56 protein-coding genes and 1 tRNA gene (1 of these 57 only partly in view) are annotated in these 57,671 nt (G+C 32.8%); 29 read left to right on the top strand and 28 right to left on the bottom strand.

Annotation, left to right across the window (positions count from 1 at the left end; translation table 11 throughout):
* Positions 1-229: the 5' end (the start) of an alpha-ketoglutarate decarboxylase gene (locus tag Q0800_RS05460; RefSeq protein ID WP_299128204.1), read on the bottom strand. The gene continues 317 nt to the left of window position 1, outside the view; the window shows 229 of its 546 coding nt (coding positions 1-229); the start codon lies at positions 227-229; its stop codon lies beyond the left edge, outside the window.
* A gap of 114 nt (positions 230-343) precedes the next feature.
* On the opposite strand from Q0800_RS05460, the gene Q0800_RS05455 reads away from it, so the two are divergent.
* Both Q0800_RS05455 and odhB read left to right on the top strand, forming a co-directional pair.
* Positions 344-3,103: a 2-oxoglutarate dehydrogenase E1 component gene (locus tag Q0800_RS05455; RefSeq protein WP_299128203.1), complete on the top strand. Its 2,760-nt coding sequence runs from the start codon at positions 344-346 to the stop codon at positions 3,101-3,103.
* 114 nt (positions 3,104-3,217) lie between these two features.
* Positions 3,218-4,432, top strand: coding sequence for a 2-oxoglutarate dehydrogenase complex dihydrolipoyllysine-residue succinyltransferase (gene odhB, locus Q0800_RS05450; RefSeq protein ID WP_299128202.1), 1,215 nt, complete (start codon positions 3,218-3,220; stop codon positions 4,430-4,432).
* A 496-nt stretch (positions 4,433-4,928) separates the two neighbouring features.
* Here the strand turns inward: odhB and Q0800_RS05445 are convergent, their stop codons facing one another.
* On the bottom strand, positions 4,929-5,552 hold the full coding sequence (locus Q0800_RS05445; RefSeq protein WP_299128201.1) for a response regulator transcription factor: 624 nt from the start codon (positions 5,550-5,552) through the stop codon (positions 4,929-4,931).
* 35 nt (positions 5,553-5,587) lie between these two features.
* On the bottom strand, positions 5,588-6,055 hold the full coding sequence (locus Q0800_RS05440) for a retropepsin-like aspartic protease (RefSeq protein ID WP_299128200.1): 468 nt from the start codon (positions 6,053-6,055) through the stop codon (positions 5,588-5,590).
* Positions 6,056-6,103: 48 nt separating this feature from the next.
* Between Q0800_RS05440 and Q0800_RS05435 the strand changes: the two genes are divergently transcribed.
* From Q0800_RS05435 to Q0800_RS05400, 8 genes are all read left to right on the top strand, one after another.
* Positions 6,104-6,871 (top strand): TatD family hydrolase, encoded by a 768-nt coding sequence (locus tag Q0800_RS05435; protein WP_299128199.1) that lies wholly within the window; start codon positions 6,104-6,106, stop codon positions 6,869-6,871.
* A 3-nt stretch (positions 6,872-6,874) separates the two neighbouring features.
* Positions 6,875-7,900 carry an asparaginase gene (locus Q0800_RS05430; RefSeq protein ID WP_299128198.1) on the top strand — a complete coding sequence of 342 codons (1,026 nt, stop codon included), beginning with the start codon at positions 6,875-6,877 and terminating at the stop codon, positions 7,898-7,900.
* 75 nt (positions 7,901-7,975) lie between these two features.
* Positions 7,976-8,063 (top strand) — tRNA-Ser (locus tag Q0800_RS05425).
* A gap of 76 nt (positions 8,064-8,139) precedes the next feature.
* Positions 8,140-8,904 (top strand): MotA/TolQ/ExbB proton channel family protein, encoded by a 765-nt coding sequence (locus Q0800_RS05420; protein WP_299128197.1) that lies wholly within the window; start codon positions 8,140-8,142, stop codon positions 8,902-8,904.
* Between the two features lie 17 nt (positions 8,905-8,921).
* A complete protein-coding gene (locus Q0800_RS05415; protein WP_299128195.1) occupies positions 8,922-9,371 on the top strand; it encodes a hypothetical protein in 450 nt (149 codons plus the stop codon).
* A gap of 6 nt (positions 9,372-9,377) precedes the next feature.
* The gene (locus Q0800_RS05410) at positions 9,378-10,019 is read left to right on the top strand and encodes a biopolymer transporter ExbD (RefSeq protein WP_299128193.1); all 642 of its coding nucleotides are present in this window, start codon (positions 9,378-9,380) and stop codon (positions 10,017-10,019) included.
* A 12-nt stretch (positions 10,020-10,031) separates the two neighbouring features.
* The gene (locus Q0800_RS05405; protein WP_299128192.1) at positions 10,032-10,496 is read left to right on the top strand and encodes a biopolymer transporter ExbD; all 465 of its coding nucleotides are present in this window, start codon (positions 10,032-10,034) and stop codon (positions 10,494-10,496) included.
* 88 nt (positions 10,497-10,584) lie between these two features.
* Entirely contained in the window at positions 10,585-11,289 is a 705-nt protein-coding gene (locus Q0800_RS05400) for a porin family protein (RefSeq protein WP_299128191.1), read from the top strand.
* Here the strand turns inward: Q0800_RS05400 and Q0800_RS05395 are convergent.
* The 6 genes from Q0800_RS05395 to Q0800_RS05370 form a co-directional block, all read right to left on the bottom strand.
* Positions 11,284-11,892: a hypothetical protein gene (locus tag Q0800_RS05395; protein WP_299128190.1), complete on the bottom strand. Its 609-nt coding sequence runs from the start codon at positions 11,890-11,892 to the stop codon at positions 11,284-11,286. The two genes, Q0800_RS05400 and Q0800_RS05395, sit on opposite strands and share 6 nt — an antisense overlap.
* Positions 11,893-11,904: 12 nt before the next feature.
* Positions 11,905-13,371, bottom strand: a complete 1,467-nt coding sequence (gene rpoN / locus Q0800_RS05390) for an RNA polymerase factor sigma-54 (RefSeq protein WP_299128189.1) — start codon at positions 13,369-13,371, stop codon at positions 11,905-11,907.
* A 74-nt stretch (positions 13,372-13,445) separates the two neighbouring features.
* The gene (gene asnS, locus Q0800_RS05385) at positions 13,446-14,855 is read right to left on the bottom strand and encodes an asparagine--tRNA ligase (protein WP_299128278.1); all 1,410 of its coding nucleotides are present in this window, start codon (positions 14,853-14,855) and stop codon (positions 13,446-13,448) included.
* Positions 14,856-14,965: 110 nt separating this feature from the next.
* Positions 14,966-17,608 carry a hypothetical protein gene (locus Q0800_RS05380; RefSeq protein WP_299128188.1) on the bottom strand — a complete coding sequence of 881 codons (2,643 nt, stop codon included), beginning with the start codon at positions 17,606-17,608 and terminating at the stop codon, positions 14,966-14,968.
* On the bottom strand, positions 17,601-18,329 hold the full coding sequence (locus tag Q0800_RS05375) for a GLPGLI family protein (RefSeq protein WP_299128187.1): 729 nt from the start codon (positions 18,327-18,329) through the stop codon (positions 17,601-17,603). The genes Q0800_RS05380 and Q0800_RS05375 overlap by 8 nt, the downstream gene beginning before the upstream one ends.
* Before the next feature lie 13 nt (positions 18,330-18,342).
* A complete protein-coding gene (locus Q0800_RS05370; RefSeq protein WP_299128186.1) occupies positions 18,343-18,606 on the bottom strand; it encodes a hypothetical protein in 264 nt (87 codons plus the stop codon).
* Between the two features lie 191 nt (positions 18,607-18,797).
* Here Q0800_RS05370 and Q0800_RS05365 point away from each other — a divergent pair, with 191 nt between their 5' ends.
* Complete coding sequence (locus tag Q0800_RS05365; RefSeq protein ID WP_299128185.1) at positions 18,798-19,151, top strand: helix-turn-helix transcriptional regulator; 354 nt, start codon at positions 18,798-18,800, stop codon at positions 19,149-19,151.
* Between the two features lie 15 nt (positions 19,152-19,166).
* Here the strand turns inward: Q0800_RS05365 and Q0800_RS05360 are convergent, their stop codons facing one another.
* The 10 genes from Q0800_RS05360 to polA all read right to left on the bottom strand — a co-directional run bounded on the left by Q0800_RS05360 (position 19,167) and on the right by polA (position 31,654).
* Positions 19,167-21,563 carry an efflux RND transporter permease subunit gene (locus Q0800_RS05360; protein ID WP_299128184.1) on the bottom strand — a complete coding sequence of 799 codons (2,397 nt, stop codon included), beginning with the start codon at positions 21,561-21,563 and terminating at the stop codon, positions 19,167-19,169.
* A gap of 143 nt (positions 21,564-21,706) precedes the next feature.
* A complete protein-coding gene (locus tag Q0800_RS05355) occupies positions 21,707-22,987 on the bottom strand; it encodes a DUF5686 family protein (protein WP_299128183.1) in 1,281 nt (426 codons plus the stop codon).
* Positions 22,988-23,124: 137 nt separating this feature from the next.
* The gene (gene frr, locus Q0800_RS05350) at positions 23,125-23,679 is read right to left on the bottom strand and encodes a ribosome recycling factor (RefSeq protein WP_299128182.1); all 555 of its coding nucleotides are present in this window, start codon (positions 23,677-23,679) and stop codon (positions 23,125-23,127) included.
* A gap of 43 nt (positions 23,680-23,722) precedes the next feature.
* On the bottom strand, positions 23,723-24,430 hold the full coding sequence (gene pyrH / locus Q0800_RS05345) for a UMP kinase (protein ID WP_299128181.1): 708 nt from the start codon (positions 24,428-24,430) through the stop codon (positions 23,723-23,725).
* A gap of 124 nt (positions 24,431-24,554) precedes the next feature.
* Entirely contained in the window at positions 24,555-25,529 is a 975-nt protein-coding gene (gene tsf / locus Q0800_RS05340; RefSeq protein WP_299128179.1) for a translation elongation factor Ts, read from the bottom strand.
* Between the two features lie 81 nt (positions 25,530-25,610).
* Positions 25,611-26,393, bottom strand: coding sequence for a 30S ribosomal protein S2 (gene rpsB / locus Q0800_RS05335; protein ID WP_299128177.1), 783 nt, complete (start codon positions 26,391-26,393; stop codon positions 25,611-25,613).
* Positions 26,394-26,737: 344 nt separating this feature from the next.
* The gene (rpsI, locus tag Q0800_RS05330; protein ID WP_299128176.1) at positions 26,738-27,124 is read right to left on the bottom strand and encodes a 30S ribosomal protein S9; all 387 of its coding nucleotides are present in this window, start codon (positions 27,122-27,124) and stop codon (positions 26,738-26,740) included.
* Complete coding sequence (gene rplM / locus Q0800_RS05325) at positions 27,124-27,579, bottom strand: 50S ribosomal protein L13 (RefSeq protein ID WP_299128174.1); 456 nt, start codon at positions 27,577-27,579, stop codon at positions 27,124-27,126. Before rplM ends, rpsI begins: the two co-directional genes overlap by 1 nt.
* 156 nt (positions 27,580-27,735) lie before the next feature.
* Complete coding sequence (locus Q0800_RS05320; protein WP_299128173.1) at positions 27,736-28,701, bottom strand: L-threonylcarbamoyladenylate synthase; 966 nt, start codon at positions 28,699-28,701, stop codon at positions 27,736-27,738.
* 100 nt (positions 28,702-28,801) lie between these two features.
* Positions 28,802-31,654: a DNA polymerase I gene (polA, locus tag Q0800_RS05315; RefSeq protein WP_299128172.1), complete on the bottom strand. Its 2,853-nt coding sequence runs from the start codon at positions 31,652-31,654 to the stop codon at positions 28,802-28,804.
* A 125-nt stretch (positions 31,655-31,779) separates the two neighbouring features.
* On the opposite strand from polA, the gene Q0800_RS05310 reads away from it, so the two are divergent.
* The 5 genes from Q0800_RS05310 to Q0800_RS05290 all read left to right on the top strand — a co-directional run bounded on the left by Q0800_RS05310 (position 31,780) and on the right by Q0800_RS05290 (position 37,526).
* A complete protein-coding gene (locus Q0800_RS05310; protein WP_299128171.1) occupies positions 31,780-32,793 on the top strand; it encodes an XdhC/CoxI family protein in 1,014 nt (337 codons plus the stop codon).
* A gap of 355 nt (positions 32,794-33,148) precedes the next feature.
* Positions 33,149-33,895, top strand: a complete 747-nt coding sequence (locus tag Q0800_RS05305; protein ID WP_299128170.1) for a sulfite exporter TauE/SafE family protein — start codon at positions 33,149-33,151, stop codon at positions 33,893-33,895.
* 584 nt (positions 33,896-34,479) lie between these two features.
* Complete coding sequence (locus Q0800_RS05300) at positions 34,480-34,650, top strand: hypothetical protein (protein ID WP_299128169.1); 171 nt, start codon at positions 34,480-34,482, stop codon at positions 34,648-34,650.
* Between the two features lie 150 nt (positions 34,651-34,800).
* Positions 34,801-36,789, top strand: a complete 1,989-nt coding sequence (locus Q0800_RS05295) for a tetratricopeptide repeat-containing sensor histidine kinase (protein ID WP_299128277.1) — start codon at positions 34,801-34,803, stop codon at positions 36,787-36,789.
* A gap of 68 nt (positions 36,790-36,857) precedes the next feature.
* The gene (locus Q0800_RS05290) at positions 36,858-37,526 is read left to right on the top strand and encodes a response regulator (protein ID WP_299128168.1); all 669 of its coding nucleotides are present in this window, start codon (positions 36,858-36,860) and stop codon (positions 37,524-37,526) included.
* 261 nt (positions 37,527-37,787) lie between these two features.
* On the opposite strand, the gene Q0800_RS05285 is transcribed toward Q0800_RS05290, so the two are convergent.
* Positions 37,788-38,279, bottom strand: a complete 492-nt coding sequence (locus Q0800_RS05285) for a DUF456 domain-containing protein (RefSeq protein ID WP_299128167.1) — start codon at positions 38,277-38,279, stop codon at positions 37,788-37,790.
* Positions 38,280-38,524: 245 nt separating this feature from the next.
* Between Q0800_RS05285 and Q0800_RS05280 the strand changes: the two genes are divergently transcribed.
* From Q0800_RS05280 to Q0800_RS05265, 4 genes are all read left to right on the top strand, one after another.
* Positions 38,525-38,890: a BlaI/MecI/CopY family transcriptional regulator gene (locus tag Q0800_RS05280; protein ID WP_299128166.1), complete on the top strand. Its 366-nt coding sequence runs from the start codon at positions 38,525-38,527 to the stop codon at positions 38,888-38,890.
* An 89-nt stretch (positions 38,891-38,979) separates the two neighbouring features.
* The gene (locus tag Q0800_RS05275; RefSeq protein WP_299128165.1) at positions 38,980-40,998 is read left to right on the top strand and encodes a M56 family metallopeptidase; all 2,019 of its coding nucleotides are present in this window, start codon (positions 38,980-38,982) and stop codon (positions 40,996-40,998) included.
* Positions 40,999-41,003: 5 nt separating this feature from the next.
* On the top strand, positions 41,004-42,146 hold the full coding sequence (locus Q0800_RS05270; protein ID WP_299128164.1) for a tetratricopeptide repeat protein: 1,143 nt from the start codon (positions 41,004-41,006) through the stop codon (positions 42,144-42,146).
* A 40-nt stretch (positions 42,147-42,186) separates the two neighbouring features.
* Entirely contained in the window at positions 42,187-42,663 is a 477-nt protein-coding gene (locus tag Q0800_RS05265) for a hypothetical protein (protein WP_299128163.1), read from the top strand.
* Between the two features lie 97 nt (positions 42,664-42,760).
* Here the strand turns inward: Q0800_RS05265 and Q0800_RS05260 are convergent, their stop codons facing one another.
* From Q0800_RS05260 to Q0800_RS05245, 4 genes are all read right to left on the bottom strand, one after another.
* Positions 42,761-43,498, bottom strand: coding sequence for a Bax inhibitor-1/YccA family protein (locus Q0800_RS05260; protein WP_299128162.1), 738 nt, complete (start codon positions 43,496-43,498; stop codon positions 42,761-42,763).
* Positions 43,499-43,500: 2 nt separating this feature from the next.
* Positions 43,501-44,361: a hypothetical protein gene (locus Q0800_RS05255; protein WP_299128160.1), complete on the bottom strand. Its 861-nt coding sequence runs from the start codon at positions 44,359-44,361 to the stop codon at positions 43,501-43,503.
* A gap of 70 nt (positions 44,362-44,431) precedes the next feature.
* Positions 44,432-45,580 carry a glycosyltransferase gene (locus Q0800_RS05250; protein ID WP_299128159.1) on the bottom strand — a complete coding sequence of 383 codons (1,149 nt, stop codon included), beginning with the start codon at positions 45,578-45,580 and terminating at the stop codon, positions 44,432-44,434.
* Complete coding sequence (locus Q0800_RS05245; protein WP_299128158.1) at positions 45,577-46,587, bottom strand: lysylphosphatidylglycerol synthase domain-containing protein; 1,011 nt, start codon at positions 46,585-46,587, stop codon at positions 45,577-45,579. The genes Q0800_RS05250 and Q0800_RS05245 overlap by 4 nt, the downstream gene beginning before the upstream one ends.
* On the opposite strand from Q0800_RS05245, the gene Q0800_RS05240 reads away from it, so the two are divergent.
* The 9 genes from Q0800_RS05240 (at position 46,576) to Q0800_RS05200 (ending at position 52,423) form a co-directional block, all read left to right on the top strand.
* On the top strand, positions 46,576-47,214 hold the full coding sequence (locus tag Q0800_RS05240) for a cell envelope biogenesis protein OmpA (RefSeq protein ID WP_299128157.1): 639 nt from the start codon (positions 46,576-46,578) through the stop codon (positions 47,212-47,214). The genes Q0800_RS05245 and Q0800_RS05240 overlap by 12 nt on opposite strands.
* A 3-nt stretch (positions 47,215-47,217) precedes the next feature.
* On the top strand, positions 47,218-47,796 hold the full coding sequence (gene ruvC, locus Q0800_RS05235; RefSeq protein WP_299128156.1) for a crossover junction endodeoxyribonuclease RuvC: 579 nt from the start codon (positions 47,218-47,220) through the stop codon (positions 47,794-47,796).
* Positions 47,797-47,801: 5 nt separating this feature from the next.
* A complete protein-coding gene (hemW, locus tag Q0800_RS05230) occupies positions 47,802-49,028 on the top strand; it encodes a radical SAM family heme chaperone HemW (protein WP_299128155.1) in 1,227 nt (408 codons plus the stop codon).
* 117 nt (positions 49,029-49,145) lie between these two features.
* A complete protein-coding gene (locus Q0800_RS05225) occupies positions 49,146-49,898 on the top strand; it encodes a cyclase family protein (RefSeq protein ID WP_299128154.1) in 753 nt (250 codons plus the stop codon).
* A 43-nt stretch (positions 49,899-49,941) separates the two neighbouring features.
* Entirely contained in the window at positions 49,942-50,553 is a 612-nt protein-coding gene (locus tag Q0800_RS05220) for a DUF4230 domain-containing protein (RefSeq protein WP_299128152.1), read from the top strand.
* 97 nt (positions 50,554-50,650) lie between these two features.
* On the top strand, positions 50,651-51,013 hold the full coding sequence (locus Q0800_RS05215) for an MmcQ/YjbR family DNA-binding protein (RefSeq protein ID WP_299128151.1): 363 nt from the start codon (positions 50,651-50,653) through the stop codon (positions 51,011-51,013).
* Between the two features lie 26 nt (positions 51,014-51,039).
* On the top strand, positions 51,040-51,615 hold the full coding sequence (locus Q0800_RS05210) for an alkylphosphonate utilization protein (protein ID WP_299128149.1): 576 nt from the start codon (positions 51,040-51,042) through the stop codon (positions 51,613-51,615).
* A 6-nt stretch (positions 51,616-51,621) separates the two neighbouring features.
* A complete protein-coding gene (locus Q0800_RS05205; protein ID WP_299128147.1) occupies positions 51,622-51,870 on the top strand; it encodes a DUF1272 domain-containing protein in 249 nt (82 codons plus the stop codon).
* A 238-nt stretch (positions 51,871-52,108) separates the two neighbouring features.
* Positions 52,109-52,423: a hypothetical protein gene (locus Q0800_RS05200; protein ID WP_299128145.1), complete on the top strand. Its 315-nt coding sequence runs from the start codon at positions 52,109-52,111 to the stop codon at positions 52,421-52,423.
* 203 nt (positions 52,424-52,626) lie between these two features.
* On the opposite strand, the gene Q0800_RS05195 is transcribed toward Q0800_RS05200, so the two are convergent.
* The 4 genes from Q0800_RS05195 to Q0800_RS05180 form a co-directional block, all read right to left on the bottom strand.
* A complete protein-coding gene (locus tag Q0800_RS05195; protein ID WP_299128144.1) occupies positions 52,627-53,094 on the bottom strand; it encodes a DUF4440 domain-containing protein in 468 nt (155 codons plus the stop codon).
* 129 nt (positions 53,095-53,223) lie between these two features.
* On the bottom strand, positions 53,224-54,324 hold the full coding sequence (locus Q0800_RS05190; protein ID WP_299128143.1) for a DUF4407 domain-containing protein: 1,101 nt from the start codon (positions 54,322-54,324) through the stop codon (positions 53,224-53,226).
* 289 nt (positions 54,325-54,613) lie between these two features.
* Positions 54,614-57,154, bottom strand: a complete 2,541-nt coding sequence (locus Q0800_RS05185) for a M56 family metallopeptidase (protein ID WP_299128142.1) — start codon at positions 57,152-57,154, stop codon at positions 54,614-54,616.
* Between the two features lie 2 nt (positions 57,155-57,156).
* A complete protein-coding gene (locus Q0800_RS05180) occupies positions 57,157-57,522 on the bottom strand; it encodes a BlaI/MecI/CopY family transcriptional regulator (protein ID WP_299128140.1) in 366 nt (121 codons plus the stop codon).
* Positions 57,523-57,671: the final 149 nt, after the last annotated feature.

Raw genomic sequence — 57,671 nt, 5'->3', positions numbered from 1 at the left:
AACCTGCTGAAAAATAAGGGTTGAAGTTATAAATGGCTACCGGAGAAAGTGATCCATTAAAAAAGCCATTACCAAAGTTTAAACCAATACCACCGCCAAACTGTACGTTTTGCCAGAAATTATTAGATTGAAGATCATCGGTTTGTGCCATTGAGACATCTACAAATACAAGTGCAAAAAGCACTGTTATTTTAATTAATCTGTTGCGGTATGTGCTTATTTTTTTCATATCAATAAAGGTTGATTTCTAATCGTTATAAATATACTAAAAGCTGAACTATTTTTGTTAAAAGTTGTATTTTTGAAGAAATTTTGTTGAAACGACAACGTCTCATAAAAAATAATGGATAAATATTCCTTTCTCAACGCAGCACATACAGCATATTTTGCTGACTTATACGAACAATATCTAAAAAATCCTGATTCTGTAGAGCCTAGTTGGCGCGCCTTTTTCCAAGGTTACGATTTTGGCTCAGAAAATTACGGAATGGATGGCGCTATTGTAGATGGGGTTTCTACACAAATACCAGAACAATTACAAAAAGAATTTCAGGTTGTAAAACTCATAGATGGTTACAGAAGTAGAGGGCATTTATTTACAAAGACAAATCCTGTAAGAGCAAGACGAAAATATGCTCCAACACTAGAGATTCAGCATTTTGGTTTGTCTCAGAGCGATTTGCAAACCACATTTTCTGCTGGTGAGATTATAGGCTTAGGTACTGCAACATTGCAAAACATTATCGATCATTTAGAGCGTATATATTGCGATTCTATAGGTGTAGAATATATGTATATAAGAAAACCAGAAGAAATTGATTGGATTCAGAATAAGTTGAATGTCAATGATAATCATCCTCAGTTTTCGCCAAATCAGAAAAAGAATATTCTTAAAAAATTAAACGAAGCCGTATCGTTTGAGAATTTCTTACACACAAAATACGTAGGTCAAAAACGTTTTTCATTAGAGGGTAATGAGTCTTTAATTCCTGCTTTAGATGCTATGATAGAAACTGCTGCAGATTATGGAGTTAAGGAATTTGTTATGGGTATGGCGCACCGTGGACGTTTAAGTACCTTAACTAATATATTTGGCAAATCGGCCAAAGATATTTTTAGCGAGTTTGACGGTAAAGACTATGAAGAAAAGGTATTTGATGGTGATGTAAAATACCATTTAGGCTGGACCAGTGATCGCGAAACTGATGCAGGTAAAAAAATAAACTTAAGTATTGCTCCAAATCCTTCGCACTTAGAAACCGTTGGTGCTGTTGTAGAAGGAATTTCTCGGGCAAAACAAGATAAAGCAGAAATAGAGGATGCGTCTCAGGTTCTACCAATTGTTGTGCATGGTGATGCTGCAATTGCAGGGCAAGGTTTAGTATATGAAATTGTGCAAATGGCGCAATTAGATGGCTATAAGACCAACGGTACAGTACATATTGTTGTTAATAACCAAATAGGATTTACAACCAATTATTTAGATGGCCGCTCAAGTACCTATTGTACAGATGTAGGCAAGGTTACCTTGTCGCCTGTACTACACGTAAATGCTGATGATGCTGAGTCTGTAGTACATGCCACGTTATTTGCGTTACATTTTAGAATGAAATTTAAGCGCGATGTTTTTATAGACTTATTAGGTTATAGAAAATATGGTCATAACGAAGGTGATGAGCCAAAATTTACACAACCTTTATTATATAAAGCTATAGCAAAGCACAAAAATCCAAGGGATATTTATGCAGATCGTCTTATAGCAGAAGGTATTATAGAAGCGTCTTATGTTTCTAAAATTGAAAAAGAGTACAAGGAAAAATTAGAAGAAAAACTTGAAGATTCTCGTAAAATTGAAAAGACAGTTATTTCGCCATTTATGCACGAGCAGTGGAAAGATTTTGACCGTGTAGATGAACATGAAATGATGAAACCTGTAGATACTAAAGTGTCTAAACAGGTTTTAAAAGCTATAACAAGGGTTATTTCTAATCTTCCAGAGGATAAAAAATTTATTAGAAAAATTCAGCGTTTGGTAGAGTCTCGTCAAAAAATGTTTGATGAAGACCGGTTAGATTGGGCTATGGCAGAACATTTGGCCTACGGTTCACTTTTACAAGAAGGCTATAATGTAAGAATATCTGGGCAAGATGTAGAGCGTGGTACATTTTCTCATAGACATGCTGTGGTCAAAGTAGAAGATAGTGAGGAAGAAATAATATTACTGAAAAATGTTTCAGAAAATCAAGGGCAGTTTAATGTCTTTAATTCCTTGCTTTCAGAATATGGTGTTGTAGGATTTGATTATGGTTATTCCATGGCAAGCCCTAATACATTAACTATTTGGGAAGCTCAATTTGGCGACTTTAGTAATGGAGCCCAAATTATGATAGATCAATACATATCATCAGGTGAAGACAAATGGAAAACATCTAATGGTTTAGTAATGCTACTGCCTCATGGTTACGAGGGTCAAGGTGCAGAGCACTCTTCTGGTCGTATGGAACGTTATTTACAAGTATGCGCAAAGGATAATATGTTTGTAGCGGATTGTACAACTCCCGCCAACATGTTCCATTTGTTACGTAAGCAAATGAAAGCTAATTACAGAAAGCCTTTAATTGTTTTTACACCTAAGAGTTTGTTACGTCATCCTAAGGTAATTTCTACAGTTGAAGAATTTGCAAATGGAAGTTTTCAGATGCTGATTGATGATGTTAATGCGAAGAAAGACAAAATAAAAACCCTAGTTTTTGTAACTGGTAAATTTTACTATGATTTACTAGAAAAGCAAGAAGAGTTAGGAAGATATGATGTGGCTCTTGTTAGGATAGAACAATTATTTCCGGTGCCAGTAGACCAAATCAAAGCAGTTATAAAAACGTATAAAAATGCGGATGATATCGTCTGGGCACAAGAGGAGCCAAGGAATATGGGAGCTTATAGTCATATGCTAATGCATTTTAAAGATGCAAGACAATGGAGAGCTGCAAGTAGAAGACCTTATGGAGCACCTGCCGCAGGTAGTTCGGTCCGTTCAAAAATTAGACATCAGCAAGTCATAGATTATGTTTTTGATAAAACCAAAAACAATCAAAGAAAGTAAATGTCATCCCTGTATGTTTCGCTGAGCTTGCCGAAGCGAATGCAGGCATCTAAATAAATGAAATAATTAAATAATGAGATTCCGAAATAAGTTCGGAATGACAAAAGAAACATTATGATTTTAGAAATGAAAGTGCCTTCACCAGGCGAATCAATCACTGAAGTAGAAATCGCAGAATGGTTAGTGCAAGATGGAGATTATGTAGAAAAAGATCAAGCCATTGCCGAAGTAGATAGTGATAAAGCTACCTTAGAACTGCCAGCTGAAGCTAGTGGTACTATAACCCTTAAAGCAGAAGAAGGTGATGCTGTTGAAGTTGGTGCTGTAGTTTGTTTAATTGATACAAGTGCAGAAAAGCCTGCAGGTAGTGATGCACCAGCAAAAGAAGAAAAGAAAGCTGAAGCTCCTAAAAAAGAGGAAGTAAAACCTGTAGCTACTGAATCTAAATCGTATGCTACTGGTACTCCAAGCCCAGCAGCTAAAAAGATATTAGATGAAAAAGGTATAGATACCAAATCCGTTTCTGGCACAGGTAAAGATGGTAGAATTACAAAAGACGATGCTGTAAAAGCTACACCATCTATGGGTACACCATCTGGAGGAAGTAGAGGATCATCCCGCAGTAAAATGTCAATGCTGCGACGTAAAGTTGCAGAACGATTAGTTGAGGCAAAAAATACAACGGCTATGTTAACCACATTTAATGAGGTTGATATGTCTCCAATTTTTGATTTGCGAAAACAATATAAAGAAGACTTTAAAGCTAAGCACGGTGTAAGTCTTGGTTTTATGAGTTTCTTTACGCTTGCTGTGGTGCGTGCATTAAAAATGTATCCTGCCGTTAACTCTATGATTGATGGTAAGGAAATGATTTCTTTCGATTTTTGCGACATTAGTATTGCAGTATCAGGGCCAAAAGGTTTAATGGTGCCTGTTATACGAAATGCCGAGAATCTGAGCTTTAGAGGAGTAGAGGCTGAGGTAAAACGTTTAGCGTTAAGAGCGCGTGATGGTCAAATAACTGTTGATGAAATGACGGGAGGAACTTTTACCATCTCCAATGGTGGTGTTTTTGGTAGTATGTTGTCTACACCGATTATCAACCCTCCTCAAAGTGGGATTTTAGGTATGCACAATATTGTAGAACGACCAGTTGCTATTAATGGTATGATAGATATACGTCCAATAATGTATGTAGCGTTATCTTACGATCACAGAATAATAGATGGTAAAGAATCTGTAGGTTTCTTGGTTGCCGTCAAAGAAGCCTTAGAAAATCCAACAGAATTATTAATGGATAATGACCCAAAGGGAGCATTAGAAATGTAGTACAATACAATATTTAATAAGAAAAAGCGCAACCCAAGAGTGGTTGCGCTTTTTTTCTCCTAATAAATTAAGAGCAACTAACTAAATTAACTAAAAAAATTAACGGCTATATTAGCTGATATTACGATTACAGAACTTACTATAAGTAATATCATAAATAGTTTATCTTTTTTTGAGGTGTTTTCTTTCATTGTGTGCATAACTTCGTATTTAAAAAAGCTCTGAACGTTAAAGCATTCAGAGCTTTAAGAACTTAAACTTGGGACTTAGATTAATAGCACTGTAAATTTCTGAATTAAAATGAAGCCATACTATAGGTAGAACTACGTAATTTTTGACTTTTTTCAATAAAACTCAAGAAAAAAGCCTTGGACAAATGCCCAAGGCTTGGTAATCCCCTAAGAACTAATTAATAGCTCGTTATTAACCCTTAATTAATAACAGTGTAAATTTCTGAATTAAAATAAAGCGATACTATAGGTAGAACTACGTAATTTTAAAGAAACTTTATATTTTCTTTGGCAGAAAGGTATAAACTTGTTGATTTAGAGTCTAATGCAAGTTTTCGTCGTATGTTATTTTTGTGTTTTTCAACGGTTCTAACCGAAATATTTAATGTTTCTGCAATCTCAGGCGTACTTTTATTAGCACCGATAAGCTTAAAAACCGTAATTTCTGTTTTAGATAATTTTTTTAAACCTTCTGGCGCTCTGTTGACTTCTATGTAATTAATAAGTTCTGGACTAAAATAAGGTTTACCATTTATAACAGAAGCAATGCATGCTTCAATTTCGTCTAGTGCAAATTCTTTTAAAACGTAACCATAAACGCCCAAATTCTTAGCCTCGTCGTAGATTTTTTCATCCTTTTCAAAAGTAATAAGTATAATTTTTGTCGCCAATTTAGCCTCATTACATTTTTGTGCAATTTCTAATCCTGTGTAAAATGGCATTTGTATATCTAGTATAGCAATGTCTGGGACATGAGCTTTTATTAATGTTAAGGCTTCCTTGCCATTTTTCGCACTTGCCAGGACGTTATAACTATTTTCGTTAAGAAAATCCTTGAGACCTTTTAGTACCAGAGGGTGATCATCGGCAATGATGAGAGATGGATTCATTTAGTAAGATGCTATTAATTCAATTATAAATTTACTTAAGAATCTTTAGTTAGAGAAATTTCTTTGAGTTTTAAATAAAGATACTTTTTTTCATAATCAATAATAGCCTTGCCTTTTTTAAGGATATCGGCACCAATAATACCATCAACAGGATCTGCGTTATGATTTATAAGACCAGTATTAACATGCGAGAGATTAAACAAAATTATACTAATACGGTTCTTTTTCCATTTGCCAATTTTTAGCGTGTTAGATTTAGATATCTTAGTTTGCATATTAGAAGCACCAGCGCCTGTCGCTTTAATATCGGAGTCTTTAACCTTAAGATTAAATCGATCAATAGCTTCAAAACCAACACAACTACTAGAGGCACCAGTGTCTAAAATAAATCTACCATTTACACCATTAATAGAGGCTTTTATTTCAAAATGATGTGTTTTTGTAAACTTTAATTTAATTTTAGAATAGCCCTTATCTGTTAGAAAATCTCTAAGCGTTTCCATTTTTTTAATTTGTGTAAATATAATATTATAAACAACTATTTTTGTCCAATGATTATAACAGACACCCATACTCATTTATATAGTGAGGCTTTTGATGACGATAGATCTGCAATGGTAAAACGGGCTATTGACGCCAATATTAGCCGGTTTTTTATCCCAGCTATTGATTCTTCGTACACAGCATCTATGCTTCAGCTAGAGGCAGACTTTCCTGAGCATATTTTTTTAATGATGGGTTTGCATCCTACGCATGTTAAAGCTAATTATAAAAAAGAGCTTCAGCATGTTGAAGATATGCTGGCGGAACGACGATTTTATGCTGTTGGTGAGATTGGTATAGATTTATATTGGGATAAAACGACTTTAGATATACAAATAGAGGCGTTTAGGTATCAAATTAATTTAGCTAAAACCTATAAATTACCAATAGTAATACATTGCAGAGACGCTTTTGATGAGATTTTTGAAGTTTTAGAGCAAGAAAAGTCAGATGGTTTATTCGGTATTTTTCACTGCTTTACTGGGAATTTAGAGCAAGCCCATAAGGCTATATCTTATAATATGAAATTAGGAATAGGTGGAGTGGTAACCTTTAAAAATGGACAAATAGATCAATTTATTAATCAAATAGATTTAGAGCATATTGTATTAGAAACAGATGCGCCTTACTTGGCACCTAAGCCTTATAGAGGAAAACGTAACGAAAGTTTATATATATATAAGGTATTAGAAAAATTATCGGAACTTTATGGTATCAGTGAGGAATCAATAGCAAAAGTCACAACAAAAAATTCTAAAGACATCTTTGGTGTTTAACTTATGCAAAAACCTAACATTTTATTAATATATACAGGAGGTACCATTGGCATGATAAAAGATGTTGATACTGGCGCACTTAAGGCTTTTAATTTTAAGAGTCTGTTAGATCGTATTCCAGAAATCCGTTTGTTGGATTGTAACATTGAAACCCTGTCTTTTGACGAACCTATAGATTCATCTAACATGAATCCGAAGTATTGGGCGGACATTGCAAAAATTATTAAGAATAACTATGATATTTTTGATGGTTTTGTGGTGTTGCATGGCAGTGACACTATGAGCTATTCTGCCTCTGCTCTAAGTTTTATGTTAGAAAATTTAAGAAAGCCAGTGATATTTACGGGTTCGCAATTACCTATTGGCGATTTAAGAACTGATGCAAAAGAAAATTTAATAACTTCAATACAAATAGCATCATTGCATAAAAATGGAATTCCTGTTATTAAGGAAGTTGGGCTTTATTTTGAATATAAGTTATACAGAGGTAATAGAACAACTAAAATTAATGCAGAACATTTTGAAGCTTTTGACTCTCCAAACTACCCAACTTTAGTAGAGTCTGGAGTACATTTAAAAGTAAATCATGAATTTTTATGGATGCATAATTCGTCAGATGATCTTATTGTACGCACCAATATGGATACAAATATTGGGATTCTAAAAATATTTCCTGGCATTTCAAAACCTTTTGTTGAGGCCCTAATACAAACAGAAAATTTAAAAGGACTTATAATAGAAACTTATGGCTCTGGTAATGCAACAATGGAAGACTGGTTTATCAACAGCTTACAAAAAGCCATACATAAAGGCTTATATGTCGTTAATGTTACACAATGTTCTGGTGGTAGTGTTGTAATGGGGCAATACGAAACAAGTTCGCAATTAAAAGCTGTAGGAGTTATCTCCGGAAAAGATATAACCACAGAGGCTGCTTTAGTAAAATTAATGTACCTTATAGGGTATAAAACAAAACCAAAAGACTTCAAAAATTATTTTGAAACGTCATTACGTGGAGAATTGACCTAAAATTAACGGCTTAAATTTTAGTGTTTAAAGTTTTTTTCGTTATTTGGTCTTCTGTAATTTTAAATTAAGGTTTACAGAGAGGTGGCCGAGTGGTCGAAGGCGCACGCCTGGAAAGTGTGTATACTCCAAAAGGGTATCGAGGGTTCGAATCCCTTCCTCTCTGCTTAGATTTTAAGATTGGATTACATTATTTTTTTTATCTTTATCACTTTAACTAATAAAATTTAAGATTCAGAACAATGAAAAGATTATTTTCTATCCTTGCCATAACATGTCTAATGGCTTTCGGAACTGTTAATGCTAACGCAACAACTTTAGCAAGTACAACAGCAACAGTAACAACTATGACTCAAGATGACGCACCAGCAGAAGACTTGAATTTCCATCAAGAATTAAAAAAGCGTTTTATCGAAGGTGGGCCAGGATTTATGGGAATTGTATTATTATGTTTAATTCTAGGATTAGCAATTGCTATTGAGAGAATTATCTTTTTAAACCTTTCTACGACAAACACAAAAAAATTAACTCAAAATGTAGAAGATGCACTCAACTCAGGTGGGTTAGAAGCAGCAAAAGAAGTTTGTAGAAATACAAAAGGGCCAGTGGCTTCTATCTTTTATCAAGGTCTAGACAGAGCAGATGAAGATATTGATTCTGCTGAAAAAGCTGTTGTTGCCTATGGAGGTGTACAAATGGGTCAATTAGAAAAGAATGTATCTTGGATATCATTATTTATAGCTCTAGCACCAATGCTTGGTTTTATGGGTACGGTAATTGGTATGATTCAGGCCTTTGATAAAATTGAAGCGGCAGGAGATATGCAACCTTCATTAGTAGCGGGTGGTATTAAGGTAGCACTTTTAACAACAGTATTTGGTCTTATTGTGGCTATTATTCTTCAAATATTTTATAACTACATCATCGCTAAGATAGATAGTATTGTAAATGATATGGAAGATGCATCAATTACATTGATGGATTTATTAGTAAAACACAAAAAATAAAAAAGACCATTTAAATTATGTTACACAAAATATTAAAAATAGTAGCTTTAGTTCTTAGCGTGCTAGGTATAGTCTTCTTAGGAAGAATTATAGCCAAAGGCGATGAGGACATTAAAGCAGCAGCACTAGCAGGTGATACTGCTATTGTAGAGCCAATGGCAATTATTGCTTACATTATTTTGGGTCTTGTTTTACTATTTGTGGTGGTTTTTGTTTTAAAAAATCTATTCACAAATACCTCAGGGCTAAAAAATACGTTAATAGGTATAGGAGCATTTGCGGCAGTATTAATAATCTCATATTTATCTGCTGGAGGTGATGCTAAACAATATAAACTACAAGACGGTTTTGCAACAGATGCACAATCTCAAATGGTAGGTGCTGGATTAACGGCGTTTTACATACTAATTGTAGTTGCGGCAATAGCAATGCTTTTTGCAGGAGTAAAAAAATTAATTAGTAAATAATAGGGTATGGCAAAACGATCGGCACCAGAAGTAAATGCAGGTTCAATGGCTGACATTGCCTTCTTATTACTCATATTTTTCTTAGTAACAACAACTATTGAGAAGGACAAAGGGTTATTAAGAAGCTTGCCACCTATTGATGATACAGAAGTAGAGCCACCTGTTATTAAACAAAAGAATTTATTTACGGTATTAATAAATCGTCAAAACCAATTGCTTGTAGAGGATGAGCAAATGGAGCTTAAAGAATTAAGACAAGCAGCTATAGACTTCTTAGATAATGGTGGTGGTGCTAATGCCGCTGGCGAAAGTTGTGATTACTGTAAAGGAAAGAGAGATGAATCTTCATCTGACCATCCTGATAAAGCAATTATCTCAATGAAGCACGATAGAGAAACCTCCTATGAGCAATATATAGAAGTTCAAAACGAGCTTGTTGCAGCTTATAATTTCCTTAGAGAAAGAGAAGCAAAGCGCTTATATGGTAATAAAAAAGATTACCGAGGAGTTGAAAAAGTGTTTCAAGCAATGCTAGAGGAGAAGGAGAAAAATCAGTTTAATAAGGATGAGGAGCTTAATGAGCGCATACAGACCATTAAAAAACTGTATCCAATGAAGTTATCTGAAGCGGAACCTGATAAAAGTTAAAACGTAAAAATTATGTCAAAATTTAAAAAAGGAAAACAAGGAGATTTACCAGCTATATCAACAGCATCCTTACCTGATATTGTATTTATGTTACTTTTCTTTTTCATGGTAGCTACGGTAATGAGAGATAGTAGTCTAATGATTGAGAATATTCTACCAAGTGCAGACCAAGTAGAAAAACTTAAGAAAGATAGAACCGCTTTTATCTATGCAGGTAAACCAAGTAGCCAATTTAAGCAATTAGGTACTGAGCCTCGTATTCAGTTTAATGATGCTATTATTAGTGTCGAAGAAGTACAGTCAAGTGTATTGGCTGCACAAGCTGAATTAGTAGAGGAACTTAAGCCAAAATTTGTTGTTGGTTTAAAAGTTGATAAGAACACACATGCAGGTTTAGTATCAGATATTAAGCAAGAGCTTAGAAAAGCGAATACATTAAAAGTAATGTACATTGCTAATGGTAAAGCTGAGCAATAAAAAATATCTTAATTTTAATAAAAAGCGCCTTGAGTAATCAGGGCGTTTTTTTGTTTTGTGACCTATAAAGATTTTGTAGATTTAGCTTATGAAGAAATTTTATATGTTTTTATACTTTGTATCTCTTGGTATTTTGGTGATGTCTCAAAATAACAATAATGCTGATAATGTAGAATTGTATAAAGATTATAGAGAAGATCAGTTTTACGCCTCTGTGACGTATAACCTTTTAAATAATAGACCAAATGGAGTATCTCAAAATGGATTCTCTTCGGGATTTCATTTAGGTTTTATAAGAGATATGCCTATAAACAAACGCAGAAATTTAGCAATTGGTTTGGGTTTGGGGCTTTCCTCCAATTCTTATAATCAAAATATATCTATTTTAGAAATAGACGATGCTATTATTTTTAATATTATAGACGAACGTGAAATTAATGTGAGTAAAAATAAATTCACAAGCTATCTTGTAGAATTTCCATTAGAGTTTAGGTGGAGAACCTCCTCAGCATCTCAATATAATTTCTGGCGTATTTATACTGGTTTTAAGTTGGGATATGTACTGTATAATTCAGCAAAATTTAAAAGTGATAATGGCAATCAGACCTTATCTAACATTGATGATTTTGATAAAATTCAATACGGTTTAACCCTTAGTGTAGGTTACGACACTTGGAACTTTCATTTGTACTACGGTCTTAATCCAATTTTTAATGGTGATAATGCGGTTATTAATGATAATGCTATAGACACAACGGCTTTAAAAATAGGTCTGATGTTTTATATTTTATAACCAGTAATTAAGAAATACGAGTTGTGGAAAAATACCTGTAAATAGCCCAATAATTAATTCTTGATTGGTATGCGCCTTTAGATGTAATCTAGAGGTGGCAATAGCGCCCAAAATAATCATCATTAAGGCTATTGTTCCATTAATGTTAATTTGGTAGTGTATGCCAACTGCTATAGCAAACATAAAAAAACCAGAAGCTGCTATCATGTGTATACTGGCTTTAATCTTAAATAGTGCCAAAATAAAGCAAGTTAAAGTGGAGCAAAGTATACCAAGAAAGAAATAATACAATTCTACGATTTCGTTTGGTGTAAAAACTCTGTATAGTATCAATACAATTATAATACAATTAATAAATAGAGGTATGATTCTTTCTCTTGTGCTTTTTAAGTGTATAGATTGTACTTTATTAATTGTTTTAAGTAAAAAGAAGAGTAGTATAGGTAGCCCAATGGTTAGTATACCTATAGAAAATATTTTTGCAATTTTTAGTGGATCTGGAATAAACCTTGGTGTTTTATGAAAGTAAAACATAACACCAAGAATGGGCATGATTAATGGATGAAAAACAACGGATATGCTCTTAAGGATAAAATCTTTCATCGCTTTTAAACCCTAAAGTTCTTTCCTTAATCTCGCTACAGGAATATCTAACTGTTCTCTATACTTAGCAACAGTTCGTCTTGCTATTGGATAGCCTTTGTCTTTTAAAATTTTGGATAAGGCCTCGTCAGTTAAAGGTTTCTTTTTGTTTTCGTATTCAATTACGGTTTCCAAAATTTTCTTTATTTCTCGGGTAGATACCTCTTCACCTTGGTCATTGGTCATGGACTCAGAGAAAAATTCTTTTATAAGTTTTGTACCATAAGGCGTATCCACGTATTTACTGTTAGCAACACGCGATACTGTAGATACATCCATTTCTATTTCGTCTGCAATATCTTTAAGAATCATTGGTCTTAGCTTCCGCTCATCACCAGTTAAAAAATAGTCTTTTTGATAATGCATTATAGAACTCATGGTTACAAATAATGTTTGTTGACGTTGTCTCACCGCCTCGATAAACCACTTGGCTGCGTCTAGCTTTTGCTTTATAAATAGTACAGCATCCTTTTGTGCTTTAGACTTTTGTTTACTGTCTTTATAACCCTTAAGCATGTTGTTATATTCCCTAGAAACATGAAGCTCTGGTGCGTTACGCCCATTTAGAGTAAGTGTTAATTCGCCATCTACAATCTTAATAGCAAAATCTGGAACTATATGTTCCACAATTTTATTATTACCAGCGTAAGACCCACCTGGTTTAGGGTTTAAACGTTCTATTTCTTCTATGGCGTCTCTAAGTTGCGCTTCGTTGATGCTAAATTTATGCATCAATTTTTCATAGTGTTTCTTAGTAAATTGTTCAAAGGCCTTGTTTATAATATTAGAAGCTAACTCAACATCGGGATTTTGTTCTTTTCTATTTAACTGAATACTTAAGCACTCTTGTAGATTTCTTGCACCCACACCAGCAGGATCTAACTGATGTACAACTTCGAGAACTTTTTCTACTTCCTCTTCGGTTGTATACACATTTTGTGTAAAGGCTAAATCATCTGTAATATCAGATAAAGACCGACGTATATAACCGCTTTCATCTACACTACCTACTAAGAAATAAGCAATTTCTTCGTCTTGTTCAGAGAGTCTAAACGTATTTAATTGATTGGTTAAATGTTGCGTAAACGAGGTTCCTGCTGCATAAGGCACACTCTTCTCGTCATCGTCAGCACTGTAATTATTGGCATGTGTGCGGTAATCTGGTATTTCATCGTCGCTTAAATACTCGTCTACATTAATATCATCGGCATCTATGGTTTCGTTGTCATTAAAATCATCAGAGCTGTTGTCAAACTCGTCTAAATTATCATCTGATGCATCAGCTTCCTTACCAGTATCTAAGGCTGGGTTTTCTTCTAACTCTTGCTTTAAACGTTGTTCAAAAGCCTGTGTAGGTAGTTGAATCAGCTTCATAAGCTGTATCTGCTGCGGAGATAGCTTTTGAGAAAGTTTAAATTGTAAAAATTGTTTTAGGGACATATGTTTTCTATTGCATATAAAAATAAGAAAAAAACCTGTTAGGATTCTTGTTCCTAACAGGTTTAAATATAATTTTAAAACTCTGCGTTTTGTGGTGTTCTTGGATATGGTATTACATCTCTAATATTACTCATTCCTGTGGCAAACATTACTAAACGTTCAAAACCTAAGCCAAAGCCAGAGTGTACTGCGGTTCCGTATTTACGTAAATCTAAATACCACCATAATTCTTCTTCGGGTATATCTAGGGCTTTCATTTTTTCTTTGAGCACGTCTAAACGCTCTTCACGCTGAGAACCACCAACCATTTCTCCTATTCCTGGGAATAATATATCCATGGCTCTTACTGATTTTCCATCTTCATTTAAACGCATATAAAATGCTTTTATATTTGCTGGATAATCAAATAAGATAACTGGGCATTTAAAATGTTTTTCTACTAAGAAACGTTCGTGTTCAGATTGTAAGTCTGCTCCCCATTCTTCAATAATATAATTAAATTTCTTCTTTTTATTTGGTTTACAATTTCTGAGTATATCTATAGCTTCGGTATAACTTACACGCTTAAAATTGTTGTCTACTACAAACTTAATTTTTTCAATTAAGCTCATATCGCTACGCTGTGCTTGCGGCAATCTTTTTTCTTCATCTTTTAGCCTGTTATCTAAGAATTCTAAATCTTCTTTATTGTGCTCTAAAACATAGCTTAAAACAGATTTCATAAAGTCTTCGGCCAAATCCATATTACCGGCTAAATCCATAAAAGCAACCTCAGGTTCAATCATCCAGAATTCGGCAAGATGACGAGACGTGTTAGAATTTTCTGCTCTAAATGTTGGTCCAAAGGTGTAAACTTTTCCAAGAGACATGGCGTAGGTCTCAGCTTCCAGTTGGCCAGAAACCGTTAAGTTGGTCTCTTTACCAAAAAAGTCTTCTTTGTAGTTTACCTCTCCATCTTCAGTTAAAGGAGGTTTTTTGGCATCTAAACCAGTTACTCTAAACATTTCACCAGCACCTTCTGCATCACTACCTGTGATGATTGGCGTATGCATATAATAGAACCCATTCTCATTAAAATACTTATGTATGGCAAATGACAATGAAGAACGCAGTCGCATTACAGCACTAAATGTGTTGGTACGTGTTCTTAAGTGTGCATTTTCTCTTAAAAATTCAAACGTATGTTTTTTGGGTTGAATAGGATAGGTTTCTGGGTCAGAATCTCCTAATACTTCAAGTTCTTTAACTTGTATCTCAACCGATTGTCCTTTGCCTTGGCTTTCTACCAACTCACCTTTAATATGGATAGCTGCTCCAGTAGTTATGCGTTTTAAAAGGGCTTCGTCAAAGTTTTCAAAATCTACAACACACTGAATATTATTAATAGTAGAACCATCATTTAAAGCTATAAATCGGTTAGCTCTAAAGGTTCTTACCCATCCTTTTACGGTAACATCTTGAAAGGTTACATCCTTTAAACTCATGTCTTGCAGCAATAATTCTGCTACTGTTTTTGTATGCTCCATTCTAATTTGTTTTAAGGTGCAAAGATATGAATGCTTTTATTTAAATTATAAGCAGACAAATTATAAATTTAGAAAGAAAAACCAACTTTAAGCATGATATATCTTTCTATGAGGTTGTACGAAAAGCGTGAAGTGGAAAAGTCACTTATATTTTGAACTTCAAATTTTCTTTCGTTTAGAAGATTTTTAGCTATAATGGAGTAAGAAAAATTACTTTTTTTTGGACTGTAATATAGTTCAGATTCAATAAAGTCAAAATCTCTATTATTTGAAATATTTGGTTTTATATAACTATATAGCGCTTTAAAATCTAGATTTTCTCTAATTTTAAAAATAGTTTTAAATTGATTAGTAATAGTGCTTACAGAATTTTTTTTAGTTGTTTTGAAGGTGGAATTATTGAAAATAAAAGTATTTTCAAAATTTATTGGTAATTTAAAGCCAGTTCGCCAAATAAACTCCACTTGCAGATCGTTAATAGTGATATCTCTAAAATCAGATTCATTTAAAGTATTTAAATCTTCTGCTATTGCATAATTTGTGTTTAATTGTAGAGTTGAGCTTAATGGTAGCACAAAAGTTTCAGTGTTTAAAGAAAAGTTGTAATTATCTAAACCTTCATTTTTTAAAAATGAATTGGTAATTGTAAGTTCTTCATTTATAATATTATTAAAAAAATATCCATTTTTATTATGATTATATTGAAATCCAAAATCTAGACTTGTTCTATTATAAAAATCGTAATATTTAAAATTAATATTTAAACTGTGAGATTTTAAGTTGTCTAGGGCTATATCGTTACTAACAAAACTTCTATAGTCTGTTTGTACTAAATTTCTGAATAACTTATCTTCTTTGGGCAGTAATTCATTAAAATTATAATTTACAGAAAAACCCCAAATTTTAGAAATTTTATAATTAAATTTCAAAACAGGTAAAATTAAGAGAGAATTTTCATTCAGATCATTATTAAATTTATCTATGAGCATTAGGTTATTGTGCATTAATTTTAAACCTAATACCAAATTACTGTTCTTAAATTTAAAATTGTAGCTAGAGTTTAAAAAGTAACTTCTAATCTTATATTCTGTATCGTTTTTAAAGTTGCTTTCTGTATTTTGATTAGTATTGGTATTTATTAGGGTTGACTTAAAATTATTATTAACTATGTTAATCCCTGCTTCAATTTTATATTGATTTAGTTTGTCTAAACCAATAATATCACTTTTAAATAACGCATATTCTTTTTTAAATCTACTGTTCTGGTTGTTAAATTCTAAAAAAGAATTACCATTATTAAACTGAGTAGTAGGTGACAAACTTAATTTTTGTGGTGCTTCACTGATGCTATAATTTAAAACTGTTTCTAGAGCGGTTTTTCTGCCTATTCTGTAGGTTAAATCTAATTTATTCAGCAATAGAAAACGCTTACTTTGTAAATCTGAGTTTTGAAATAGTGAGTTATTATTGCTGTTAATATTAGTGCTTATATCTCTGTAATCGTATATGCCTAAATAACTCCAATGTAAACTATCTTTTTCTTTGTTTTTAAATAAAATTTCAGTCTTTAGGTTAACAGGTTTTTTCTTTATTTTTTCACTAGTTGTAATTAAAGTCTGGTTTACGTCATTTATCATTAAAGAATTGAAGTTGGCTCGATTGCGAGAATCCTTTAGCGCAATTAAATTAATACGTAAATCAGAATTTTGAAATAGTTTAAATAATATATTAGTACTATTTGTAAAATTGTTGTTGAAATTATGAAAGGAATTATCTAAAATTGAAGTAAAATTTCCTTCGTTTATAAGTTTTTCTGAATTTAGATTGGTTTTATTTGTTGACAGTTTAGGACTATGGCCTATATTATTTAAAGAGGTATAATTATAGAATTTAACTTTTTTATTTATTAATAACCCAATAAAATTGGCCTTGTAATAATCCCTGTAGGCATAGGCTATATCTGTATTACCAGAAAAATCAAATTCACCTTTTTTAAGTACTAAGTTAAGTACAACGGCATCAGAATCTCGCAATCCTTTTTTTAATGAATTTTCATCGTAGTTGTCAATACCTTGTACTTTATCAATAATATCTGCGCTTATGTTCTTTGAAGCTATAGTGTAGTCTGAGTTAAATAAATCATCGCCATCTAGAAGCAGTTTTTTTATACTTTTCCCCTTATATTTTATTTCTCCATTGTTTTCAACTTTAATTCCTGGAAGTTTTTTTAGTATATCCTCGATAGTCTTCTCTGTACCATCTTTAAATTGTTCAACATTATAAATTGTAGTGTCTTTTTTTAAAGTTATACGTTTTTGAGTTTTAATTATAACATCATCTAGTTCATTAATTTTTTGCTTAAGTTTTATGTTTATTTTTAAAGTATTACCAATTATTATTTTGTTAGCTAAAATTATTGTTTGTGTTGAGTGTATTAAACTTCTAAACTCTAGAGCTAACTCATTTATGTTACCCGTAAATTGTAAACTATATTTTCCTTTATCATCCGTAATAGTATAATCTAAGGTTTTATTTGTTTCTCTGTTTTTTAAAAGTATGGTAATATTTGGTAAATTAGAAATGCTGTCTTTTACGGTTCCTTGTACCTTAACCTGAGCAAAACTATTTGCAGATCCAAAAAAAACAAAGGCTGTAAATATTAATTTTACAACCTTTAAATATTTATTTCTAAAAATAAAACTATTATTCAACAAGGTATTCTATATATCTTTTTGGTATAAAAACTTCGGAATCTATGTCAGATCTATAACCTGTCATTTTTTTAAAATGTTTCACGTACTGTTTCTTATAATCAGAAAAAGAAATGATATCCACCAAACCCTCGTAAGGATTAATAGGTACTTCCTCTAGCGTATATGTAATTAAATTCGCCTTCATTTTAACCGCACCATCTAAAGAATTCACTTCAATAATAAGCCCTGGTAAACCACTAAATTTAAATGGCCCATCTTTAAAATCGATGTCCTTATCATAATAAACCTCATACTTTCTGCCTCTAAACTCGCATGAAGCTTTATTACATTTAGAGCCATCAATTATCTTGGTCTCTTCGGAGAGTGTCCAAGTAATTTTAGACTTATCTTTAACTATTTTAGCATTTTTTAACCCACGAGTTTCCTTATAATTAATCACTGAATTTCCTAAATCTTTATAAAACAATTTTTGGAAACTTGGTGAATGGTTTTCAAATAAGCCAAAAAGCTCTGAATCTATCAACGTATCTTTTGTGGTTAATTTAAATTCACTTTTTATATTATCTGACTTAAGGATGCCTTTGTAAAAAATTATTGTACCGAACATGTCAGACTCATCAACAACATCTATTGAATATTCAACTTCCAAATTATCTTTTTGTGCTAAAGACACAAAACAACTCAAAATTAAAACACATAAAAGAAAATACCTTGTCATAAAAATTTTATTTTTAGTCTTTGTCTTCTATAACTTCTACTGATGCCCCAAGTGCTCTTTGAGCAGCAAAATTTGCAGAACGACATGCGTCTCCATAAGCTACTGCACTATCTGCATTTTCAGAGCATTTTCTTACGGTAGCTCTTTCATCGCCATTAGTTGCGGTTCTAGTACAACATCTTTTTATAAAGTCTTCAGATGATGTAATGGTTTCATTTAATTCAACTTTAACTTTATCGTTAAAAGCAAAAGTTGTGCCAATTAGGATTACTCCCAACAAGAAAAAAATACTTTTTTCATAATTTAATTTGGTTTAGGTTATACTCTTTAAAAAAAGAGCTATCAATTATTTGATATCTAAAACTAAAACATATACCAAATATATACAATCTACATTTTGCATAAAACTACCCTATTTTTAGATAACATCATTTTTAATTATATTTGTTTTAATAGAAAATCCAATTTATGAATGCATTAGTTGCTAAAAAAATTAAAGGACTAAGAAAACAAAAAAGTTTAAGTCAAGAACAAGTTGCTGATTATTTAAACATATCTCAAAGCACTTACGCGCGTATTGAAAATGGTGAGAGTAACAGTTGGGTTTCTTATATCGATTCTATATCAAAATTGTTTGACTTACAGCCAGAAGAACTTTTGATGCAAGACAATGTTACAATTAGTCATAATAAAGGAAAATCTACAAACGCATATATTATTAACCAACTTTCAGAAAAACTGATAGCGCAATATGAAGAAAATTTAAAATTAAAAGAGGGTATAATCGTAGATTTAAAAAAAAGACTCAGTAAATACGAGTAAAAATTTTTATAACATTTACTTCCCCTCTTCGTGACCATCTTCCGACGGAATAATATCAATGGCTGGTTTACGCAATACTTCTTTATTTGCAATGTTTCTTTCTAGGGATAATAACAAAGACGGTAATAATAGCAGATTAGAAAGCATTGCAAATAATAAGGTAATTGACACTAATGCTCCTAAAGCAACCGTACCACCAAAACTAGAAATTGTAAATACAGAAAAGCCAAAGAATAATACAATAGAAGTGTAAAACATACTTACGCCAGTTTCTCTTAAGGCTGCATATACTGATTTTTTAATCTTCCAATGGTTGGCTTGTAACTCTTGTCTGTATTTTGCAAGAAAGTGAATAGTGTCATCTACCGAAATACCAAAAGCAATACTAAATACTAATATTGTAGATGGTTTTATAGGTACGCCAACATAGCCCATTAAACCTGCGGTTACCAAAAGTGGTAGTAGGTTGGGTATTAGCGATACTATAATCATTCTAAATGAACGGAATAAATAGGCCATAAATAAGGCAATAAGTAATATGGCAAGTGAGAGCGAAATTACTAAATTACGCACTAAATATTTTGTTCCTTTCTGAAATACTAAGGCCTTACCAGTCATTGTAACTTCGTAACGTTCTTTAGGAAATACTTTATCTATTTTATTCTGAAGATTTTCTTGAATACGCTCCATCTTGTCGGTTCCGATATCCTTCATAAAGGTGGTAATCCTAGCATATTGGCCAGTACTATCTACAAAGTTTTTCAATAAATCTATGTTGCTAGATGAATTTTTAGCGTAGGACAAAATGAAGCTATTTTCTTGGCTTGTTGGTAGTTGGTAATATTTAGGATTGCCATTATAATAGGCTTGTTTGCTATATTTAACTAAGCTCACCACAGATATGGGTCTAGATAACTCTGGCGTTTCGTCTATAAGTTCTTCTAGCTGATTAATGCGCTTTAAAGTAGACAGCTTCATAACTCCTTTTTTACGTTTGGTATCTACCATAATTTCTAATGGCATAATACCATTAAATTCTGCTTCAAAAAACCGAATATCTTTAAAAAACTGTTTGTCTTTTGGCATGTCTTCTATAAGACTTCCCGAAATTTTTATTTGGTAAATACCAATCATACTGCAAATAATGAGTATTAAGGACGTAACATAAATGGTGATTTTTCGGTGTTTTACCATACGCTCCATCCAATCTACAAAGCCACCAATCCAACGTTTATTGAGATGTTCTAAATGCCTATCTTTTGGAAATGGTAAAAACGTATATATTATGGGTATAACTAATAAACAGAGTATAAAAATAGCAAGGATACTGAGCGATGCTACAATGCCAAATTCTTTAAGGAGCTTGCTTTCGGTTAAAATAAAAGTTGCAAAACCAGAGGCGGTAGTAACATTGGTCATTAAAGTAGCATTACCAACTTTGGTGATGACTCTTTGTAGAGATTTAACCTTGTTACCATGCGATTTAACCTCGTGCTGATATTTGTTTATAAGGAAAATACAATTAGGAATACCAATGACTATAATCAGCGGTGGTATTAAAGCTGTTAGTACAGTAATTTCATAGCCTAGTAATCCCAGTATGCCAAAGGTCCACATAACACCTATGCAAACTACTATTAATGATATAAAAGTGGCTCTAAAAGATCTAAAAAATAAAAAGAAGATAAAGGATGTAATAAATAATGCGGCACCAATAAAAATTGGAATTTCATCTACTATATTTTGAGAGTTTAATGTCCTAATATAGGGCATGCCTGAAACTTTAATATCAAGTTGATATTCATTTTCAAAAGTCTCAATTTTCTTTTCTAAGATATTAATTATAAAATCCTTTCTTACCGAAGTATTAACAATGTCTTTTTTGAGATATATGGCAGTCCTTAAAGTTTTAGTTTTAGCATTAAATAAGAAATTATCGTAAAATGGATATTGTTTAAATAACTCTTTTTGTAGTGTTTTTATTTGCTCTAAAGTTGCTATAGAGTCTTTAATAAAAGGCTCTAAATCAAATTGCCCTTTATCTGTATTTTTAACAAGCTTTTGAAGGTCTTTTATAGAAAGTACGGTTTCTACTTCATTATATTGACGAAAGGCATCTGATAGTCTGTTCCATGCATTTAGCTTTTCTACCGAGAAGACTTCTTTATCTTTAACACCAAGGACTATTAGGTTACCTTCCTCGCCAAATATTTTAAGAAAGTCTTTATAGGTAAGATTTACTTCATGCGCATCAGGTAGTAAATTTGCTTCAGTGTATGTAAAGCGCATGTGTTTCCACTGCATACTAAAAAATACAGTCGCTATAATAATAGCTAATAAAATGAAAATTTTATTGCGCAAAATTAGTCGCGCAAGTCCTTCCCAAAAGCCTGTAGTAAATAATTTAAACATTACAAAATAGTTGCCTTAGAAACCCTTCTTAAAATCGTCATTGAAATCAATATTTTAATTCTATTTCGTTTTTCAAGAAATGAGCGGCAAAGGTATGGAAAACCTATGTATTTGCTAAGGAAATAAGTGGAATATAATTCTTCCTATAGAGAAATATTAAAAGTAAACTTAAAAGCAAAATTATCTTCAAATCGTGGTAAGTTATAACCACCATAGCGATACGCAAAACTAAGACCAAAACCAAAAAGTAGTTTATTGATTTCAAAACCAGATTCTGAATACAGATGATTTAAAGTATTAAAATCTATGCCTTGGTGTCTGTCAATACTTCTCATATTACCCAAAGCATAACGCGATATTAATACTAACTGCGGCCTAAATTGATCTGAAATTTTAAATGGTCTTAAAAAATGTTTTAATTGTAGTGTTGTGAACTTATCGCTAAAAAACTCATTAAAGTACATGGTTTCAAAGCTGTTTAAACCCGCTACCGAAAATCGTTGTAGTATCGTTTCTTTATTAATATTATTAGGATACGCATGGTAAAGGTTAGTAAGAGGAACCTCGCCACTAGCAATACCAGCAACTAATGTAATATTAGTGGTTGATTCATTTTTATGATTGAATTGATGAATGGTTCTAAAATCTAATTTTGAAAAATTAAAATCACTTCCAAATACAGATCTAAATCCTTGCGTAAGCTGCATTGTAAATTTTGGATACGCATTTTTAGTTTCAACTACCCTAGTTTCGTTAAGTTCAAATTTACTAAATGGACTCCATTGTAAACTTATCTTAGCGGTACTAAGGTCAAACGTATTAAACGTATTATTTCCTAAAACGAAGTTATAGTTATAGGTTGGGTTTATTTTACTTACTGATAATTGTGTTTCTGATAGTAAGTGGTTAGAAATTTTATGCTGTAAACCTATAGATTTGGTAATATGCCTATGAAACAAGTCTATGTTAATAAGTCTAGGTTCAAAAAAAGAGAAAAAACGCTGGTCGGTTAAAAATTTAGAGCTACCGGTTTCTTTAAGATCGTCAGTATAGGATACATTTACCCATGTGTTAGCGTTTTTATTAACTCTAAATCCTCCACCGATGCTAAATTTAGACCGCTTATCTTTAAAACCATAAACCAAATAGCCATTAACTCTATAGCGCTCTGAAAATTTTCTATTCGTTACACCACCTAAACCTGTCCTTAGGCCTTCAAATTGATTAAACTTAACGAGATAACGCAAATCTGCGTCAAAGTAATTAAATGGAAAAAAGCCATTACCTATTTGTTTTAAAAAGTTAGCTTTCTTTATGGAGTCTTGAGCGACGTTAGATGAATCTTTGTTTTTTTTAACAGGATTTTGAGCACCGACATTTGTTGCCAAACTAAATAAGAGAACAACAAACAGATGCTTTATCATGGATATGGATTAATTAAAAACAGAAAACAAAGCTGTAAGTCGTAAAAAATCTGTAATTGTTTCAGATTCTTTAATTTTTAAATAGAGTTTGAACTTTATTTAAAATTAAGTTAGAATAATATTTTTATACGACATGGCTATACGGTCATAATCTCGTTTTCTTTAACATCGAGAATGCGATCTACTTTTTTAATGTAAGAATCCGTAAGTTCTTGCACATCTATTTCAGCATTTTTTTGTAAATCCTCAGAGGCATCAACTTTTTTGATGTCATTCATGGCGTCTTTACGAGCGTTTCTAACACCAACCTTAGCATCTTCTGCTTCTGATTTAGCTTGCTTTGCAAGATCTTTACGACGTTCCTCTGTTAATGGCGGCACATTTATAATAATTGTTTCACCATTATTCATAGGATTAAAACCTATGTTGGCAACCATAATGCCACGTTCAATTTCTTGAAGCATACTTTTTTCCCAAGGCTGTACAGTAATAGTTCTGCCATCTGGTGTATTAACATTAGCTACTTGGCTAAGTGGTGTTTGAGAGCCGTAGTAATCTACCATAACACTACCTAACATTGCAGGACTTGCTTTACCAGCTCTAATATTTGTTAACTGTTTTTCTAGATGCTTTAAAGCATTATCCATTGCTTCTTTAGCAGTATCTATTATAAATTTTATATCCTCGTTCATAATTATTATTTTAACAATTGCTCATCAAAAGTTAAGCCATAAATTAAAGATTAACTACTGTGCCTATATTTTCTCCAGAAATTACTTTAAGCAGATTCCCTTTTTTATTCATATCAAAAACTATGATCGGAAGTTCATTTTCTTGACTTAAGGTAAAGGCTGTTGTATCCATAACTTTTAAGCCCTTGCGTAATACATCGTCAAAGGAAATGTTATCAAATTTTACAGCCGACTTATCTTTTTCTGGGTCTGCCGTGTAAATACCATCAACTCGTGTACCTTTTAAAATGACATCTGCTTCTATTTCAATAGCTCTAAGCACTGCTGCAGAGTCTGTGGTAAAGTAAGGATTACCTGTACCACCTCCAAAAATAACAACACGTCCTTTATCGAGATGACGCATAGCCTTACGTCTAATAAAAGGTTCAGCGACTTCGTTTATTTTAATTGCCGTTTGTAAACGCGTTGGTATTTCAGCATCTTCTAATGCGCTTTGTAGCGCTAAACCATTGATTACTGTGGCTAACATACCCATGTGGTCTCCCTGTACACGGTCCATACCATTACTAGCGCCAGCAACGCCTCTAAATATATTACCTCCTCCAATTACTATAGCTACTTCTACGCCTAAATTTATAATTTCTTTTATGTCTTGGGCGTATTCTGCTAAACGTTGTGGGTCAATGCCGTATTGGCGCTCACCCATTAAAGCTTCGCCAGATAATTTTAATAGTATTCTTTTATACTTCATTAATTAGTTTTCAATGTTGAACAAAGCTACATAATTATTAGCATCTGTAAAAGTGAAAAAAAATATCAAAAAAAAACCTTTCAATACTGAAAGGCTTTTTAAATTATTAAAATGTAAGATTTAATTAACCAACCGTAGCTCTTTTAAATCCTATAACTTCAACGTCACCATAAGTTTTAACGTATTCTGCAACAGTTTTCTTTTCGTCTTTAATAAACTTTTGATCTAATAAACATTGTTCTTGATCTAAAGTTGTATTGTCAGAAATAAAACGCTCCATTTTACCTGGTAAAATTCTATCCCAAATTTGCTCTGGCTTACCTTCGGCTTTTAATTCTGCTTTAGCTGCTTCTTCAGCTTCAGCTAGTGCTTCTGGTGTTAATTGTGCCATGGAGATATATTTAGGTACATTCTTTAAAGTTTTACCTAAACGTCCTAATTCTATATTATCTTTTTCGATTACAGCAATACGTGCTTCAGTTTCTGAAGCAACATAAGCCGGATCAAAATCTTTATAAGATAATGTTGTTGCTCCCATAGAAGCAACCTGCATTGCGATATCCTTAACTAAAACATCTGCATTATCAACTTTAGCAGATAAGCCAACAATAGCAGCAATTTTGTTTATGTGAACGTACTGCCCAACAAAAGGCGCATCCAATTTTTCAAAAGCAGTAATGTCTAATTTCTCACCAATTACTCCTGTTTGCTCAATTAATTTTTCAGCAACCGTCATACCACCAAAATCAGCAGCTAAGAATTCTTCTTTAGTGTTGTGGTTTAAGGCAGCGTCAGCTAAATCGTGAGCTAATTTTACAAAGTTTTCGTTTTTACCAACAAAATCAGTTTCGCAACCTAATACGATTGCAACACCAGATGTATTATCAGCATTAACTTTTGCAACAGCAGCACCTTCAGAAGAGTCTCTATCTGCTCTTTTTTCAGCAACTTTTTGTCCTTTTTTACGTAAAACTTCAATGGCTTTATCAAAATCACCACCAGCTTCAACTAATGCTTTTTTACAATCCATCATACCAGCACCAGTTGCTTTTCTAAGCTTGTTTACTTCTGCTGCTGTAATTTTTACAGTGTTTTCCATAGTTTTAAAATTTAAAAAGCCATTCAATTAATTTTCAATCTGAAAAGAATTAAATGACTTTTAATATTGTATAAATGTTATTTATTCTTCTTCTTGAGCAGCTACTGGTGCTGGTTCAGCTTTTTTAGCTGGTTTAGCTTCAGCTTTTGCTTTAGTATCTTTTTCTGCACGCTCTGCTTTTCTTTCGTTTAAGCCATCTTCAATAGCAGAGGCTACGATAGATAAAACTTTATTGATAGATTTAGAAGCATCATCGTTTGCTGGTATTAAATAATCTACCTGACGTGGGTCAGAGTTAGTATCTACCATTGCAAAGATTGGGATATTTAATTTTTGTGCTTCTTTAATAGCAATATGCTCGCGCTTAATATCTACTACAAATAAAGCGCCTGGTAAACGTGTCATATCAGAAATAGACCCTAAGTTCTTTTCTAATTTAGCGCGCTGACGATCTACTTGTAAGCGTTCTTTTTTAGATAAAGAATTAAATGTACCATCTTTCTTCATTCTATCAATAGAGGCCATTTTCTTAACGGCTTTTCTAATAGTAACGAAGTTAGTTAACATACCACCTGGCCAACGCTCTGTAATGTAAGGTTGGTTAATACCACCCGCTTTTTCAGCAACGATGTCTTTAGCTTGTTTTTTAGTAGCTACAAATAAGATTTTCTTACCTGCTGCTGCAATTTTACTTAATGCTGCACAAGTTTCTTCAATTTTAGCTGCTGTTTTGTAAAGATTAATAATATGGATGCCATTGCGCTCCATATAAATGTAAGGGGCCATATTTGGATCCCACTTACGCGTAAGGTGACCGAAGTGTACACCTGCTTCTAGTAGTTCTTTTACTTCTACTTTTTCCATTTTTGTAATAGTTTACGTTCTGTTGAATTAGCAATGCTCTATTTAACCGTTAGCTTTATGCTGTTGGCTGTTAGCTCATTTAGATGCTAAACTAAATCCCAATGTTTCCATTGTGGACAACAATAACTGGTTTTAATTTTGCTGCACTATGCAGCAGTTTCAATAAAATTGCCTACCGACGTTTCGGTAGTGGCGGTTTGAAGATAATTTATCTTCTCTGTCATTTCGAGCGTAGGCGATAAACTTTTAAGTTCAGCGTAGCTAAATCTTTACGAGAGCTTTCGACTGCGCTCAAGGTGACAGTTGGAACTTGAAAAAACAAATTCCAAAAATTGTGTTGGATATTAACGTTTAGAGAACTGGAATTTCTTACGCGCTTTCTTCTGTCCGAATTTCTTACGCTCTACCATTCTTGGATCTCTAGTTAATAGACCTTCTGGCTTTAATACTAGTCTGTTTTCAGGATCTAGCTCGCACATAGCACGAGATAGGCCTAAACGTATTGCTTCTGCCTGGCCGGTGATACCACCTCCATATACGTTAACAGTAATATCAAAGTTGCCATCATTGTTAGTCAGGGCTAAAGGTTGGTTTACTTTGTACTGAAGTGTTCCAGTAGTAAAGTATTCCGCCATGTCTTTTTTGTTCACCGTGATTTTGCCTTTTCCTTTGGCAACATACACACGAGCAACAGCCGTCTTTCTACGGCCAATTTTGTGAATTACTTCCATTAGTTAATGTCGTTTAATTTAATTGCTTTTGGCTTTTGAGCTGCATGAGCGTGCTCAGTGCCAGAAACAACGGTTAAGTTTCTAAAAAGAACAGCGCCTAATTTGTTTTTAGGTAACATTCCTTTTACTGACTTTTCTACCAATCTGTTTGGGTCTTTCTCAAACATTTCAGTAGCAGTCAAGCTTCTTTGACCACCTGGATAACCTGTGTGACGGATATAACTTTTATCTGTCCATTTGTTACCAGTTAAGTTGATTTTTTCTGCGTTTATAACAATAACGTTATCACCGCAATCAACGTGTGGCGTAAAGTTAGGCTTGTGCTTTCCTCTTAAAAGTATTGCTACTCTAGAAGCTAAGCGACCTAAAGTTTGTCCTTCAGCATCTACTAAAACCCACTCCTTATTAACGGTAGCTTTGTTAGCAGAAACTGTTTTGTAGCTTAATGTATCCACACTAATTTGATTTGTTATTACGCTTATTTGCGTAATAGATTAAACATTTCTCTTCCAAAAAAGAGTTTGCAAATCTACGATAACTAATTGGATTGACAAACCTTAGCGGTGGTTTTTTTATGCTGAAAAGGACTGCTTTTAAATTAAAAATAACCCTTAGTTTTTAGTAGCGCGTTCTAACCGATCATTTATAGACTTTCCTAAGCCATAATCTGGTAATTGTTCTGCAATGATGATATCTAGATTTTGCTTATCTAATTGATGTAGGGCATCATACAGTTTTGATGCGGCTTCTTCAAGATTATTGTCTTCAGACAACACAATTTTAAAGTCAATGGCCTCGTCATTTAAAATATTATTATAAAGTAATACACCAATGCGTTGATTTTTAAATTCTTCTATAGAATTTGAAAGGTCGTTTGTTAGAATCGTTTTTGTTTTTGGCGCATAGTGCCGTTCTAACATACCTGGCGCATCTGGGTTTTCGACTTTTGATTTTCGATTTTTGATTTCAATCTTCCCAACAATGCGTTCTATATCTTCAATAGATGTTGAGCCTAAGCGATAGATAATAGGTTCTTCATTTTTAAAGCCTATAATTGTAGACTCTATTCCCTTTTTACAAACACCACCATCTAATACCATTTTAATAGTGTCTTTAAAATAATCTTCGACATGCTGAGCAGATGTAGGACTAATACGATTAAACGGATTGGCACTTGGTGCAGCTAACGGAAACTCTAATTGTCTTAATAATTTTAAACTTACAGGATGATTAGGAATGCGTACTGCAACTGTATCTTTTCCTGCGGTAATTAAATCGGGAATGCTTGCCTTTTTTTTAAGTACTAAGGTGATTGGGCCAGGCCAAAAGGCATTAGCCAATGCTTTTGCTTTTTCGGGTATGTGCTCTACAATCTTATCTAAATATTCAACATTTGGAATGTGAACAATTAACGGATTAAATTTAGGACGTTGTTTGGTTTTAAAAATTGAAGCGATAGCCTTTTTTGAAAAAATATTCCCTGCCAAACCGTACACAGTTTCGGTTGGTATAGCTACTAATTCTTCTTTATTAAGAAGTTCAACCGCTTTTGATATGTCTTTTGAAATGATACTCATAACCTATTGCAAATATCAAGAACTAAATTTCAAATAACAATAAAAGAGCAAAATTCATAAGTTTAGGAATCAAGAATGAGATTTCCGTTTTCACGGGAATTTAATGTGCCTCTAACCAATTATCACCAATGTCTAAATCGACATCTAAAGGAACGGAAAGTTGATATGCGTTTTCCATTTCAGATTTAATTAGGGTTTTCATAGTTTCTAACTCTGGTTTGTAGATGTCAAAAACCAGTTCATCATGGACTTGTAAGAGCATTGTAGATTTATAATTACCAGATTGAAGTTTGTTATAAATATTAATCATTGCAATCTTAATAATATCAGCAGCACTTCCCTGTATTGGCGCATTAACCGCATTACGTTCTGCTGCTCCTCGTACGACTGCATTACGAGAATTAATGTCTTTTAAATAGCGACGACGTCCTAAAACCGTTTGCACATAGCCATTGTCTCTAGCAAAATCAACTTGTTTGCTCATATAAGCTTTAAGTTTTGGGTAGGTGGAATAATAGGTCTCAATAAGCTCGTTAGACTCACTGCGTGATAAGTCAGTTTGGTTACTCAATCCAAATGCGGAGACGCCATAAATTATTCCGAAGTTGACGGTTTTGGCATTGCTTCGTTGTTCTCTTGTAACTTCATTAATTGGAACATTAAATACACGAGAAGCGGTTGATGCATGGATATCTTTTCCATTTTTAAACGCTTCAATCATGGTTTCTTCTTCACTTAAGGCTGCAATGATTCTCAATTCTATTTGTGAGTAATCGGCAGCGAGTAAAGTGTAATCTTCATTACGAGGAATAAATGCTTTTCGTACTTGACGACCACGTTCTGTACGAATAGGGATATTCTGTAAATTTGGATTATTACTGCTTAAACGCCCTGTTGCTGCAACGGTTTGCATATAGTCGGTATGTACTCTGCCTGTGCTTTCTTCGACTTGCAACGGTAAAGCATCAACATACGTACTCTTTAATTTTGAAAGTCCTCTATACTCTAAAATTTGCTGAATAATATCATGGTCTTTTGCGAGGTAACTAAGTACGTCTTCTGCTGTAGAATATTGCCCTGTTTTGGTTTTCTTTGGCTTGTCTACCAATTTCATTTTTTCAAATAAAATAACACCCAATTGTTTAGGAGAGGCTATGTTAAATTCTTCACCAGCAGCGTCGTAAATCTGCTTTTCTAGCGTATTAATGTCGTTATTTAATTGCTCGGATAGTGAGCCTAAAAAGTCTTTATCTAGGTTAATACCCTCTAGTTCCATAGTTGCAAGTACTCTAAGTAAAGGTACTTCAATGTCATCAAATAATTTTTTAGTATTGGCTTCGCCTAACTCTTTTTCAAAATGTTCCTTAAGTTGTAAGGTGATATCGGCATCTTCAACGGCATATTCAGTTTGTTTATCTAAGGGCACATCTCGCATCGAAAGCTGATTCTTTCCTTTTTTACCAAGAAGTTTAGTAATAGAAATTGGAGTATAATTGAGGTATGTTTCTGCTAAGACGTCCATATTGTGCCGCATATCTGGATTAATTAAATAATGCGCTAACATGGTGTCAAATAATTTTCCTTTTACATCGATATTGTATTTTGCCAATACCTTAATATCGTATTTAAGATTCTGACCAATTTTTTCAATATTTTCATTTTCAAAAAATGGGCGTAAGTCTTCTACAAGGGCTTGTGCCTCGTCTCTATGTTCTGGAAAAGGCAAATAAAATCCTTTGCCAGTTTCCCAAGAAAAAGCAATACCAACAAGCTCAGCTGTTAGTGGATTGAGTCCTGTGGTTTCGGTATCAAAACAAACCGAAGTTTGGTTCATTAAATTTTTAATAAACAACTTGGTGGCCATGCCAGGCGCTATGCTTTGATAAAAATGAGAGGTCGTTTCGGCTGTTTTTCTATCAAAGTTAGCGGAGGTTTCAGAAGCTATTTCATTGGAGTTATTTGTGCCAAAAAGTGAAAACTGACCAGCTCCTGCAGCTTTTGAAGTTGAACTTGAACTTGATTTTGAATTTGAACTCGAATTTGAAGACGAAGCTGAAGTCGATTCCTCTTGAGGTGCAAAGGTTTTTAGGAAATTATCTGTAAGTCTTCTAAACTCTAAATTCTGAAAAATTTCTTTTACCTTTTCAATATCTGGTTCGTCTAGAGTAAAATCCTTAGCATTGAATTCGACAGGTACATCTAGCATTATGGTGGCTAATTTTTTAGATAAAAGACCAAGCTCTCCATTAGCTTCTACTTTTTCTTTCATTTTGCCTTTTAACTGGTCTGTATTGGCTAAAAGCCCTTCCATACTGCCAAACTGTGTTAAGAATTTTTTTGCTGTTTTTTCACCAACGCCCGGTAAGCCAGGAATATTATCAGACGCGTCTCCCATCATCCCTAAAAAGTCAATGACTTGTAAAGGGTCAGTAACTTCAAATTTCTTTTGTACCTCAGGAATTCCCCAGGTCTCATATCCACCACCAAATACTGGGCGATACATAAAAATATTATCGGTTACCAGTTGCGCAAAATCCTTGTCTGGTGTTACCATAAATACCTTGTAACCTTCTTTTTCTGCTTGTCTAGATAGTGTACCTATTACATCATCAGCTTCATAACCTTCTTTTACCATTATAGGAATGTGCATGGCTTTTAAAATCTCGTGTATATAGGGAATAGCAGTCTTAATACCTTCTGGTGTTTCGTCCCTGTTGGCTTTGTAAGCTTCAAACATTTCTACGCGGTCTACACTACCGCCTTTATCAAAACAAACCGCTAAATGGTCTGGTCGTTCGCGTTTAATAACATCTAAAAGCGAATTCATGAAGCCCATTATAGCAGAGGTGTCTTCACCTTTAGAATTTATTCTCGGATTTTTTATAAAAGCATAATAGCCACGAAAAATTAAGGCATAAGCATCAACTAAAAAGAGGCGTTTTTGGTCTGACATCTGATGGATTTTTGAAGTTTATAAAACTACAAAAAGTTAGGGGTTTATTTAAAATTAACCGCTTATCTTTATAAGATGAATTTGTTTAGAGCTTTTAATTAATTTAAGCAATTAAAACACAGTTAATGATCCACGAGTTTAAATCTATAATTACACAAGCTATAATTAACGAGCGCAATGGTCTAAAAAGTGTTATGGCAACTGTTGTTTTCCTTGAAGGGTCCTCCTACAGAAAACCTGGTGTAAGAATGTTAATTTCTGAAAACGGAATTATGACTGGTGCAGTGAGTGGTGGCTGTGTAGAGAACGAAATTAAACGACGTGCAAGTACTGTTTTTAAAGATAACATTGCTAAAATAATTACCTATGATGGGCGCTATAGATTGGGTTGCGAGGGCGTATTATATATATTAATTGAACCTTTTAGGGTTTCTGAAGCGTTTATTTCAGAATTTGAAGTACATCTTAATAAACGTCAAAGTTTGCTAATAGAGTCTTATTATAAAGCAAGCGAATCCACTAATACTGCATTTGGTTCTGTGATTGTACTGGATGAAAATAGGTTTGTGTTTTCAGATAATTTTAATAGTGATAATTCGGATGAAAATGATGTGTTTTCTCAGGTATTACAACCACCCTTTAGACTTTTAATTATTGGTGGTGAGCACGATTCTGTAAAACTGTGTACGATGGCATCTTTATTAGGGTGGAATGTTGATGTTGTGACATCAATTAAGGATCCTAAATGCAGGAGTGATTTCCCAGGATCAACATCAGTTTCTGCAGCAACGCCAGATACTATTGATTTTTCTATTGATAATGAAACAGCTGTAGTTTTAATGACTCATAATTATGTTAAGGATTTAAAATATTTAATAAAGTTAGAGCCACTTAAACCAAAATATATTGGGATTTTAGGATCTTCTAAACGCAAAGCGCAATTGCAGAACGAACTTGTTCATTTTGTTCCGGATATTTCTGAATCTTTTTTTGACATTATATTTAGTCCTGCTGGTTTGCATATTGGATCTATAACACCAGAAGAAATAGCTTTATCTATCCTTTCTGAAATATTGGCAGTAGTGAGAGGTACTAAAGTTAGCCATCTTAAATCTATTAAAGGAAAAATACATACATAAATATGTTTGTAGAAAAGGATGTTCTATTTTTACAATGGTTTCCAATTAAAAATTTGAAGGAAAATGTTTTATATTTTTAACGGTTTCTGGTACTCAGACCTTAAAGCAAATAGAAAAGCAGTTTCATCTTTTAAATGCGGCCTGTAAACCTATAGATAAAGTATTAGATTATGTTTTAGCGGAAGATGAATTATTATCTATAAACATACTGCCTCTTAAGTAAGCTTCTATGTCATTAGCTCAAGTATTATCTATGCTAAAGTCTTATGGATTGCTAAAGGTACTTTTAGTAGTACAAAAGGATAAGGCGATTATTAAAAACGGTGAGCTGATCATCTGTATAAAACGCTAATTTATGGCTATTCTTCATTTAGAGGTATTACTCCTGTTTATAATTATACTTGTTGTTGTTGCGTTTATTTATGCTAGTGTTGGGCATGGAGGTGCTAGTGGTTATTTGGCATTAATGGCACTATTTTCGTTTCCGGTTTTAGCCATGAAACCAACGGCATTAACGCTAAACATTTTTGTTTCTGGTATTGCGTTTTGGTTTTTTAAAAAGAACACGTATTTTAGATTAAGGCTGTTTTTTCCTTTTGCGATAACGTCTATTCCTGCTGCATTTTTAGGAGGCTATTTTTCGGTTAATGCAAATTTATACAAGCAAATACTTGGTGTTTTTTTAATTATTGCGATACTAAGAATTCTCAATGTCTTTGGGAGTGCATCTAAGAAAACGATACCTGTAAATATGACCATAGCTTTAGTTATTGGAGGTATTATTGGTTTATTGTCTGGTATGATTGGTATTGGAGGAGGTATAATTTTAAGCCCTATTATTATTATGTTTTATTGGGGAACTGTTAAAGAAGCGGCTGCTGTATCTGCGTTGTTTATTTTTGTAAATTCAATGGCAGGTATTATTGGCTTTCTATTAAATGGTGGTAGCATTCCTAATGACGTTTTATATTTTATACCAGCAGTAATGCTAGGTGGAGCGCTAGGAGGGCTTTACGGAAGCCAAAAGTTTAGTTTAAAAACCTTAACTTACCTTTTAGCAATTGTATTGCTATTGGCAACGTTTAAATTGTTTTTAATATAAAATCTATGGTTATTAATTGTTTTGGAGACATTGAGAACGACTCATAAAATAGCCTAGAATAGCAAAGCGCACAGACTTTATTACAATAAAATGAATATAATGTTTGTAAAAGTTTGTAATGGGAGTTATTTTTGCCCTGTTGTGTTAAGTTCAGGATAATACCTGAATTGTAGAAAACCAGAGATACTTTGGTTTTACCAATGAAAGGCTTTCCTTTTTTCTTTAATCAGAAAATTGGGATGCTTTTTTGTTTTAGACCCATTTTGCCGTAATTAAGATGAATTCTTAAAACGTAAAATGTATTTTATCCGATAAATTACACATTTTAGCTATGTTTTTTTTGGAGAATAGAAAAATAAATCTATATTTGTGCTCTCTTTATAAGCCCTCAAAATACTCATAGAGAAATTCCATTAATTCAAAATGAGCTAGTTTAATAATCTAGCAAACATCCCTCGTTTAATTTTATGTATACATTTAGGTAAAGACCTAAAAATAGTTAATTATCCATTCCCTTCCCTCAGCGTAACTATTAGAGTTACACTATTTTATATTGACTATTAATAAACCCTAAATTGATACTTATGAAGACCCTTAAAATTACTTTAGCTCTAGTTGCCATTGCTACTTTAACTATATCTGGTGTAAAGTCAGATAATGATATTGTTGATAATGAATCAACAATAAAAACTTATAGTCCAAAAGACTTCTTGGCAGTGGATAAGAAAAAATTGAAATTAGAAACACAGGCTTAACTTTAACTTTAAGTAAAATTATAATTGGCTCTCGTTTTTTAACGAGAGCTTCTGTTGTTATACAAAATTCAAATTGTAAAAATTTAGCTTATTTTTGATGTAAAGTGTTTTAGTTTGTTGAGGTATTTAACTCTTATATTATTTATTGTGATGACATCAGGATTTGCACAAAGCAAGTCTGTGGATTCGATAAATGCCTTAATTTATAAATCGCAAGACAAAAAAAATAATCTTAACCAAAGATTTAATTTTGCTGTAAAATCTTCTGAATTAGCAAAGAAAACAAACATAGATTCTATCATTTTAAAAGCTAATAGAAATTTGTCATTACTATATTTTGAGTCTCAAAATTATGATAATTACATGGATTTAAACAGAAGAAACTATAAATTGGCATTAAAACTTAGAGATTCTTCTGCAGTAACAGTCGCAACTTCTAATCTTGGATCTGTCTATAGATTTTATGAACAAAATGATAGTTCATATTACTATTACTCAAAGGCACTAAAATATTATCCTAAACATGAAATATCTGAAAATAAAGCTACAGCTTTGCTCTATGTTGCTGATATTTTGCAGATAGAAAAGATTTACGTTGGTGCAGAGGAGGCTGCTGTAAAATCTATTATTATTCTAAATCAACTTAAAGAAACCCAAAATCGTCTTGATAAATTATGGAATGCATATAATTTGATGGGTATAATATCTAGAGAAACAGGTAATTATAACAAGGCCTTAGAATATTATGAAATATCTAACTCTTTTGCAAAGAAAATAAATGATGGATTTCTTAATGAGGTCTATTCTATAAATAATAAAGCATTTGTATATAGACAGATGGGTAATTTTAATAAGGCTATTGAGCTTTATGAAAGTTTGTTGCCGTTAAAGTCTAAATATAGTAATGAAGATCCTTCTTTTTATCCAACCATTTTAACCAATATAGCCGACACTAAATTAGAATCAGGAAGTTATGATTTTGATAGGTTAAATGATATATTTATGAAGGCATATACTTTAACTACAAAGCTTGATGATGAAGTGCTAACAATGAATGTTTCTTTGCGTCTCTCAAAGTTGTATGATACAATAAAAGAAAAGGATTCGGTTAATAAATATGCAAATGAAGCTTTAAAAATATCATCTAAAGTTTCTGCAAATGAAATAAAACAGAAAGCACTTTTATTATTAGCTGAAAACACTGAAGGAGAAAAAGCAAAATCTTATTTGAAAGAGCATATTAGACTTACGGATAGTTTATTAATCGAGACCCGAAATGTAAGAAATAAATACGCTAGAATAGAGTTTGAAACCGACCAACTCGAAGCCGAAAACGAACAAATCTCAAAAGAAAATCTATACTTGGCTATTTTATCTATGAGTTTATTACTAACTGCGATCTTAATTTATGTGTTTATCTCCCAGCGCGATAAAAATAGAAAATTAAAACTAGTACAAGTACAGCAAAAGGCCAACGAAGACATTTATAATTTAATGTTGAGTCAGCAAGATAAGGTTGAAGCAGCCAGAACTAAAGAAAAAAAACGGATATCCGAAGAGCTTCATGATGGTGTACTTGGTCGACTATTTGGTACCCGCCTAAGCCTCGATAGTATTAATTTTAAAGAAGGTAAAACAGCTATGGAGACTAGAGCAAATTATATTGCTCAGCTAAAAACCATAGAAAACGAGATTAGGAAAATATCGCATGAGTTAAATACAGATTTTGTTTCAGGATCTGGTTTTATAGACATCGTATCAGAACTTATTCATAGCCAAGTACAGGCCTATAATTTAGAATATGAGTTTAACTATACAGACGATATTATCTGGGAGAATATAAATAATAAAACCAAAATTAATATCTATAGAGTTCTGCAAGAATCATTACAAAATATCTATAAGCACGCTAACGCTCACGCTATTAAAATTAGTATTTCTTTAGAAAAAAATGTAATTTGCTTAAGTATTATAGATGATGGAGAAGGCTTTGATACCTCCAAGCAAAAAAAGGGAATAGGTATTAAAAATATGAAGTCTCGCGTTGCCGATATAGATGGTGAAATTTTAATTTCATCTGCGGTTGGTGAGGGTACAAAAGTTAGTGTAGAGATTCCTTATATAAACCAATCGATATAAAATGATCTATAGCTTATAGAATTTATGCTATAGTAATTTTTCACTGTCAATAATACTTGTTGTCACAAATGAAACATATCAACATTTTAATGGTAGATGACCATCCAATAATAATTGAGGGTTACCAAAATGTTTTAATGTCCACAAAAGATGATGATCAAACACTACTTATAGACACAGCCAATAACTGTGACACAGCACAGATCATGATTAATAGAGCAGCTAAAAACACACCTTACGATGTGTGTTTTTTTGACATTAGCTTACCACCATCAGAAGATGGTAGTTTTACCTCTGGTGAGGATTTGGCTTTACTCGCCAAAAATGTAATGCCAGAATCTAAAATCATTATTCTTACTATGTTTAATGAATCGTTTAGAGTCCATAATATTATTAAAGAAATAAATCCAGATGGATTTTTAATTAAAAGTGATTTAACGTCAATGGAATTGGCCGATGCTTTTCAGCAGATTTTAAGGTCTCCACCGTATTACAGTAGTACAGTAAACAACTTCATAAAAAAAACGATTCGTAATCAAATATATGTAGATGATGTTAATAGAAAGATTTTGCATTTATTGTCTCAAGGTATAAAAACAAAAAGTCTATCAGATTATATTCCGTTGTCTACCAGCGCTATAGAAAAAAGAAAAAAACAATTAAAATTGTTGTTTTCAATTAAGGATGGAAAGGATGAAACCTTACTTATTGAAGCTAAAGAGAAAGGTTATTTATAAAAAAACCAAAAAAAACGCACATTTTCACCTATTAAAAAAGTCTCTAAAGTACTGTGTTTGCTGCAAAGTATGGTTTTTCCGCATGAAGTCTGCGGTTTTACCGCAATAAAAACTTAAAGATGTTATATATATTTACATCAAGTCAACAAGAATTAATTAATCCTTTTTAAGTAATTGTTGAGTTAATAGCAAGAAAATTAAACCTGGTTACATTTTTGTAACCGGGTTTTTTTATGCGATAAAGCGAAGTGCGTTATTATATCAATACGCACTATGTTCGGTAAGTTTTGAGATAAAAAAGCCTAAGTAAATAATAGCCACAATAAATTTTAAGAATGTAGAAGCTAAAAATCCTAAAAAAGAACCAAAAGCAGCTTTGAGAGCTTTTTCCATATCATTTCTATGAATCATTTCTCCAATAAATGCACCAATAAAAGGCCCAATAATAATACCATAGGGGATAGGAGTTATCAATCCTGCAATTAATCCAATTGTAGTGCCAATAATTCCGGCTCTACTTCCTCCAAAACGTTTGGTTCCAACCGCAGGTATCATATAATCTAACACATAAATAAACAGCGCAAAAAGCAGTGTAATAATCAAAAAGGTAAGACTTAGTTCTACACCATCTGTAAAATTTAAAACCAAAAGCCCAGCCCAACTTGTAAGTGGGCCGGGAATAACAGGAAGAAAGCTTCCTAATATTCCAAGTATCATCAACGCTAAAGCAATAATAATTAATACAATTTCCATAATAATTTTTCTGATCGATTATATGACGCAGCACAGTAACAAAAGTTACAGTTTAAACTAAAAAATTAGTTTAAACTAATTTTTTAGTTATATTGGCAGTGTAATTAAATTTTATAATCATATTTCGTATCCTGAACTTGTTTCAGGATCTTAACATATAAGCTAGTAATATTTAATGTTTTTATATAAGATCGAAAAATGAAAGTCTAACTTAACAAGATTCCCAATTGAGTTGGGAAATGAATATGAAGCAACTTACTAAAGCAGAAGAGGAAATAATGCAAGCGCTTTGGCAGCTCAAAAAAGCCAATGTAAAGACCATTATCCAAGTTTTACCAGAACCAAAACCAGCCTACAACACCGTATCAACAATTGTGAGGATTTTAGAATCTAAAGGCTTTGTGGATCATGAAAAACAGGGCAAAGGTCACTTCTATTTTCCAGTTGTTGCTAAAGAATCCTATAGCAATCAATCGATTAATAAGCTGGTAGATAATTATTTTCAAGGCTCTTTTAAAAGTATGGTATCCTTTTTTGTTCAAAAAAATGATGTGGATGTAAAGGATATTGAGACACTTTTAAATGAAATTAATAAAAACAAACCGCAGTAGATCTATTATTCTAAAACTAAAATTGAACATAATATACAAGGTTCAATGAGACCATTAGTAAAAAATAAATATCAACGAATTAATTAGTTATGTTATATACAATTCTACAAATCGTTACATGTCAGGCTTTGTTTTTATTGGTTTATGATTTCGTTTTAAGAAAAGAGACCTTCTTTAATTACAATAGAGCTTACCTTCTAATAACAACGGTTTTATCGTTTATTTTACCATTTATTAAATTTCCTGAGCTTAAAAATACGGTAACAAAAGATCTAGTTATTCAGTTGCCAGAAGTGTTTATCGGAACCAAAGCACCTTCAAACTACGATGTATCCATAGCAGAAAAAGCAGGTATTGTCTTAGAACAACCAGAAATTCCACTTTGGCAAATTATTTTAGGTGCTGGTATAGGTGTCGCTGGCTTCATCTTTTTGCTTAAAATGTTTAGGCTTTATTGGTTAAAGCATAAAAACCCAAAACGTTGGAAGGGCAACATACTCATCGTTAATTTATTAAACAGCACAGCTGCTTTTTCATTTTTCAGTACCATTTTTTTAGGAGAAAAAATTTCAACTACAGAAAGAAACACCATTTACAAGCATGAGCTCGTCCACGTAAAACAGTGGCATAGCTTAGATCTGCTCTGTTTTGAACTTTTACGCATTCTGTTTTGGTTTAACCCGTTAGTGTACATCTACCAGATGAGGATAAAAGAACTACACGAGTTTATTGCCGATGCTAAAGCCGTAAAACAAAATGGTAAAGCCGAGTATTATGAGCGTTTGCTCAATCAAATATTCGATGTTAACCACATATCATTTACTAACACATTTTTTAAATCATCATTAATTAAAAAACGAATCGTTATGTTACAAAAATCAAAATCAAAACAATGGCATTTACTCAAGTATGCATTATTAATTCCGTTGGTATTTGGAATGCTTATTTATACCTCTTTAGAGGTTAAGGCTCAAGATAAAAACAATAATGAAAACGCTTTGGCAACTCAAGAACTTAGCGATGAAGCTATTATTAAAAAATACTACAGTGAAATAGCTGAAAAATCTCAGGCCTCTGGAAGTTTTATAGAATTGAGAAATACTTATAACTATACAGAAAGAAAATATATACCAACTAAGGATGAATATTTAAAGTATGTTGCTTTTACGAGATATCACGCTCTAAAATTTAAAGAATACTCTGAAAATAGTGGTAAAAAAAATCAACTGCGAACTTTGCAATTTGATGAAATGATAAATTTTAATAGAAGTTACGAGGCGCATCTAGAGTATTTAAAATCAGAAGAGGCCAGAAGTTTTTATAGAGACTCCAATTATAATAGAACACTTCAAGTTATTTCTAAAGATATAGATAACCTTACAGAAGAAGAACACAAAGATGCTTATGAAAAAGTTAACGATGTACTTTACGGACGCTTGTATAAAAAATTAATTGTTAAGGATGGATCTGATAATATAGAAATTACTAAAGAAAATTATGATGGTTTAATACGTCTATTTTCGCCACAAGAGTTACAAGTGCTTTTATCAGAATGTGTTAATAAGGAAGGCAACTTTAATATTGAGACAGAGGAAGTTCCTTTCAGCGTTGTAGATGTTGCACCAACACCCCCAAAATGCTCAGATGAAAGGGATAATACCAAAAGAAAGTCCTGCTTTAACGATTTTGTAACCAAGTTCATCAATAAAAATTTCAATACAGGTCTAGCAAAAGATCTATCGCCAGGAAGAAAACGCGTATTTGTTCAGTTTAAGATTGATACTTTGGGCAAAGTTAAAGACATAATCGCCAGAGGGCCGAGTGAGATTTTAGAGGTTGAGGCTAAGCGTGTCATAGCCTTATTACCAAAATTTACTCCAGGAGAACAACGTGGAGAATTAATTACAGTGCCTTTTAGTCTACCAATTGTATTTCAGGTTGCAGACAAAAGCCCAAATATTCAAAAAGAAATTAAAACCCTAGAAAATCAAAGAGACCGTATCTTAAGATCTTCTACTGAAAAGAATCTTGTAATCATTCAGTTAAATAGGCAGATAGATTCATTAAAACAAGTTTTAATTAAGACTATAGGCAAAGGTAAAGATTGATTGTTATGATAAAACCATTAATGTTTAAGCTTTCTACAGTGTTTTTATGTTGTGTTATTAGTGTAAAAGCCCAAAACTCAAAACAAAACGCAGACCAACTTTTTGCTAACGGTTATTATTCTAAAGCTATAGAGGCCTACAATCTGGTTGCCGAAAAAGCAGAAGTCTATGACAATATTGCAAAGGCTTACATTGCCATTGGTAATTATAATAAAGCGGCTTTAAACTATGAGAATGCAATTGCTTCTAATCCTGATAACTTACTTTTTAAATATGAATACGCAAAACTCCTGACCAAAACCAAGCGTTATACAGAATCTGGTAATTTATATAGAAAACTCATAGAAATAGACAGTTTAAATCCAAACTATCATTATGAATTGGGTATTGTATTAGAAAAACAAAAGGACACTTTAGCCATAAGTGAATTTATTAAGGCGTATCGGTTAGATGGCAACCATCAAAAAGCAATTATTAAAATTGCGAAACGGCATATTTATAAGCGAAGGTTTAAACAAGCAAATACCTTAATAGACAAAGGTCTTCAAACTAATTCAGAGCAAATTGAACTTATAAGCTTAAAAGCACAGGCCTATTATTACCAAGAATACTACACACACGCGGTGGTTTGGTTTAATAAATTGATAGACTTAGGTGAGGAGTCAGAATTTATTCATGAAAAGTTGAGCTTAAGTTATGCGCAGAATTCGGATTATGAAGATGCGATTAGACATAGAAGAAAAGCTTTAAAATACAGTCCTAATGATGCTAATGCTATGTTTGTAATTGGCACATATTACCAACGTCTGAGCAATTTTGAAAAAGCTGAGGAGTACATGTCAAAATCATTAAAGTTAAGAGATGTTTCGTTGTCTGATGACTATCAACGATTGGGAACGGTGTTAAATCGTCAAAAAAAATACAAACAGGCTATAAAAGCGTTCCAAAAATCTTTAAAAGAAGATTCGTCAAATGTGATGTCTGAGTTTTTTATAATAAGGACTAAAGATGAATATTATGCCGATATAGATACTAAAATTAAGATGTACCAAGATTTTCTTAAAAAGAGAACAAAAAGTCCATTTAGACCATTTGCTGAACAGAGACTTGGAGAACTTAAGCAAGAAAAATTCTCAGATAAAGACTAAATTCTTAAAAAATCGTACATTTCCGTATCAAAATGTGCTAATGAACCGATTTGCTTTTCTTTTTTTGATTCTTCTTTTTACCTCCTGCGATTATTTTGAAAAGAAAAAAGTAAATGCTGAAGATCTGCTTAAAGAAGAATTAAATACCTTTAATTGGAACGATGTTGACACCTATCCAACATTCAGTAATTGTAATTCTATTACCGATAAATCAGCAAGTAAGCTGTGTTTTCAAACCACCTTATTAAACAGTGTTAATGATTATTTAGAGAATCAAAACATCGTAGTATCTGAAAATGTTAATGATACTATTAGGCTGAAAATAATAATTGATAATAAAGGTAGTTTAAGCATTGCATCGATTTCAGTTAAAGAAGAGACAAAATTTCAAATTCCAGAAATTGATAGTTTATTACGCCAAAGCCTGAAGGATATTTCCAAAATATATCCTGCTATTAAAAGAGGGCAACAAGTCACTACAGCTTTTGAGTTACCTGTAATTGTAAAGATTGATTAGGCTTTCCTGCAAGGTTTTCAAAACCTTGTAGGTATATTGGTAACTAAAACTTAATTTGTGGAAATTTCAGATATGACTCTACGTCTCTGCGAGGAACTTAAAACCGTATCGCCAGTTTCTGCATTAATCGTAAAACTTCAACATATAACCAAATCAAAGTCGCTAAAAGTCCCCAAGTGGCTAACCATTCTTTAGCTTTGGGTGCTCTATTTTTATAACGTTCTATGTAGTCAAAATCTAATAAAAGTGCAAAGGATGCTACAATAGCTGCTAAAACGTTAAAACCAATCGCAAACCAAGAGGTTCCCCATATATAGGTTTTAATGCCAAAAAAGTTAAGAATCCAAGACATTAAATAAACCACCATAATACTTATAGTAGCCGTTATAATTACACTTCTTAATTTTTTAGTTACTCTTATAATTCTTAATTGATAAAGCAATAACATTACAAAAAAGGTAACAATGGTGACTCCAATAGCTTGGTATGGCAGTTCAGGGAAGTTACGATGTGCGTAGGACGAAAACCCACCCAAAAAAAAGCCTTTGGCTATAATATAAAGTGGTACTAAAAATGGTGCCCATTGATGCCGCACCGAAATTATAATACTAATTACTATAGATCCTAACATACCACCTAAGGTAAACCAGTGCATGGGTGTGCCATTTTCGTTCAGTTTCCATAAATAAGCGGTAATACCAGCAATCACTAAAATACCAAGGATAGATTTTAGACAAATGCCAGCAACAGACATTGTTTTGGTAGATGTACTACCATTGTCCCAAAAATAACCATTAAAAACAGGGTTTGAGGTTTTAAAATTCCGTAAGCTCATTATTACAGATTAAATTTATACCCAATGGCAATGTCGGCAGAAAAGTTACCTTGGTTATCTAAGAGTACGGCAAACAATTCTCCATAAATAAGTGTAAGGTAACTATTGTCACCAACTTTAATATCTGAGCCAATACCAAAAATTAGAGGTACATCAAACGCTGTTTCATTAAAGTCCTTTTGCATATTATTAGTGTCTAAAAGCGTGACATTTGAGATATTTAATGTTGCTAATTTAACCTGGCCATAAATAGAAAAGGTGGATTTATTAATAATACGATAACGGTAACCTAATGAAAATTCTGTGGTACTATATTGAAAATCATCACTGCTAAACGCATGCCTTCCTTGTAAAAAACCTGAATGTCTTGGTAGGGCATTAGCTTCAAAAACTTCGAGCTCTAAACCTAACATTGGTAACTTTTTATTTTCAGGATTACTAACAAAAGGATTATTTGTTACACCGCCCCAAAAACCTAGTCTAAAACCTAAACTTTGCTCGGTAGATTCATACGTATAATTAGGGTCAACAGAGGCATTGTACCTATTAATAAAGCTTTTTAAACTGTAGAGCGTTAGTTTTAAGTCATCCGTGTTTTGGCCAGTTAAATTGGATAATACACTTTTATACTCTTCTAAATATTTGTTATTGGTATCCTTAGTGTTTTTTAGTTCAGTAATGCTGTTATCATTAGATTTTACAAAATAGCGGTAGTTGCCATCAAAAGTATTCCAAAGTAGGTCTAATTTTCCATCAACTTCTGTTTTAAGCGCTAGAGTATCTCCGTTAATAGTATAATGTTCTTGGCTAATTGCAGTAAAGCCTATACCAAGGCAGGCGAATAATACGAGGATTTTTTTCATTTTAAGTAATGTTATTTATGTTGTTTTGGGGTTCAATAATGGTAAAGCTACCAAAAATATTCAAAATGAATTAGGTATTGAAAGTTCTACCTTTCCAATCGTAGGGATTAAAAGCGGAAACCAATACAATATAAACGCAAAATAAAGGGTAAACTATGGCAGATCCTAAGTAGGATAACAACAAGTGCTCTTTGTTAAAAAATCTTGTAATTTTAAATACAAGTAAAAAATCAATACTCACTTTAATGACCAATAGTGCTAAAAGTGTTCTGCCTTCTAATAATTTAAATAAACCTAAGAAAGGCGCTACGATACAGGTTAAATTTCCTAAAAAAATGATGAGTCCAATGCACTTACTAATATAATTTGGTTGCTTATTCGTTTTAGAAGCCCATCGTATGCGTTGTTGTATTAAAGCTTCAAAATTGGGAGCAGGGCTGGTATAAACGACGGCTTCTTTACATTTTAGGTAGTTGACTTTTTTAGCATCGTATTGCTTAAGTTTTTCTAGTAAAAAAATATCATCACCACTAGCTATAGTGTCATTGCCTTTAAATCCGTTAAGTGTTTTAAAAAGAGATGTTTTATATCCAAAATTGGCACCATTACATAAAAAAGGAAGCTTTAACCCAAAGCCACCAATAGTAGCAGCTTGCAGGCTGAGAAAATCAAGGTTTTGAAAACGGTTTAAAAATGAAGAGCCTGTAGTGTAGCTTACAGGTGCAACAATACAGTTTGGGTGTTGTGTTTGTATAAATTCATCAAAAGCATTGAGCCAGTATTTAGGTAAAATACAATCTGCGTCAGTGGTAATGATCCAATCGTTTTTTGCAATGGCTATGGCTGATGTAATGGCATCTTTTTTTGGCGCCTTAGTTGTTCTCATAGTTTTAATAAGCTTTATACGGTCATTACTAGTAGTGTTCGATTTTGAAGATTTTTCACCAATAAACTTTTTAATGATTTCGACAGAATTATCAGAAGAATCATCATCAATTAAAATGATTTCAAATAAAGATTTTGGGTAATTTAATCTAAATAATGAACTTATTAGCGCTCTAAGATGGGCAGCTTCATTCCTAAAAGGGATAACCACTGTAAATTTAGTTTTAGATTCTAAATCCCTGAGTTTAAAATCATCAATAGTACTAAAACCATACACTAGGCTTCCAATTACAAACAAATACAACAGTATAATACCAATTAAAATATATATCATTCTGCTTGCGTTTTAGGGAATTTAAAATTTAGAACATAGTAACTTCCAAGGCCACTCGGAATAGCAAAATTAAGTATCCACATAACGGCTATTATAGATAAAATTGTTAGTTCATTAACCGCTAAAAAGTCAAATAAATAGACCGCAATACTACCTTTTATAACCACATCAAATATTGAAATTGAAGGCACTATAGATGCTAATAAATACATACTGGTAATAACTACCATAGCAGTACTATAACCTATAAAAACACCAAATGTGGTCAGTAAATAGTAAAATTGAAATGAAAAAATAAGATACCGTAAAAAAGATAGAAAAAGATTTAAAATATGTGTTTTAGTAGGCATCTCTTTTATGTAATTTATAATACGTTGCAGAGAATACCCTTTAATAATCAAAGGCTTATACTTTATCCCAAAAATGGTAAAAATCCCAATAATAATCAGCAGTAAACCAAAACGTGAGATTTTATAATAATCAATCTCAATGGGATGCTGATTAACAAATACAATAAAACCAATACATCCTAAAATTACGGTTATAGTCATTTGTGCCATATTGCTTAATAAATTTAAAAGAACTATACGCTTTCTAAATGGTTTTGGATAGTAAACCGCTTTAGCACCATAATCGCCAATGCGATTGGGTGTTATTAAAGATGTTGTGAGGCCGGCTAAACTTTGTTCCATCGCATTTTTAAATGTTATTTTTTTAATGGTACCTACTAATTTTTCCCATTTTAGAATTTCAAAAAACCAGTTAAAACCACTTAAAATGACCAAAAAAAGGATGTTTTTGAATGAAAAAGTATTATTTTCTCTTAAAAAATCAACAAATGTGCTGAACTCTAAATTGTCGTTTTCAGAGATTTTTGTGTATATAAAATAAAAAGCACCAACGACAATACTTAGCTTAATAAGTACAAAGAAGAATTGTTTAGTTTTGTAGGGCAAACCATAATGCATAGTGCAAATTACATCAAAAACTAAAACATGCAGCTCCATCTAAAAAAATACTTTATAACCTTTAGCATCATTTGTATAGGCTTTAATAGTTATGCCCAATTTAAAGACAGTAGCAAGTGGAAAGCGCTTTTTGCGCTAGGTGTTAACTACCCTACTACAGATGGTTTTGTAGAGGGTACCTATGCACAACCTATTAATTTCCCAACGGTAAACTTGGGAGTTCAGCGTATGTTTAAAAAAGAATATGGGTTAAAGCTAGATTATGGGTTTAATCGTTTTAAAAGTGATAGTGAGTCACCAGAGTTTAAAATTAATTACTCACGCATTAACGCTCAGTTTGTGTACGACCCATCTGATATTTTAAGATTTTTACCAAATAGATTTCGAACTATTCTCCATGCTGGTCTAGGTCTATCGTTCGTAAAACCCTTAGGTAATTTAGGTGATAATAAACAATCCTACTTAAATCTTTTAGGAGGCTTAGAGCTGCATTATGCGGTAAGTGAAAAGGTTTCTGTATATGTTGATACTGCTTATATATATGGCTTAACAAGTCTTGATAGTTACGACCCAGTTTTGAGCGGTTTGGGTGCTTTTAATGGAAGTGTTTTTAATGTAACTTTAGGGTTAGCTGTATCTTTAAGTGGATGTCAATTTTGCGATTAAACGATGAGTAAAGAACAAATTATATTAGGTATTGACCCAGGAACAACCATTATGGGATTTGGGCTTATTAAAGTTGTTGGAAAAAAAATGTCTTTTTTACAGTTGAACGAATTACAACTAAAAAAGTACGATGATCACTACTTAAAATTAAAACTCATTTTTGAACGCACTGTGGAACTTATTGATACCTATCACCCAGACGAAATTGCTATAGAAGCTCCATTTTTTGGTAAAAATGTACAAAGTATGCTAAAATTGGGTAGAGCTCAAGGTGTGGCTATGGCAGCAGGTTTATCGCGCGAAGTACCAATTACTGAGTATTCGCCTAAGAAAATTAAAATGGCCATAACTGGCAGTGGTAACGCAAGTAAAGAGCAGGTCGCTAAAATGTTGCAGAGTTTATTACAATTAAAAGAATTACCAAAAAACCTAGATTCTACAGACGGATTAGCAGCAGCTGTTTGTCACTTTTACAATCAAGGTAGAGTAGAGGTTGGTAAAAATTATTCTGGTTGGTCTGCATTTGTAAAGCAGAATGAAAAACGCATAGAAAAGCCCCTTAATCCCCAAAAGGGAAAATAAATACAATGGACGAAAAATCAGTAAAGGGTTTGAGTAATAGTTCTTCCCCTCTGGGGAAGTTAGAAAGGGCTGGAGGCATATACATACACATACCATTCTGCAAACAAGCTTGTCATTACTGCGATTTCCATTTCTCAACGTCCTTAAAAAAGAAGGACGAATTAGTTAGGGCTTTGGCTAATGAGTTGGCGCTTAGAAAAAAAGAATTTGAAAATACTTTAGTAGAAACCATCTACTTTGGTGGTGGTACACCTTCGTTATTAACGATTGACGAATTACAATTTTTGATTGATTCGGTATATCAAAATTTTCAAGTTACCGATAATCTAGAAATAACTTTAGAAGCTAATCCAGATGACTTAATAGAAGCGCAACGGTCACCTCAAGCGAAGTCGAGAGGTCTTTACCAACATTATAGAACTATTGGAATAAACAGATTAAGCATAGGTATACAATCCTTTTTTGAAACCGATTTAAAGTTAATGAATCGCGCTCACAATGCAGAGGATGCAAAAGAATGTCTGTCTGTGGCGACTCGCTACTTTGATAATATTTCATTAGACTTAATTTATGGAATTCCTGGAGTCTCTAATGAACAATGGGTTAAAAACATTGAGATAGCCTTAAGTTTTGGCATACCTCACATATCTAGTTACGCACTTACGGTAGAACCAAAAACAGCCTTAGCATCTTTTATTGAGAAAGGTATTATTGAAGATGTTGATGATGAACAAGCCCATGAGCAATTTCATATTTTAAAAGAACGATTAGAAGATGCAGGATTCGTTCACTATGAGCTATCTAATTTTGGTAAAAAAGGTTTTTTCAGCAAGAATAATTCAGCCTATTGGCAAGGTAAATCTTATATAGGTATTGGGCCTTCTGCACATTCTTTTAATGGCAAGCAACGCGGTTGGAATGTGAGAAATAATTCTAAATACATAAAGGCGCTTCAAAACAACCAATTGCCAATAGAACTAGAAACCTTAACTAAAACAGATCGCTATAACGAGTATATAATGACTGGTTTGCGCACTATTTGGGGAGTATCTTTAACTAAAGTTGAAAAAGAGTTTGGCATAAATTATAAAGACTACCTAATTGAGCAAGCTACTGTTTTTATAAATCAGCATTTATTGTATATTGATGGTGAATATTTAAGAGTGACTAAAAAAGGACAATTTTTAAGTGATGGCATAGCCTCTGAGCTTTTTATGCTCAACTTAGCTTAAGTTAATATTACATTATACTTTCCCTTTGATGCGATGTAGTGAGTATGTCGAAGAGGGACTTTAGAGATGTTTTATAAAAAAGAAAATTTAAAAGTTACTGAAAAAAGTTCAGCATAAATGATAGCAACCATACAATACAATAATTCTAGAAAGTTAAAAGTAGATTTATCAAAGCCACTAGATATTTCAATTCCCATAAAAGGAAGTAATAACAATGTAAATGCCTGGTATATTGGAGCGCCAAAAATTGAGCCCGAAGTTTTTGATGGAGAGCTCATTAGCGTCGCAAAAGGTGCGTCTGTTAATTTTAATACCATAACGTTTAATCCACATGCGCACGGCACACATACCGAAACGGCAGGTCATATTACAGAGACAGTTCATTCTATAAATAAAAATTTAAAACAGTTTTTCTTTTTAGCTGAGTTGGTAACTGTAGCACCAGAAAAGTTAGGAGAGGATTCCGTAATATCTGCCAAACAATTACAATTTGCTTTAGGAAACAAAAAGCGAGATGCTGTGGTGATAAGGACAATACCTAATACTAATGAAAAGAAGGCTAAGCAATACTCAAATACCAATTGGCCATACTTCTTAGAAGATGCCATTAAGCTATTGGTTAAAAAAGGCATTAAACATCTTTTAGTAGATTTACCTAGTGTAGATAGAGAGGAAGATGGTGGCGAATTAAAAGGCCATAAAGCATTTTGGAATTATCGTGGCCAGTTGCGCAAAGATGCCACAATAACGGAGTTTATTTATGTATCTAATAAGATTGAAGATGGTTGTTATTTGCTAAACCTTCAAATTGCACCTTTTGAAAACGATGCCACTCCAAGTAAACCAATTTTATATAAACTTATAGCGTAAGTTAAGTGACAATAGTGTTTAATCTAGTGTCTTATTTATACCTATGGAAACATTTTTTATAATCATAATTAGTATACTGGTAACCTTAGGATTGGTTACTATTTACAAACAATGGAAAAGCAAACAAAAAACTAACGAGCAATCTATTATTCTTCTCGATAAAATAAAACGCGTTTGTAAATTTATAACGGTAGAAGGTGATTTTGCAGAAATCTATCACTACGAAGATGTAAAAGAAAAGTTTTTAAAGCTAATTTCTAGTAAAAAGAAAGCCTTAGTTGTTATTAATGCTAAAGCATATGTTGGGTTCGATTTAAGCAAAGTGAAAATGAATTCGCATCCAAAATCTAAAACTGTTGTTTTGTCTCATTTTCCACAGCCAGAAGTCTTGTCTATTGAGAGTAATATTAATTATTACGATAAACAAGATGGCATGTTTAATAAGTTTGAAGCTTCGGATCTAACAGAATTACATACTAAGGCCAAAGCTCATATTATGGATAAAGTACCTGAGAGCGGTTTGTATAATGTAGCAAAGCACGAAGCTTTAGAAGCGATTCAGCTTATTGAGAATTTGGTAGAAACCATTGGCTGGACCTTAGATTATTCGGCCTTAAAAATTGAGTCTGGTGAAGACAAAAAATTGTTGGAGTAGTATGCTGTCATTGCAAGGACGACAAGACGCGGCAATCTTAAGGATACAACAATAAGTTATTTAATAATATAAGATTCCCACTTCCGTGGGAAATACTATGAACATAGAAGACTATAGAAATTATTGCATGAGTAAAAAGGAAGTCACAGAACACTTTCCTTTTGACGATGATGTGCTAGTCTTTAAAGTTTGTAATAAAATGTTTGCTTTAGCCTCCTTATCTAATTGGGAAAACGGAGAAGGTTTTATAAATCTAAAATGCGATCCTGAGTATGCGCAAGAGCTTAGAGCAGAATACGAGAGTATTAAACCAGCTTACCACATGCATAAGCAGCAATGGAACAGTGCCTACTTTCATACTGGCGAATTACCAGTTAAATTAATTTTTGAGCTTATAGATCATTCGTATAATATGATTGTTCATAAACTTCCTAAGAAATTAAGGGAAACATTGAAATAAGCATAAATTTGTCTTAAACCGCTTCCATGTCTTTAGAAAAACAATTACAACAACGCAGTAACTCACAGTGTGAGCTTTGTGGCAACATAGAAAATCTATCAGCATACAATGTGCCAGATGTGAAAGAAGATGGCTTAAAAACGAGATTATATTCCTGTAATGTTTGTAAAGAACAGTTCAATGATTCTGATAAGATTGATGCTAATCATTGGAGATGTCTTAATGACAGTATGTGGAGTGAGTATGATGCCGTAAAAATCATGGCATGGAGAATGCTCAATAGAGTTCAGGCAGATTGGACACAAGATTTATTAGATATGCTGTATTTGGAGGATGAAGTTTTAGAACTCGCAAAAGCATCTGGTGATGGTGAAGCTGAAGAGAATAAATTGGTTCATAGAGATGTTAATGGTGTTGTACTAGAGCATGGAGATGCTGTAGTATTAATTAAAGACCTAAAGGTTAAAGGGTCTAGTATAATTGCTAAGCAAGGTACTGCCGTTAGAAATATAAGATTAGATCATGAGAATGAAACTTATATTGAAGGTAAAGTTGGACCTACAAGAATTGTAATAATTACAGCGTACGTGAAGAAGATATAATAAGTCATGCTAGAGATTAGACCAACTTGCGAAAATTGTAATACGGATTTACCTTATGATTCTAATGATGCTATGATTTGCACGTTTGAGTGTACCTTTTGCAAAAACTGTGTTGCTCTTTTGCAACATATTTGCCCAAATTGTGGAGGTGGTTTTGAAAAACGTCCTATCCGACCTAAAACCCTATTAGAAAAATACCCAGTCTCTACTAAAATTGTATACAAGCCTGTAGGTCTTAATTCTACATCTAATTAGGCTTAAGTTTTAATTGTTTTCCTGTTAATTTTCCTACATTTTATCTATCAGAAAACGTGTTGTTTATCGAAAAAATAAACACGAAATTTCAAATAAACTTGTCTAATTTGCAATTTATCGATTTTCTAAGATACCGTTAAATAATAGTAAGATATTAGAGGTGCCCTCATGATTAATTAGCACCAAATTTACAGATTAATAGCCCAAATTATTATTAACGATTTAACAGTATTTTATTATGGATTTACAAATTACCAATTACAACAACCGTTTTCAGATTAAAGGCACTTTAAACAAGTTAAACCTTAAAACATTCGACTCTTATTTTGCTAATATTTTTGACAAACTAGATGATATCTTGTTGGACATTGAAAGTATTGATAGTATTGATAGAGATGGAGTAATGGCTTTGGCTAAATTGCATAATGAATCAATTATAAAATCTAAACGATTATCTATCATTGGCTTTGGTTGTAAGGAATTATATGATCATTTTAAAACAGAAGAACCAGAGGTAAGTACTGCTAGTATACCAAATATTGTAGCTGCATAATACTCATAGTATCATAACCTATATTTAAAAGTGTTTTCAACTAGTGTTCTTCTTGGCGGATGAGTACTCTTGAAAACACTTTTTTGTTTTAAGTTTCTAGATTTCAAAAGTGCCAGTGTCAGTTAAAAAGAGTGAGGACTGAGCGACGAGAAATCTCGTCCTAACTTTTATATTCGAATTCAGCTTCGTCTTCAACTTCAAATTTAACAGGACATATCCGCAACGATTTTCCATTCACCATTTATTTTTTTAAAAATAATTATAAAGATGCCATCAGCGTCTCCAACGCCACGCTTTAAATGGTATTCTCCCATAACCCAATAATTATCTCCCTCAATTTTTGAAATATCATTAATAACAAAATTTAACGTTCCACTTTCAGCTTTTGTAGGGTAGTTTTTTTTGTAACGCGCTAAAGTATTATCCCAGCCTCGTGTTAAACCATTTGAGCCATAGAATTTTAGGTCTTCACTTTTCCAATAGCCTTCCATAAACCCTTCCAAATCATGGTTGTTCCATGCTTTTTCTTGTTGTTCTAAAACCAATCTAATACCTGCCTCTGCACTATTTTTATCTGTGTCAAAATTAGAGTTGTTGGCGGTATCATCAGCTTTGACAGAAATACAGCTAGTGAATACGATTAGCATTATAAGTTTGAATAAGAGTTTCATTTCGATTAGGTTTTAGTTTCCTAAAGATAATTACTTATTCGGGAAAACACACCACTAAAGTCCCCTCAAGTGGACAATTGTTCGAATGTTTGTTGATTGGAATGTCCCATTGAGGGAACTTAAGGGGTGTTATAATACGCTTTTCTGCTTCTTTAAAAAAGCATCTGCTTGGTGTTGCATCAACTCACGCGCTTTTTTGCGTTTGTAGTTCATCACCTCCTCTTCATCGGCAATTTCTGTATAGACTTTATTGTTAATGGCGTTATCCGTTTTTACTAAAAGTTGGCGTTCAGCTACTTGTTGCGCAGTCCAACTTTTTATTACGGTCTCTTGATCTTGTAATTTATAGTCGAACTCGCCTTTTGGCGACATTAATTTGGCGATTATAGGTGAGGTTTCAATGGCTAAAAACAAAAGGAAAATAAAGAAGGATGGCAGCCATGGTAGCTTACCCAGAGCAGTGATACGTGCCATGAGCCCATCAAAATTATCAATGACGGGTTGCGATTCTGCCACGTTAGCTTTGTAATCTCCTTGAGTCGTAGAGATTTCATTCTCTAAAGCTGTTATTTTTGCCTTATTATCTGTTTTTAGTTGCTGTAATTCTGCCAACGCTGCATCGTGCTTTTCGCGCTTTTCTTTGTAAACAGGTCCTTTTCCTAGCTTCAGTGTGCCTGTAGTGCCTTCGGCCTCAGTAATGTAGGTGCTATAAAGCGCATTCACTTCAGTTTCTTTGGTGTCGATTTGAGCTTGTAACCCTTGGATTTGAGTCTCTAAATCGACAATTTTAGGATTAAACTGCTCGGCTATCTGATTTTGATTGGCCAAAGTCAGTTCATTCTTTTGCTCTAATAACACCTGATTGATTTCTTTTTCAAAAATCTTGAGCTCTAAAGGTTTAGAAATTACCACAGCAATAATAACTGCTAAGAAAATTCTTGGTGTGGCTTGCAGGATTTCGTTAAGAATATGATCTCGTTTTCTAATCGTAGAGACAATATAACGGTCTAAATTAAAAATGAGTAAGCCCCAAACAACTCCAAAAAAGACTGAGGCATAAAGATTGTCAAAAACTGTATAAAGCGCATAGCTAGAGGCTATAGTTGCCATTAAAGCGGTAAAGAAAACCGTAGCACCAATACCTGCATATTTATTTTGTTCTCCGATGGAGCAATCGTTAAGAATATCTGTGTCGGCTCCCGAGCAGAGGATAAAGAATTGTTTGAGCATGATTGATGAGTTATTAAAGTCTGCTGTCATGCTGTCCCGAAGCGTCGGGAGTTTCAGCATCTAAAAAAATGATGGTATAGATTCTGAAACAACATTTCGACTGCGCTTAGTGTGACAGTTCAGAAAGACAAGACTCTTGTTAATAGCTATTAGAACGCTAAAAGAGGTGATTTGTTACAGTTTTGATGTAAAAAGAAAAACCTTTCAGGTTTTTCTACATTGACCACAGCTTTAGCCAAGGTTGTAGAACCTGATAGGTTTTTGATAACCAAATAACCAGTAAAATTGTTTATTCTTTTAATTCAATCACTATAGGCGGAAGTTTTGAGCCATTTCCGTCTGTGATATCAAATAGTGAAATATCGTCGCCTGTTCTCGTAGTTTCAAGATTTTTTAAGGAGGTTTTAGTAATTGTATTACCTTCAATAATCTCTGTTCTTACACCAGTAATCTTAAACCTAAAACTTATAATCTTTCCTTTGGACAATGTAATCTTTAACTTTTTTACTTCCTCTTTTGTTAATGAAATCAATGGATTTTCTAGTACCTTATTGTTAATGTAAATCTTTGGGAGTTCCTTTGTTTGTATTGTGTTTTTCGATGTTAAATTAATTTTTCCGGTACTTTTTCCTTTATCATTAATATATTCAACAGATGCTGTGCCAACACTTATTTTCCATGGACTACTTGAGTTGTTAATGCTATCGATTTTTTTATCTATATCTACTGGTGAATCAAAAACCTCCTGTTGTTTAGCTTTAGCTTCATTAAGGGTTAAACCATCATAAAACCCATTTAATTTTTTGGTGTCATTTATTTTGGCTTTGTTCTCATTGTAAGACATACAACTTGACCATATATTAACTTTTTGCAATCTTTTTTGTAGTGTTTTCGCATAGTCTCTACTTGTATTTTTTTCTACAATAAATGATGCCATTACATAATCGCGATGGTCTATGCTATTTAAATGTATATTGATTTTTTTTACTTGACTTTCAAGCTCTTCATTATCTATTGATTGTCCATTTAGCACTAGGGAATTATCTGCTTTTACAATAATTTTTACTGGGTTAATTATTGATGAATGTGAAATTATACCAACATTTGGCCCACCTTTCTCTTTTTTACCGTATCCAGGATGAGGCTTTATCGGAGGTGGTGCATCAGGAAACTGCTGTGCATTTTCACGTTGAGTATCCGTCATTCTATCATAAATAGCCTTATGGTAATTCAGTTCTTTTAGTTTTATAATGGCATACTCATTATTTTTATTGGCTTTTGCTGCTTTATTTTTATCATTAATGTCTTTTGCCCAAGTATTGTATGCTTCAACCTCTTCTTTTGAAGCTGTTTTTTTAGGTTCTTTTTCAGCATAAGGATCATAGAATTTATAAACTCTTATATTGTCAATACCATTAAAAAGCAGTTGGTCAGTTATTTTTTTAAGCAGACGCTCGTGCTGTTTTAATTTACTAAACAGCTCAACTGTAATGAGTTTTTTTATTTCTTTTGGGCTTAAATCTCTTTTAATCTTTTTAACGCTTACTTCAAAATCATTATAGGAAGTTATTTGGTTGTTTATTTTTAGAATACCAGCTTCATCAATGTCAATTTTTAAATGTTGTGATGTAGCTATGTTACTAGTTTTTATGTAAGTTAATCCACGTGAATCTTTGAGTGTTTTATTGTCTATTTTAAAACTAAGCGGCTGGTTTTTGTAAGTAAACCACCATCCCGTATCGTTTGTTTTAGGGTGATATCTCACATGCGTGTTGTCCGCTTCTTTTACATCGCATAGCAAGCCGCCATTTTGTAAATGGAATTGTAAAGTGATGTTCTTTTCTTTATTATACCATATTCCCAGTAACTTATCTGAATTTTCGTTAATGTACGTTACATTTAATTTTTCTGCCTTTTCTAACTCTTCTGCGATCGCTTGATTAAGTTTTGTGTTTTCTTTCTGCACATATTCTCTTTCAGCAAAGCTGTAAAATAGTATAGCACATACAGGTAGTAGCAATAGGCTACTAAACCAAATTCTGGTTTTTGAGGTTTGTGTTTTCATAACTGTAAATCGTTTTTTAATTGATGAATAATTGATGGCACTCGATAATTGATACTCTTGAGTGTTTGATGAAAATTGTAATAATATCTGTTGATAGGTTATAGTGTCCGAACAGTTATTTAAAACTGCTTCGTCGGCTAAAAATTCGTGATTTAATTTTACATGATGCTTTAGGATATAAACCAAAGGATGAAACCAAAATAGGATTTGTAAAAGTTCTAAAATGATAATGTCTAAACTGTGCAGTTGTTTTGCATGGGTTTCCTCGTGGAGTAAGACTTCCCTTGGGATATCCTTATTTTCAAATTTCTGTTTGTTCAAAAAAATGTATCTGAAGAATGAATGTGGAATGCGATAGTCCTTGAGCAATACATAAATGAAAGAGCGATTATACATCCTTTCACTATGAGATATTTTTCGATATAAGTTGATGAGATTAAAAACAAAACGAATACTAAACAGTAGGACACCTATACCATAAATAGACCACAAAACAGTTTCTAAGCTTACAGACGTGTTTTTATCTTTTGGCGTTTCTATGTAGGGTGTATCGATAGGAGCATAATCAGACGTAATTTCAAAATCTTGTATTACAGGTTCTATATAATGTGTTATTGTGAGTACTGGAATAATGAGTGCAATTGCAAAAGCTCCTAATAGATACAAACGTTTAAATCTGTGCATGTTTTGACGCTCTAAAAGCAATACATAAACCAACAAAAAAATAAGTAAACAAGCCGAAAATTTTAATAGATACGTTTCCATAATCACTTATTTTTTAGTTCTTTGTCTATGATGGATTTTAATTCCTCTAGTTCTTCTTTTGTTAAATCTGTTTTACGTGTAAAGAACGAAGCAAACTGAGACGCACTATCGTTAAAAAATGTTTTAATTAATCCATTAACGTGTTTAGAAAAGTAGTCTTCTTTCTTTACCAAGGGGAAATATTCGCGCAACTTACCATACGTTTTATAATCTACGAAGCCTTTACCGATCATACGTTTAAGTAAGGTGGCTACAGTAGTGGTTGCAGGCTTTGGTTCTGGGTAACTATCAAGCAAATCCTTCATAAAGGCTTTTTCAAGCTTCCAGAGGTATTGCATTAATTGTTCTTCGGTTTTAGAAAGTTCCATACTTTACATATTTAGAATTAACTCTACAAATGTAGAGTAATAATTTTAATTCTACAAGTGTAGAGTATAAAAATTAGTATCATCTAAACCGTTGTCATTCTGAATTTATTTCAGAATCTCAATTACTAAGTTTGTAAATTGTATTAGAC

It is taken from the genome of uncultured Winogradskyella sp. (genome assembly GCF_937958655.1).
Lineage (GTDB): Bacteria > Bacteroidota > Bacteroidia > Flavobacteriales > Flavobacteriaceae > Winogradskyella.
This window is presented reverse-complemented; position numbering and strand designations above follow the sequence as displayed.

Excerpts from the sequence above, each read along its gene's own strand:
- Q0800_RS05455 (WP_299128203.1), top strand. The coding sequence starts at position 344 with ATGGATAAATATTCCTTTCTCAACGCAGCACATACAGCATATTTTGCT.
- odhB (WP_299128202.1), top strand. The coding sequence starts at position 3,218 with ATGATTTTAGAAATGAAAGTGCCTTCACCAGGCGAATCAATCACTGAA.
- Q0800_RS05445 (WP_299128201.1), bottom strand. The coding sequence starts at position 5,552 with ATGAATCCATCTCTCATCATTGCCGATGATCACCCTCTGGTACTAAAA.
- Q0800_RS05440 (WP_299128200.1), bottom strand. The coding sequence starts at position 6,055 with ATGGAAACGCTTAGAGATTTTCTAACAGATAAGGGCTATTCTAAAATT.
- Q0800_RS05435 (WP_299128199.1), top strand. The coding sequence starts at position 6,104 with ATGATTATAACAGACACCCATACTCATTTATATAGTGAGGCTTTTGAT.
- Q0800_RS05430 (WP_299128198.1), top strand. The coding sequence starts at position 6,875 with ATGCAAAAACCTAACATTTTATTAATATATACAGGAGGTACCATTGGC.
- Q0800_RS05420 (WP_299128197.1), top strand. The coding sequence starts at position 8,140 with ATGAAAAGATTATTTTCTATCCTTGCCATAACATGTCTAATGGCTTTC.
- Q0800_RS05415 (WP_299128195.1), top strand. The coding sequence starts at position 8,922 with ATGTTACACAAAATATTAAAAATAGTAGCTTTAGTTCTTAGCGTGCTA.
- Q0800_RS05410 (WP_299128193.1), top strand. The coding sequence starts at position 9,378 with ATGGCAAAACGATCGGCACCAGAAGTAAATGCAGGTTCAATGGCTGAC.
- Q0800_RS05405 (WP_299128192.1), top strand. The coding sequence starts at position 10,032 with ATGTCAAAATTTAAAAAAGGAAAACAAGGAGATTTACCAGCTATATCA.
- Q0800_RS05400 (WP_299128191.1), top strand. The coding sequence starts at position 10,585 with ATGAAGAAATTTTATATGTTTTTATACTTTGTATCTCTTGGTATTTTG.
- Q0800_RS05395 (WP_299128190.1), bottom strand. The coding sequence starts at position 11,892 with ATGAAAGATTTTATCCTTAAGAGCATATCCGTTGTTTTTCATCCATTA.
- rpoN (WP_299128189.1), bottom strand. The coding sequence starts at position 13,371 with ATGTCCCTAAAACAATTTTTACAATTTAAACTTTCTCAAAAGCTATCT.
- asnS (WP_299128278.1), bottom strand. The coding sequence starts at position 14,855 with ATGAGTTTAAAGGATGTAACCTTTCAAGATGTTACCGTAAAAGGATGG.
- Q0800_RS05375 (WP_299128187.1), bottom strand. The coding sequence starts at position 18,329 with ATGACAAGGTATTTTCTTTTATGTGTTTTAATTTTGAGTTGTTTTGTG.
- Q0800_RS05365 (WP_299128185.1), top strand. The coding sequence starts at position 18,798 with ATGAATGCATTAGTTGCTAAAAAAATTAAAGGACTAAGAAAACAAAAA.
- Q0800_RS05360 (WP_299128184.1), bottom strand. The coding sequence starts at position 21,563 with ATGTTTAAATTATTTACTACAGGCTTTTGGGAAGGACTTGCGCGACTA.
- Q0800_RS05355 (WP_299128183.1), bottom strand. The coding sequence starts at position 22,987 with ATGATAAAGCATCTGTTTGTTGTTCTCTTATTTAGTTTGGCAACAAAT.
- frr (WP_299128182.1), bottom strand. The coding sequence starts at position 23,679 with ATGAACGAGGATATAAAATTTATAATAGATACTGCTAAAGAAGCAATG.
- pyrH (WP_299128181.1), bottom strand. The coding sequence starts at position 24,430 with ATGAAGTATAAAAGAATACTATTAAAATTATCTGGCGAAGCTTTAATG.
- tsf (WP_299128179.1), bottom strand. The coding sequence starts at position 25,529 with ATGGAAAACACTGTAAAAATTACAGCAGCAGAAGTAAACAAGCTTAGA.
- rpsB (WP_299128177.1), bottom strand. The coding sequence starts at position 26,393 with ATGGAAAAAGTAGAAGTAAAAGAACTACTAGAAGCAGGTGTACACTTC.
- rpsI (WP_299128176.1), bottom strand. The coding sequence starts at position 27,124 with ATGGAAGTAATTCACAAAATTGGCCGTAGAAAGACGGCTGTTGCTCGT.
- Q0800_RS05320 (WP_299128173.1), bottom strand. The coding sequence starts at position 28,701 with ATGAGTATCATTTCAAAAGACATATCAAAAGCGGTTGAACTTCTTAAT.
- polA (WP_299128172.1), bottom strand. The coding sequence starts at position 31,654 with ATGTCAGACCAAAAACGCCTCTTTTTAGTTGATGCTTATGCCTTAATT.
- Q0800_RS05310 (WP_299128171.1), top strand. The coding sequence starts at position 31,780 with ATGATCCACGAGTTTAAATCTATAATTACACAAGCTATAATTAACGAG.
- Q0800_RS05305 (WP_299128170.1), top strand. The coding sequence starts at position 33,149 with ATGGCTATTCTTCATTTAGAGGTATTACTCCTGTTTATAATTATACTT.
- Q0800_RS05300 (WP_299128169.1), top strand. The coding sequence starts at position 34,480 with ATGAAGACCCTTAAAATTACTTTAGCTCTAGTTGCCATTGCTACTTTA.
- Q0800_RS05295 (WP_299128277.1), top strand. The coding sequence starts at position 34,801 with ATGACATCAGGATTTGCACAAAGCAAGTCTGTGGATTCGATAAATGCC.
- Q0800_RS05290 (WP_299128168.1), top strand. The coding sequence starts at position 36,858 with ATGAAACATATCAACATTTTAATGGTAGATGACCATCCAATAATAATT.
- Q0800_RS05285 (WP_299128167.1), bottom strand. The coding sequence starts at position 38,279 with ATGGAAATTGTATTAATTATTATTGCTTTAGCGTTGATGATACTTGGA.
- Q0800_RS05280 (WP_299128166.1), top strand. The coding sequence starts at position 38,525 with ATGAAGCAACTTACTAAAGCAGAAGAGGAAATAATGCAAGCGCTTTGG.
- Q0800_RS05275 (WP_299128165.1), top strand. The coding sequence starts at position 38,980 with ATGTTATATACAATTCTACAAATCGTTACATGTCAGGCTTTGTTTTTA.
- Q0800_RS05270 (WP_299128164.1), top strand. The coding sequence starts at position 41,004 with ATGATAAAACCATTAATGTTTAAGCTTTCTACAGTGTTTTTATGTTGT.
- Q0800_RS05265 (WP_299128163.1), top strand. The coding sequence starts at position 42,187 with ATGAACCGATTTGCTTTTCTTTTTTTGATTCTTCTTTTTACCTCCTGC.
- Q0800_RS05260 (WP_299128162.1), bottom strand. The coding sequence starts at position 43,498 with ATGAGCTTACGGAATTTTAAAACCTCAAACCCTGTTTTTAATGGTTAT.
- Q0800_RS05255 (WP_299128160.1), bottom strand. The coding sequence starts at position 44,361 with ATGAAAAAAATCCTCGTATTATTCGCCTGCCTTGGTATAGGCTTTACT.
- Q0800_RS05250 (WP_299128159.1), bottom strand. The coding sequence starts at position 45,580 with ATGATATATATTTTAATTGGTATTATACTGTTGTATTTGTTTGTAATT.
- Q0800_RS05240 (WP_299128157.1), top strand. The coding sequence starts at position 46,576 with ATGCAGCTCCATCTAAAAAAATACTTTATAACCTTTAGCATCATTTGT.
- Q0800_RS05245 (WP_299128158.1), bottom strand. The coding sequence starts at position 46,587 with ATGGAGCTGCATGTTTTAGTTTTTGATGTAATTTGCACTATGCATTAT.
- ruvC (WP_299128156.1), top strand. The coding sequence starts at position 47,218 with ATGAGTAAAGAACAAATTATATTAGGTATTGACCCAGGAACAACCATT.
- hemW (WP_299128155.1), top strand. The coding sequence starts at position 47,802 with ATGGACGAAAAATCAGTAAAGGGTTTGAGTAATAGTTCTTCCCCTCTG.
- Q0800_RS05225 (WP_299128154.1), top strand. The coding sequence starts at position 49,146 with ATGATAGCAACCATACAATACAATAATTCTAGAAAGTTAAAAGTAGAT.
- Q0800_RS05220 (WP_299128152.1), top strand. The coding sequence starts at position 49,942 with ATGGAAACATTTTTTATAATCATAATTAGTATACTGGTAACCTTAGGA.
- Q0800_RS05215 (WP_299128151.1), top strand. The coding sequence starts at position 50,651 with ATGAACATAGAAGACTATAGAAATTATTGCATGAGTAAAAAGGAAGTC.
- Q0800_RS05210 (WP_299128149.1), top strand. The coding sequence starts at position 51,040 with ATGTCTTTAGAAAAACAATTACAACAACGCAGTAACTCACAGTGTGAG.
- Q0800_RS05205 (WP_299128147.1), top strand. The coding sequence starts at position 51,622 with ATGCTAGAGATTAGACCAACTTGCGAAAATTGTAATACGGATTTACCT.
- Q0800_RS05200 (WP_299128145.1), top strand. The coding sequence starts at position 52,109 with ATGGATTTACAAATTACCAATTACAACAACCGTTTTCAGATTAAAGGC.
- Q0800_RS05195 (WP_299128144.1), bottom strand. The coding sequence starts at position 53,094 with ATGAAACTCTTATTCAAACTTATAATGCTAATCGTATTCACTAGCTGT.
- Q0800_RS05190 (WP_299128143.1), bottom strand. The coding sequence starts at position 54,324 with ATGCTCAAACAATTCTTTATCCTCTGCTCGGGAGCCGACACAGATATT.
- Q0800_RS05185 (WP_299128142.1), bottom strand. The coding sequence starts at position 57,154 with ATGGAAACGTATCTATTAAAATTTTCGGCTTGTTTACTTATTTTTTTG.
- Q0800_RS05180 (WP_299128140.1), bottom strand. The coding sequence starts at position 57,522 with ATGGAACTTTCTAAAACCGAAGAACAATTAATGCAATACCTCTGGAAG.